The organism is Hymenobacter arizonensis (assembly GCF_900115775.1).
GTDB lineage: Bacteria > Bacteroidota > Bacteroidia > Cytophagales > Hymenobacteraceae > Hymenobacter > Hymenobacter arizonensis.
Map to the genome: position 1 here is coordinate 527129 of NZ_FOXS01000002.1, position 57671 is coordinate 584799.

The 57671-nt window shown below is 59.1% G+C and carries 50 protein-coding genes (1 of these 50 cut by a window edge); 33 read left to right on the plus strand and 17 right to left on the minus strand.

The genetic code is table 11. The features are described from left to right. The first annotated feature begins 318 nt into the window (after nucleotides 1-318). Together BMZ66_RS08575 and BMZ66_RS08580 are read left to right on the plus strand one after the other, a co-directional pair. Nucleotides 319-813, plus strand: coding sequence for a DUF4385 domain-containing protein (locus tag BMZ66_RS08575; protein WP_092671149.1), 495 nt, complete (start codon nucleotides 319-321; stop codon nucleotides 811-813). Nucleotides 814-828: 15 nt separating this feature from the next. Beyond that, nucleotides 829-1341 (plus strand): hypothetical protein, encoded by a 513-nt coding sequence (locus BMZ66_RS08580; protein ID WP_234795039.1) that lies wholly within the window; start codon nucleotides 829-831, stop codon nucleotides 1339-1341. 186 nt (nucleotides 1342-1527) lie between these two features. On the opposite strand, the gene BMZ66_RS08585 is transcribed toward BMZ66_RS08580, so the two are convergent. Further along, nucleotides 1528-2931 carry an inorganic phosphate transporter gene (locus BMZ66_RS08585; protein ID WP_092671155.1) on the minus strand — a complete coding sequence of 468 codons (1404 nt, stop codon included), beginning with the start codon at nucleotides 2929-2931 and terminating at the stop codon, nucleotides 1528-1530. Between the two features lie 174 nt (nucleotides 2932-3105). On the opposite strand from BMZ66_RS08585, the gene BMZ66_RS08590 reads away from it, so the two are divergent. From BMZ66_RS08590 to BMZ66_RS08635, 10 genes are all read left to right on the plus strand, one after another. After that, nucleotides 3106-4608, plus strand: a complete 1503-nt coding sequence (locus BMZ66_RS08590; protein ID WP_092671158.1) for a glycine--tRNA ligase — start codon at nucleotides 3106-3108, stop codon at nucleotides 4606-4608. A gap of 271 nt (nucleotides 4609-4879) precedes the next feature. Further along, entirely contained in the window at nucleotides 4880-7315 is a 2436-nt protein-coding gene (locus tag BMZ66_RS08595) for an efflux RND transporter permease subunit (protein WP_092671161.1), read from the plus strand. Between the two features lie 183 nt (nucleotides 7316-7498). Further along, a complete protein-coding gene (gene ileS / locus BMZ66_RS08600; protein WP_092672941.1) occupies nucleotides 7499-10903 on the plus strand; it encodes an isoleucine--tRNA ligase in 3405 nt (1134 codons plus the stop codon). 167 nt (nucleotides 10904-11070) lie between these two features. Further along, nucleotides 11071-11733 (plus strand): lipoprotein signal peptidase, encoded by a 663-nt coding sequence (locus BMZ66_RS08605; protein WP_092671164.1) that lies wholly within the window; start codon nucleotides 11071-11073, stop codon nucleotides 11731-11733. Nucleotides 11734-11775: 42 nt separating this feature from the next. Continuing rightward, the gene (locus BMZ66_RS08610; RefSeq protein WP_092671167.1) at nucleotides 11776-12447 is read left to right on the plus strand and encodes a lipoprotein signal peptidase; all 672 of its coding nucleotides are present in this window, start codon (nucleotides 11776-11778) and stop codon (nucleotides 12445-12447) included. 170 nt (nucleotides 12448-12617) lie between these two features. Beyond that, nucleotides 12618-14612 (plus strand): ABC transporter ATP-binding protein, encoded by a 1995-nt coding sequence (locus BMZ66_RS08615; protein WP_092671170.1) that lies wholly within the window; start codon nucleotides 12618-12620, stop codon nucleotides 14610-14612. Nucleotides 14613-14850: 238 nt separating this feature from the next. Further along, nucleotides 14851-17328 carry a ribonuclease R gene (rnr, locus tag BMZ66_RS08620; RefSeq protein WP_092671173.1) on the plus strand — a complete coding sequence of 826 codons (2478 nt, stop codon included), beginning with the start codon at nucleotides 14851-14853 and terminating at the stop codon, nucleotides 17326-17328. Nucleotides 17329-17587: 259 nt separating this feature from the next. After that, a complete protein-coding gene (locus BMZ66_RS08625) occupies nucleotides 17588-18559 on the plus strand; it encodes a polyprenyl synthetase family protein (RefSeq protein WP_092671176.1) in 972 nt (323 codons plus the stop codon). 105 nt (nucleotides 18560-18664) lie between these two features. Continuing rightward, nucleotides 18665-19318, plus strand: coding sequence for a rhomboid family intramembrane serine protease (locus tag BMZ66_RS08630; protein ID WP_234795040.1), 654 nt, complete (start codon nucleotides 18665-18667; stop codon nucleotides 19316-19318). A 113-nt stretch (nucleotides 19319-19431) separates the two neighbouring features. Next, nucleotides 19432-19710: a PLD nuclease N-terminal domain-containing protein gene (locus tag BMZ66_RS08635; RefSeq protein ID WP_092671179.1), complete on the plus strand. Its 279-nt coding sequence runs from the start codon at nucleotides 19432-19434 to the stop codon at nucleotides 19708-19710. Between the two features lie 86 nt (nucleotides 19711-19796). Here BMZ66_RS08635 and BMZ66_RS08640 read toward each other — a convergent pair whose 3' ends face one another. Continuing rightward, on the minus strand, nucleotides 19797-20420 hold the full coding sequence (locus tag BMZ66_RS08640; RefSeq protein ID WP_092671182.1) for a hypothetical protein: 624 nt from the start codon (nucleotides 20418-20420) through the stop codon (nucleotides 19797-19799). A gap of 148 nt (nucleotides 20421-20568) precedes the next feature. Here BMZ66_RS08640 and BMZ66_RS08645 point away from each other — a divergent pair, with 148 nt between their 5' ends. Continuing rightward, nucleotides 20569-21441 carry a glycerophosphodiester phosphodiesterase family protein gene (locus BMZ66_RS08645; RefSeq protein ID WP_234795041.1) on the plus strand — a complete coding sequence of 291 codons (873 nt, stop codon included), beginning with the start codon at nucleotides 20569-20571 and terminating at the stop codon, nucleotides 21439-21441. 274 nt (nucleotides 21442-21715) lie between these two features. Beyond that, a complete protein-coding gene (locus BMZ66_RS08650; RefSeq protein ID WP_092671185.1) occupies nucleotides 21716-22102 on the plus strand; it encodes a helix-turn-helix domain-containing protein in 387 nt (128 codons plus the stop codon). A 598-nt stretch (nucleotides 22103-22700) separates the two neighbouring features. Here BMZ66_RS08650 and BMZ66_RS08655 read toward each other — a convergent pair. Both BMZ66_RS08655 and recF read right to left on the minus strand, forming a co-directional pair. Next, nucleotides 22701-23009: a DciA family protein gene (locus BMZ66_RS08655; RefSeq protein ID WP_092671188.1), complete on the minus strand. Its 309-nt coding sequence runs from the start codon at nucleotides 23007-23009 to the stop codon at nucleotides 22701-22703. A gap of 72 nt (nucleotides 23010-23081) precedes the next feature. After that, entirely contained in the window at nucleotides 23082-24194 is a 1113-nt protein-coding gene (recF, locus tag BMZ66_RS08660; protein WP_092671192.1) for a DNA replication/repair protein RecF, read from the minus strand. Nucleotides 24195-24406: 212 nt separating this feature from the next. On the opposite strand from recF, the gene pdhA reads away from it, so the two are divergent. The 12 genes from pdhA (at nucleotide 24407) to recJ (ending at nucleotide 39592) form a co-directional block, all read left to right on the plus strand. After that, nucleotides 24407-25438: a pyruvate dehydrogenase (acetyl-transferring) E1 component subunit alpha gene (pdhA, locus tag BMZ66_RS08665; protein WP_092672950.1), complete on the plus strand. Its 1032-nt coding sequence runs from the start codon at nucleotides 24407-24409 to the stop codon at nucleotides 25436-25438. A gap of 119 nt (nucleotides 25439-25557) precedes the next feature. After that, complete coding sequence (locus BMZ66_RS08670; RefSeq protein ID WP_143080117.1) at nucleotides 25558-26355, plus strand: tetratricopeptide repeat protein; 798 nt, start codon at nucleotides 25558-25560, stop codon at nucleotides 26353-26355. Between the two features lie 120 nt (nucleotides 26356-26475). Next, on the plus strand, nucleotides 26476-26952 hold the full coding sequence (gene ribH / locus BMZ66_RS08675; RefSeq protein WP_092671195.1) for a 6,7-dimethyl-8-ribityllumazine synthase: 477 nt from the start codon (nucleotides 26476-26478) through the stop codon (nucleotides 26950-26952). A gap of 198 nt (nucleotides 26953-27150) precedes the next feature. Next, nucleotides 27151-27534 carry a TraR/DksA family transcriptional regulator gene (locus tag BMZ66_RS08680; RefSeq protein WP_092671198.1) on the plus strand — a complete coding sequence of 128 codons (384 nt, stop codon included), beginning with the start codon at nucleotides 27151-27153 and terminating at the stop codon, nucleotides 27532-27534. A 192-nt stretch (nucleotides 27535-27726) separates the two neighbouring features. Next, a complete protein-coding gene (locus BMZ66_RS08685) occupies nucleotides 27727-29733 on the plus strand; it encodes a pseudouridine synthase (protein WP_092671201.1) in 2007 nt (668 codons plus the stop codon). A 190-nt stretch (nucleotides 29734-29923) separates the two neighbouring features. Then, nucleotides 29924-30664, plus strand: a complete 741-nt coding sequence (locus BMZ66_RS08690; RefSeq protein WP_092671204.1) for a type III pantothenate kinase — start codon at nucleotides 29924-29926, stop codon at nucleotides 30662-30664. Continuing rightward, the gene (bamG, locus tag BMZ66_RS08695) at nucleotides 30651-31988 is read left to right on the plus strand and encodes a BamG family beta-barrel-assembly machinery protein (RefSeq protein WP_143080118.1); all 1338 of its coding nucleotides are present in this window, start codon (nucleotides 30651-30653) and stop codon (nucleotides 31986-31988) included. Before BMZ66_RS08690 ends, bamG begins: the two co-directional genes overlap by 14 nt. Nucleotides 31989-32050: 62 nt before the next feature. Continuing rightward, nucleotides 32051-32581, plus strand: a complete 531-nt coding sequence (gene lptC, locus BMZ66_RS08700) for an LPS export ABC transporter periplasmic protein LptC (protein ID WP_092671211.1) — start codon at nucleotides 32051-32053, stop codon at nucleotides 32579-32581. 178 nt (nucleotides 32582-32759) lie between these two features. Continuing rightward, nucleotides 32760-33023 (plus strand): hypothetical protein, encoded by a 264-nt coding sequence (locus BMZ66_RS08705; protein WP_092671214.1) that lies wholly within the window; start codon nucleotides 32760-32762, stop codon nucleotides 33021-33023. A 247-nt stretch (nucleotides 33024-33270) separates the two neighbouring features. After that, nucleotides 33271-35397 carry a peptidylprolyl isomerase gene (locus BMZ66_RS08710; RefSeq protein ID WP_092671217.1) on the plus strand — a complete coding sequence of 709 codons (2127 nt, stop codon included), beginning with the start codon at nucleotides 33271-33273 and terminating at the stop codon, nucleotides 35395-35397. A gap of 299 nt (nucleotides 35398-35696) precedes the next feature. After that, nucleotides 35697-37523, plus strand: coding sequence for a tetratricopeptide repeat protein (locus BMZ66_RS08715; protein ID WP_092671220.1), 1827 nt, complete (start codon nucleotides 35697-35699; stop codon nucleotides 37521-37523). Between the two features lie 329 nt (nucleotides 37524-37852). Then, complete coding sequence (gene recJ, locus BMZ66_RS08720) at nucleotides 37853-39592, plus strand: single-stranded-DNA-specific exonuclease RecJ (RefSeq protein WP_092671223.1); 1740 nt, start codon at nucleotides 37853-37855, stop codon at nucleotides 39590-39592. A gap of 58 nt (nucleotides 39593-39650) precedes the next feature. On the opposite strand, the gene BMZ66_RS08725 is transcribed toward recJ, so the two are convergent. Continuing rightward, on the minus strand, nucleotides 39651-40226 hold the full coding sequence (locus BMZ66_RS08725; protein ID WP_143080119.1) for a hypothetical protein: 576 nt from the start codon (nucleotides 40224-40226) through the stop codon (nucleotides 39651-39653). Nucleotides 40227-40280: 54 nt separating this feature from the next. Continuing rightward, the gene (locus BMZ66_RS08730; RefSeq protein ID WP_092671229.1) at nucleotides 40281-40643 is read right to left on the minus strand and encodes a DoxX family protein; all 363 of its coding nucleotides are present in this window, start codon (nucleotides 40641-40643) and stop codon (nucleotides 40281-40283) included. A gap of 211 nt (nucleotides 40644-40854) precedes the next feature. On the opposite strand from BMZ66_RS08730, the gene BMZ66_RS08735 reads away from it, so the two are divergent. Together BMZ66_RS08735 and BMZ66_RS08740 are read left to right on the plus strand one after the other, a co-directional pair. Further along, the gene (locus BMZ66_RS08735) at nucleotides 40855-42015 is read left to right on the plus strand and encodes an acyl-CoA dehydrogenase (protein WP_092672956.1); all 1161 of its coding nucleotides are present in this window, start codon (nucleotides 40855-40857) and stop codon (nucleotides 42013-42015) included. Nucleotides 42016-42174: 159 nt separating this feature from the next. Then, nucleotides 42175-43101 (plus strand): helix-turn-helix domain-containing protein, encoded by a 927-nt coding sequence (locus tag BMZ66_RS08740; RefSeq protein ID WP_092671232.1) that lies wholly within the window; start codon nucleotides 42175-42177, stop codon nucleotides 43099-43101. 118 nt (nucleotides 43102-43219) lie between these two features. Here the strand turns inward: BMZ66_RS08740 and BMZ66_RS08745 are convergent, their stop codons facing one another. Continuing rightward, complete coding sequence (locus tag BMZ66_RS08745) at nucleotides 43220-44074, minus strand: hypothetical protein (protein WP_092671235.1); 855 nt, start codon at nucleotides 44072-44074, stop codon at nucleotides 43220-43222. A gap of 315 nt (nucleotides 44075-44389) precedes the next feature. After that, on the minus strand, nucleotides 44390-44752 hold the full coding sequence (locus tag BMZ66_RS08750; protein WP_177204657.1) for an eCIS core domain-containing protein: 363 nt from the start codon (nucleotides 44750-44752) through the stop codon (nucleotides 44390-44392). A 330-nt stretch (nucleotides 44753-45082) separates the two neighbouring features. On the opposite strand from BMZ66_RS08750, the gene BMZ66_RS08755 reads away from it, so the two are divergent. Both BMZ66_RS08755 and BMZ66_RS08760 read left to right on the plus strand, forming a co-directional pair. Further along, a complete protein-coding gene (locus BMZ66_RS08755; RefSeq protein WP_092671238.1) occupies nucleotides 45083-45799 on the plus strand; it encodes a C40 family peptidase in 717 nt (238 codons plus the stop codon). A gap of 340 nt (nucleotides 45800-46139) precedes the next feature. Further along, on the plus strand, nucleotides 46140-46478 hold the full coding sequence (locus BMZ66_RS08760) for a hypothetical protein (protein WP_092671241.1): 339 nt from the start codon (nucleotides 46140-46142) through the stop codon (nucleotides 46476-46478). Between the two features lie 76 nt (nucleotides 46479-46554). On the opposite strand, the gene BMZ66_RS08765 is transcribed toward BMZ66_RS08760, so the two are convergent. The 4 genes from BMZ66_RS08765 to BMZ66_RS08780 all read right to left on the minus strand — a co-directional run bounded on the left by BMZ66_RS08765 (nucleotide 46555) and on the right by BMZ66_RS08780 (nucleotide 51719). Continuing rightward, entirely contained in the window at nucleotides 46555-47604 is a 1050-nt protein-coding gene (locus tag BMZ66_RS08765) for a TonB family protein (RefSeq protein WP_177204658.1), read from the minus strand. Between the two features lie 135 nt (nucleotides 47605-47739). Beyond that, entirely contained in the window at nucleotides 47740-48204 is a 465-nt protein-coding gene (locus BMZ66_RS08770) for an energy transducer TonB (protein ID WP_092671247.1), read from the minus strand. Nucleotides 48205-48272: 68 nt separating this feature from the next. Next, nucleotides 48273-50705 carry a penicillin acylase family protein gene (locus BMZ66_RS08775; protein ID WP_092671250.1) on the minus strand — a complete coding sequence of 811 codons (2433 nt, stop codon included), beginning with the start codon at nucleotides 50703-50705 and terminating at the stop codon, nucleotides 48273-48275. Between the two features lie 138 nt (nucleotides 50706-50843). Further along, nucleotides 50844-51719, minus strand: a complete 876-nt coding sequence (locus BMZ66_RS08780; RefSeq protein WP_092671253.1) for a septal ring lytic transglycosylase RlpA family protein — start codon at nucleotides 51717-51719, stop codon at nucleotides 50844-50846. A 346-nt stretch (nucleotides 51720-52065) separates the two neighbouring features. Here BMZ66_RS08780 and BMZ66_RS08785 point away from each other — a divergent pair, with 346 nt between their 5' ends. Continuing rightward, complete coding sequence (locus BMZ66_RS08785) at nucleotides 52066-52983, plus strand: DUF72 domain-containing protein (protein WP_092671256.1); 918 nt, start codon at nucleotides 52066-52068, stop codon at nucleotides 52981-52983. On the opposite strand, the gene BMZ66_RS08790 is transcribed toward BMZ66_RS08785, so the two are convergent. From BMZ66_RS08790 to BMZ66_RS08805, 4 genes are all read right to left on the minus strand, one after another. Beyond that, complete coding sequence (locus BMZ66_RS08790; protein ID WP_092671259.1) at nucleotides 52946-53554, minus strand: arylesterase; 609 nt, start codon at nucleotides 53552-53554, stop codon at nucleotides 52946-52948. The genes BMZ66_RS08785 and BMZ66_RS08790 overlap by 38 nt on opposite strands. Nucleotides 53555-53708: 154 nt before the next feature. Next, nucleotides 53709-54011: a DUF4286 family protein gene (locus BMZ66_RS08795; protein ID WP_092672959.1), complete on the minus strand. Its 303-nt coding sequence runs from the start codon at nucleotides 54009-54011 to the stop codon at nucleotides 53709-53711. A 108-nt stretch (nucleotides 54012-54119) separates the two neighbouring features. Next, nucleotides 54120-54566, minus strand: a complete 447-nt coding sequence (locus tag BMZ66_RS08800) for a DUF6526 family protein (RefSeq protein WP_143080120.1) — start codon at nucleotides 54564-54566, stop codon at nucleotides 54120-54122. A 108-nt stretch (nucleotides 54567-54674) separates the two neighbouring features. Then, on the minus strand, nucleotides 54675-55094 hold the full coding sequence (locus BMZ66_RS08805) for a hypothetical protein (RefSeq protein ID WP_092671265.1): 420 nt from the start codon (nucleotides 55092-55094) through the stop codon (nucleotides 54675-54677). A 140-nt stretch (nucleotides 55095-55234) separates the two neighbouring features. Between BMZ66_RS08805 and BMZ66_RS08810 the strand changes: the two genes are divergently transcribed. Then, nucleotides 55235-55696 carry a GNAT family N-acetyltransferase gene (locus tag BMZ66_RS08810; RefSeq protein WP_092671268.1) on the plus strand — a complete coding sequence of 154 codons (462 nt, stop codon included), beginning with the start codon at nucleotides 55235-55237 and terminating at the stop codon, nucleotides 55694-55696. A gap of 22 nt (nucleotides 55697-55718) precedes the next feature. Here BMZ66_RS08810 and BMZ66_RS08815 read toward each other — a convergent pair whose 3' ends face one another. Continuing rightward, on the minus strand, nucleotides 55719-56954 hold the full coding sequence (locus BMZ66_RS08815; RefSeq protein WP_092671271.1) for an MFS transporter: 1236 nt from the start codon (nucleotides 56952-56954) through the stop codon (nucleotides 55719-55721). Nucleotides 56955-57145: 191 nt separating this feature from the next. On the opposite strand from BMZ66_RS08815, the gene BMZ66_RS08820 reads away from it, so the two are divergent. Continuing rightward, nucleotides 57146-57671, plus strand: partial view of an OmpA family protein gene (locus BMZ66_RS08820; RefSeq protein ID WP_092671274.1) — the 5' end (the start) only. 578 nt of this gene lie beyond the right edge of the window; the window shows 526 of its 1104 coding nt (coding positions 1-526); it begins with the start codon at nucleotides 57146-57148; the stop codon falls past the right edge of the window.

The window sequence follows — 57671 nt, forward strand, 5'->3', positions numbered from 1 at the left end:
AATCAAGGGTTTGAGCCGCCGGCCCCGAATCAAGGGTTTGCTCCCGACTTTAGAATCAAAGCAGCAGGCCTCGCTTCAAAAGTTTGCTCTAGGCTCAAGGGCTTGCTCCGCGCCGGCTGTCATGCTGAGCCTGCGAAGCACCTTATCCCCACAGAACAAAAAGCGCTAACCTGATAAGGTGCTTCGCAGGCTCAGCATGACAGCCGGCACGCAACAGGCAGGTGACGAATGCCAAGCCGCATGGGGATAACTAGCGGGCCACGGGGATAACCTAGGCATGGTGTATCCCTGCGCCGCCTGCTTCCCGTATAGCGCCCGATGCCGTTCGACTACACCCTCGATTTCCACACTGTCGATTTCCGCCAGCACCCCGAACTCTACCGCGTGGGCCGGGGCGAGCAGGGCGTGCTGCTGGTGCAGCCCTACAAGGGCGAAATCCTGCCCCACTGGCGCTTCAAAGACGCCGCGGCGGCCACCGAGTCGTCGGAGACGATTTACGGGCTGTTTGAGGCTTATTTGAAGGCCGAGGATTTTGTGGGGGCCGACATGGCCCGGAAGTTCATCCAGATGGGCTTTACCCGGGCCCGGCGCTACGCCAACCACCGCGGCGGCAAGAAATACGACGGCCCCGTGCCCGACGACAAAAAAGGCCAGAGCGGCGCCCACGGCCGCGCCGAACTCCCCCGCACCGACCACCCCGATGTGGATAAAGTAGAAGCCGCAGCTATTTTCAAGCGCAAGTGGGACGAAGCCAAAGTCCACCCCGAGTACCTGCGCCAGAAAGAAGCCTTCATTGCCAAATACGGAAAGTAGCCCCGCTACCTACCTTTGCCACCTCTCCTAGACCCCAACACCATGAACACCACGCAACCCTCCAGCATCGACGAAAACGAAATTATTCTGGGTACCGGCATGGGTCCCCTGCGCTTCGGCGCGACCATGGACGAGGTACGCACCTTGGTGGGCGAGCCCGAGGAAATTGAAGAGTCGGACGACGACGACGACTTCGAGCACCAGGCCTGGAACTACCACGAAGAAGACTACCTGCTGTCGCTCTACTTCGACCGCGAAGACGACTTCCGTCTGAGCTGCATCGAAACCGACAACCCCAACATGCGCCTGTTCGGCGAAGTGATTTACGGCAAAAACGTTGACGAGGTGAAGGCACTGATGCAGCAGCATAACCTGCCCACGCCCGAGCTCGAAACCATGGAAGAAGGCGCTGTTCGCCTGTCCTACGAGAAGTCAATGATTGACTTGTATTTCGAAGAAGGCCAGCTGCAATTTGTGAATTTCGGCGTCTTCATCAACGACGACATGGAGGTGCAGTGGCCCAAATAAGTCTGAGTTATCCACAATATCACGTGTTTTTAGTGTGGATAAGTGGACAAGTCACTAAAAACAGCGGGGTTATCCCCCATAATGCCTGATTTCATAGCAAATCCAGGTATTGCTAAATAATCGAACACAAAAAAGGCTGACCCTATCAAGGTCAGCCTTTTTTGTGTGGCAAAGCGACTAGGTTGACTAATCGAGGAAAACCCGGAACAACAGAAACAGTCCGCCCGACAACACCATGGTCACGGGCAGCGTGAGCACCCAGGCCAGGGCAATACTGCGCACCATGCCGGGGTTCACGTTCTTCACGCCGCGGCTGGCCACCATGGAACCGGCGATGGATGAGGTGAGCACGTGGGTGGTCGAGGCGGCCACGCCAATCTGGGTGCTGATGCCAATCATGGCCGCCGCTACCAGCTCGGAGCTGGCGCCCTGGGCGTAGCTCAGGTGCTCTTTGCCGATGCGCTCGCCAATGGTTTTTACGATGCGCTGCCAGCCTATCATGGTGCCACAGGCCAGTGAGAGGCTCACCATCAGCAGCACCCACCAGGGGGCGTAATCAGTGAAGCTTTTCATGTCCTTGATAGCGTCGTCGTAGGTGTTGCGGTCGGCCGTGCTTAGGCTCACTTTCTCGGAGCCGAGCAGCTTCTTGGCGCGGTTGGCAATGAGGAGAATGTCGCGGCGAATCTCAAAGCGGGTCTGGCGAGGCAGGTCCTCGATGCGGGTGGTGTTGGCAAAAATGCGGTCCATGTCGGCCGTCTGCGTCTGAATTTCGGCCAGCATCTTCTGGTCGGCGGGGCTGAGCTCGTCGCGGTTCACGCGGTTCATCACCTGCTCCACCTTCACGAGGGAAGCGCGCAGGTCGAGGGGGTTCTTACTTTGGTCGAGGGCAAAAAAGCTGGGCACGATGCCAATCAAAATCAGCATGATGAGGCCCACGCCCTTTTGGCCGTCGTTGGAACCGTGGAAAAAGCTCACCAGCGTGCAGGTAACGATGAGGGTGAGGCGAATCCAGAGGGGGGGAGGCTTGCGCTTGTGTGGCTCCTTAAAAATGGCCTTGTTGCGAACGAAGCGCTTCAGGATGAACATCAGACCAATGGTGAGCGCAAAGCCCAGCAGCGGACCCACTAACAAACCAATACCCGTTTCGCCGGCTTTGCCCCAGTTCACGGCCGCGCCTTTGGAGTCGGGAAGCAGCGAAAAGGCGATGCCCACGCCCAGTATCGAACCAATGAGCGCATGCGAGCTCGACGCCGGAATGCCGTAGTACCACGTGCCCAAATTCCAGATGATAGCTCCTATCAGCAAGGCGCCTACCATGGCAACGCCGTGGTACACGTTGGCGTCAACCAGCGTTTCGACGGGCAACAAGTAGATAATGCCCATGGCCACGCTGATGCCGCCGGCAAACACGCCGATGAAGTTCCAGAAGGCCGACCACACCACGGCCACCCAGGGCCGGAGCGTGTTGGTATAAATTACGGTAGCCACGGCGTTGGCCGTGTCGTGAAAGCCGTTAACGAACTCGAACGCGCAGGCGGCCAACAGGCACACGCCGAGAAGCAGCAGCACGTGAGGTTCTAAACCAAACATAAACAGCGGGTTTGTGGGAACTTAGTTTCAAACATGCGGCAAAGGTAGGGCGGTAGTTCACAGAGGCTATGTTACCGAATTGTGACCTGGCGCCCCCTACAGCCGCTGGCGCAATAATTCGGGCCTTCTACGCACAACTTTCACCTTGGGCCACATCGGCCTACTTTTGCAAGCATGAACCCAGCACTCGAAACCACCCAGCTCAAGGATATTGTGGCCCACGCCAAGGAATACGGCTTTGTATTTCAATCTTCGGAAATCTACGATGGCCTGGCCGCCGTGTACGACTACGGCCCCAACGGCGTGGAGCTGAAAAACAACCTCAAGCGCCTGTGGTGGGAAACCATGACCCAGCTGCACCACGACGTGGTGGGCATCGACGCGGCCATTTTCATGGCGCCCCAGACCTGGAAGGCCTCGGGACACATCGATGGGTTCAATGACCCCATGATTGACAACCTCGACAGCAAGAAGCGCTACCGCGCCGACGTGCTGCTCGAAGAAAAAGCCGCCGAGTACGAAAACGCCGGCGACCCCGCCCGCGGTGCCGCCCTCACCGCCGAGATGGGCCGCTTGCTCACGGCCGAAGACCTGGCCGGCGTGCGCCAGCTCATCATCGACGAAAAAATCCAGTGCCCCGTTTCCAAAACCGGCAACTGGACCGAGGTGCGCCAGTTCAACCTGATGTTCTCAACCCAGGGCTCGGCCGTGGATTCGGACGCTCCCCCCGTGTACCTGCGCCCCGAAACGGCCCAGGGCATCTTCGTGAACTTCCTGAACGTGCAGAAGTCGGCCCGCATGAAGATTCCTTTCGGCATTGCCCAAATCGGCAAAGCGTTCCGGAACGAGATTGTGGCTCGCCAGTTCATCTTCCGGATGCGGGAATTTGAGCAAATGGAGATGCAATTCTTCGTGCGCCCCGGCACTGAAGGCGAGTGGTACGACACCTGGAAGGCCGCGCGCCGCAAGTTTCACGAGGCCATCGGCCTGCCGGCCGAGAAGCTCCGCTTCCACGACCACGACAAACTGGCCCACTATGCCAAGGCCGCGGTTGACATTGAGTACGAATTCCCCTTCGGCTTCAAGGAAATCGAAGGCATTCACTCCCGCTCCGACTTCGACCTGACCCAGCACCAGAACCTGAGCCGCAAAAAGCAGCAGTACTTCGACAACGACGTGGACCCCGCCACCGGCAAGCCCTACGGCAACTACGTGCCCTACGTGGTGGAAACCTCCGTTGGCGCCGACCGCTTGTTCCTAGCCACCATGTGCAATGCCTTCACGGAGGAAACCATCACGGAAGGGGAGGGCGACGCCCAGCAAACCAAAACCCGCACCTTCCTGAAGTTGCATCCCGCCGTGGCCCCGGTGAAAGCTGCCATTTTCCCGCTGGTTCGCAAAGACGGCATGCCCGAGAAAGCTCAGGAAATCTTCGACGCCCTGCGTTTCGATTTTCGCCTGGTGCTGGAAGAGCGCGACGCCATCGGCAAGCGCTACACCCGCCAGGACCTCATCGGCACGCCCTTCTGCATCGTGGTCGACGGCCAAACCCTGGAAGACGACACCGTCACGGTGCGCCACCGCGATTCGCGCGAGCAAACCCGCATGCCGATTTCGGAGCTGCGCAGCTACATCGGCGAGGCCGTGAGCTTCCGCCGCATCTTCGAGAAGCTGTAGTAGCTACTGGCATTGCGCAGCCGGCGGAACCTCACCCCTGGCCCCTCTCCAAAAGAGAGGGGAGCCTGACGCAACTATCAACAAACAGAAACCCTTACTGCGGCTAGCAGTGAGGGTTTCTGCTTAATACGCTTTGCTGTCCTTGTGCCGTGGCTCCCCTCTCTTTTGGAGAGGGGCCGGGGGTGAGGTTCCCCGGGGTGAGGCTCCACAGGCACAATGTTGCGATGCCAGGCCCCCCGCCCTTACGTAACTTTGCCTTTTAACATGACTTATGTGGGCTAAACTCGCGCTGTTCATTATCCGCTTCCGTCGCTCGCTGATTGCGGTGCTGGCCGTCATAACTGTGTTCATGGCCTGGAAAGCCAAGGACGTGGAGATGACCTACGACTTCGCCCAAGTCGTAAGCCCGCAAGACCCGGAGATGGTCTATTTCCAGAGCTTTAAAAAGACTTTCGGGGAAGATGCTAACGTACTGGTATTGGGACTACAAGACAGCGCCGTGTACAAGCTGGGCAACTTCAACGAGCTGCGCACCCTGACCGATACGCTTTCGAAGGTGACAGGCGTTAACGGCGTGCTGAGTGTAACCAAGCTGCTGGCTATCCGGAAAGACACAGCCACCAATAAGTTTAAAACTGAGCTCATTTTTAAGACTTTCCCCCGCACCCAGAGGGAACTGGACAGCCTGATGCGGGAGGTCAACCAGGTCGAGTTTTACAAAGGCCAGCTCATCAGCCCGCGCACCGGGGCCACTCTGCTGGCCCTGACCATGGACCCAAAATACCTCAACTCCTCGCAGCGGCAGGGGGTGATGAAGAACATTCTAGGCCACGCCAAGGCCTTCCAGAAGAAGACCAACATCCGCCTGCACTACGCCGGCCTGCCCTACGTGCGCTACACCATGACCAGCAAGGTGGGCTCGGAGATGACCTTCTTTACCATCATGGCCATGCTGGTGACGGGCGTGACGCTGCTGGCGTTTTTCCGGACCTGGGCCGCGGTGGTGTTTCCGCTGGTGGTGGTGGGCGTGACGGCCGTGTGGGCCATCGGCTCCATTGTGCTGATGGGCTACAAAATCAACCTGCTCACCGGCCTCATTCCCAGCCTCATCATCGTCATCGGCATTCCGAACTGCACCTATTTGCTGTCGCGCTACCACTACGACTTCCGCAAATCGGGCAACCAGATGCTGGCCATGACGCGGGTAATCCGCAAAATCGGCCTCGTCACTTTCATGAACAACACGACCACGGCCATCGGCTTTTTCGTGTTTTGCTTCACCGACATCGCCATTCTGTTTCAGTTCGGACTGGTGGCCACGGTCAACATTTTCGTGGCCTTCATCATCAGCTTCATCCTGATTCCGGCGGTATTTACCTACCTGCCGCCCCCTACGCCCAAGCAGCTCGAGCATCTGGATGCCGCGCCGCTCACCAAGCTGCTGGAGTTTTTCGACGACCTGGTGATGCATCGTCGTCCCACGGTCTACGTGCTAGCGCTCATACTCGTGGTGGGCGCGGCCATCGGCATCCGGCGCATCGAAGCCGTGTCGTACATGGTTGACGACCTGCCCAAAGGCAGCACGGTGAACTCCGACCTGACCTTCTTCGAGCGCCACTTCAACGGCGTGATGCCGCTGGAATTTGTGGTCGATACCCACAAAAAGCGCGGCCTGCTCAAGCTCAGCAACCTCGAGAAAATCAACCAGTTCGAGAACTACCTGCGCACCCAGCCGGAGGTCACGTCGCCCATCAGCATCGTCACCTTCCTGAAGGCTACCACCCAGGCCTACTACAACGGCGACCCCGCGTTCTACCGCCTGCCCGACAACACCGAGAAGAACTTCATTCTCAGCAGCCTGGCTAATTCCAAAGGCACTGGCGCGGGCACCGACAGCAAGCTGCTCCGCTCCTTTGTGGACAGCACCGGCCAGCAGGCCCGCATCAGCCTCAAGATTGCCGACATCGGCTCGCGCAACCTCGACACGCTGATGAACAGCAAAATTCTGCCCGAGATGCACCGCATTTTCAACGGCACGGGCATGGACGTGCGGCCCACCGGCACCACCATCCTGTTTACCAAAGGCAACGAATACCTCATCAATACGCTGGGTGAGAGTTTGATGATAGCCTTTGGCCTGGTCGGCCTGGTCGTTTTGATTCTGTTCCGCTCGGCTCGCACCGTGTTGTTTGCCTTGATTCCCAACGCTGTGACGCTGATTCTAACGGCCGGCATCATGGGTTATTTCAACATTCCCCTCAAGCCCGGCACGGCCTTGATTTTTGTCATTGCCCTGGGCATTGACGGGGACAACTCCATTCACTTGCTGGCCAAATTCCGCCAGGAAATGGCCCTGAATGGCCAGCGCGTGCGCCAGGCCGTATCGGTAACGCTGAGCGAGGCGGGCACCAGCATGATTTACACCAGCATAGTGCTGTTCGTCGGTTTCAGCATTTTCGCTTTCAGTGAGTTTGGCGGCACCAAAGCTTTGGGCCTATTGATGTCGGCTTCGCTGCTGATTACGAATTTTTCCAACCTGATTTTGTTGCCTTGCTTGTTGGTCACCTTCGAGCACGGCAAAGGCAACTCCATTGACGACAACGCGCTGATACGGCACTACGATGAGTCGTACCACGAAGAAGACGATGATTTGGAGCTAAACCTGGATAGAATGACCGTGAAAAGCCGCACTGACCTAGGTAGCTAGAGCAACGGCTGTTTGAAAGATTAAAAAAGAACGTCATGCTGAGCGTAGCCGAAGCATCTCTACTGCACCGCCGCGGCTCCCCTCTCTTTTGGAGAGGGGCCGGGGGTGAGGTTCAACGAAGCGAGCGAGATGCTTCGGCTGCGCTCAGCATGACGTTCTAGAGAGTTGAAAATAAACCAATTCATGAAATACCCCGAATACAAGCAGCCGCTCAATTACGGCCAGGTGGGCGAGGACATCCTCGCCTGGTGGAAGGAGCACGGCATCTTTGAGAAGAGCGTGAGCAGCCGCGAAGGCCAGCCCACGTTCGTGTTTTACGAGGGCCCGCCCTCGGCCAACGGCGCCCCGGGCATCCACCATGTGATGGCCCGCACGGTGAAGGACATTTTCTGCCGCTACCAGACGCTGCAGGGCAAGCAAGTATCCCGCAAAGGCGGCTGGGATACCCACGGCCTGCCCATCGAACTGCAGGTCGAGAAGGAACTGGGCATCACGAAGGAGGACATCGGCAAGAAAATCACCGTCGAGGAGTACAACCAGCGCTGCAAGGAGACCGTGATGCGCTTCAAGGCGCAGTGGGACGACCTGACCGAGAAAATGGGCTACTGGGTCGACCTCGACGACCCATATGTAACCTTCGAGCCCGAGTATATCGAAAGCTGCTGGGCGCTGCTCAAGAAGCTTTACGACAAGGGCTTGCTCTACAAGGGCTACACCATTCAGCCCTACTCGCCGGCCGCCGGTACCGGCCTCAGCTCGCACGAGCTGAACCAGCCTGGCACCTACCGCGACGTGAAAGACACGACCGTAGTGGCCGAGTTTGAGGTGAAGCGCAACGAGCAGTCGGAGAAGCTGTTTGCCCTGGCCGACGGCTTACCTGTGTTCATCACGGCCTGGACGACCACGCCCTGGACCCTGCCCGCCAACACCAGCCTGGCCGTGGGCAAGAACATCCGCTACGCGGTGGTGCGCACCTTCAACCCCTACACCTACGAGCCCCAAGTAGTGGTGCTGGCCAAGGATTTGGTGGGACGCTACCTCACCGAAAAAGGCGCCCAAGCTTCGTTGGAAGACTACCAAGCCGGCGACAAAGTGCTGCCCTGGCGCCAACTGGCCGAGTTCAGCGGCGCCGAGTTGGTGGGCATCAGTTACGAGCGTCTGTTTGGCACCGAAAACGGTTTCCCGGCTTTTGAAGGGCAGGAGCGCGCCTTCCGCGTCATCCCCGGCGACTTCGTGACCACCGAGGATGGTACTGGCATTGTACACATCTCGCCCACGTTTGGCGCCGATGACTTCCGGGTAGCGCAGCAAAATGATATTCCTGCGCTCATGGTCATGGATGACCAGGGCAAGCTGAGCCCCATTGTGGACCGCACCGGCCGCTACGTGGCCCAGATGGGCGAATTCGGCAGCCGTTGGGTAAAAAACTACGACGGCCACGACGATTCCGCCGCCGACTACCGCACCCTCGACGTCGATATCAGCGTGCGCTTAAAAGAGCGCGGCCGAGCCCTGAAAGTGGAGAAGTACGAGCACACCTATCCGCATTGCTGGCGCACCGACAAGCCCGTGCTCTACTACCCGCTCGACTCCTGGTTTATCAAGACCACGGCGGTAAAGGACCGGCTCATCGAGCTCAATAAAACCATCAACTGGAAGCCCGAAAGCACCGGCAGCGGCCGCTTTGGCAACTGGCTGGAAAACCTGGTGGACTGGAACCTCAGCCGCTCGCGCTACTGGGGCACGCCGCTGCCCATCTGGCGCACCCAGGACGGCACTGAGGAAATCTGCATCGGCAGCATCGAGCAGCTGAAATCGGAGATTGACAAGGCCGTAGCGGCCGAAGTCATGACCCACAACCCCTATGCCAACGGCGAAAAAGTGGACCTGCACCGGCCCTACGTGGACGGTATTTTCCTCGTTTCGCCCAGCGGTCTGCCCATGTACCGCGAGGCCGACCTCATCGACGTGTGGTTCGACTCCGGCGCCATGCCCTACGCGCAGTGGCATTACCCCATCGAGAACGGCGGGAAATTCCAGAAGAATTTCCCCGCCGATTTCATTGCCGAAGGCGTGGACCAAACCCGCGGCTGGTTCTTCACGCTGCACGCCCTGGCGGTGATGCTGGAAGACTCCGTGGCCTTCAAAAACGTCATTGCCAACGGCCTCGTGCTGGCCAAAGACGGCCAGAAGATGAGCAAGCGCCTCGGCAACGCCGTGGACCCGTTTGCCACCATCAAGCAGTTCGGCCCCGATGCCACCCGCTGGTACCTCATCGCCAACGCGCCACCGTGGGACAACCTCAAGTTTGACCCGGCCGGCGTGACCGAAGTGCAGCGCCGTTTCTTCGGCACGCTGTTCAATACGTACTCGTTCTATGCGCTTTACGCGAATCTGGACGATTTCCAGACCAGTGAATTCAACCGCATTTCGCAGTCGGAGTTGAGCGAGCTGGACCGCTGGATTCTGAGCAAGCTGCAGTCGCTGATTGTGGAAGTGCGCGGCCACCTGGATAGCTACGACCCCACCAAGGCCGCCCGCGCCATCCAGGATTTCGTGACCGACCAGCTCTCGAACTGGTACGTGCGTCTCTCGCGCCGCCGTTTCTGGAAAGGCGAACTGACCCAGGACAAGCGCGCCGCCTACGAAACCCTGCAGGAATGCCTGGTGGTGGTGGCGCAGCTGATGTCGCCCATCGCGCCGTTTTTTGGCGAGTGGCTGTATAAGAACATGACCGACGGGATGCGGACCGAAGCCGTGGCCAAAAACACACCCCTGGCCCCGGAATCGGTGCATCTGACGCTGTTGGTGGAAGCCGATACCACCCGCATCGACCAGAAGCTGGAGGAGCGCATGGAGCTGGCCCAGCGCATCAGCTCGCTGGCCCACTCGCTGCGCAAAAAGTCCGTGCTGAAGGTGCGGCAGCCCCTGCAGCGCATCCTGGTGCCGGTGCTGAACGACTCAACCAAGGAGCAAGTTGGCCTCGTGGAGGACCTGATTTGCGCCGAAATCAACGTGAAGCACATCGAATTCCTCGACGACGAAAGCGGCGTGCTGGTGAAGTCGGTGAAGCCCAATTTCAAGCGCCTCGGCCAGCAATACGGCCCGCGCCTGAAGGCCGTGGGTGCCCGCATTCAGCAGATGACGGCGGCTGAAATCAGCAAGCTGGAGAAGGAGGGAAGCCTCGCGGTGGAAGTAGATGGCCAGCCCATCACCCTGGCGCCCGACGATGTGGAAATCCGCACCGACGACCTGCCAGGCTGGCTCGTGGCTACCGACGGCCCCCTCACCGTGGCCCTCGACGTGACCCTGACCGACGAGCTGCGCCAGGAAGGCCTCGCCCGCGAGCTGGTGAACCGACTCCAGAACCTGCGCAAAGACTCGGGCCTGGAGGTGCAGGACAAAATCCGCGTCACATTGGCAGACCAGCAGCCCGAGCTCACGGCCGCCGTGGCCGCGTTCGGCGACTACATCCGGACCGAAACGCAGGCCCTCGCCCTGACCTTCGCGGCCGATGTGAACGGAGGTTCCGTGCTCGAATTTGATGACTACTCTGTGCCCGTGCATTTGGAGGTTGCAACTGCTTGATGCTGAACGACTCGCTGGGGCTCTGAAAACCCGGTGAGTCCTCGGCCGCACAAACACTCAATAAGCTCGTCTTTATCGGCCTAAAAGGCCAGACAGTCAGTTATAAAAGGTACAAAAGGACGGTAATAAAACAGGCCGTCTCTCTCGCCACTTTTGGCATCGTCTGAATGCACCCAACCCTCTCCAATCGCCAGCAATCCGCCACTAAATTCTTCCTGCTGGCCCTGCTCATCATTGCCCTCGACCAGCTTTCGAAGTGGGCTGTGCACACCTACATGCAGCCCGGTATGGCGGGAGAAATTCCCCTCATCGGCAATTGGTTTAAGCTCCATTACACCCTGAACCCGGGCATGGCTTTCGGGGCAGAGTTACCAGCCCCTTATGGCAAGCTGGTGCTAACAGCCTTCCGCTTGGTAGCCGTCTTTGGCCTGAGCTACTACATTATCCGCCTCTGCAAGCAGCGCGCCTCCGGAGGCTATATCGCCTGCATGGCCCTGATTCTGGGCGGCGCCGTTGGCAACCTGATAGACTCGATTTTCTACGGCATCATCTACAACAACGCCCCTTTTGCCTCGCCCACGCGCTGGTTCTACGGCCAGGTGATTGACATGCTCTACGTAGACATCTACGAAGGCTTTTTGCCCCAAAACTGGCCGCTGCTAGGGGGGAAGTACGTTTCGCTCTGGCCCATTTTTAACATTGCAGATTCTTCCATTTTCGTAGGTGTGGCCTTGATTCTGCTCAATCAGAGCCGCTTTTTCCACGAGCAGGTAGAAGCCCCCAAAGCTGCCAGCTCTACTTCTGAAACTGAAACCCCAGCGGTTCTCTAATTGCCCTACTGCTAGCTCATTTCACCCGTGGGCACCGCCTGAATGCACCCAACCCTCTCCAATCGCCAGCAATCTGCCGCTAAATTCTTCCTGCTGGCTCTGCTTATCATTGCCCTCGACCAACTCTCGAAGTGGGCGGTGCACACCTACATGCAGATGGGTTCGATTGGCGAAATTCCTCTTCTGGGTGATTGGGCGATGCTGAACTATACCCTGAACCCCGGTATGGCCTTCGGGGCGGAGTTGCCGGCTCCTTATGGCAAGCTGGTGCTCACCGGCTTCCGTCTGGTGGCGGTTTTTGGTCTGAGCTACTACATCATTCGCCTCTGCCGGCAGCGTGCGGCTAGCGGTTATATCGCCTGTCTGGCGCTCATTTTAGGTGGGGCTGTGGGCAATTTGATAGACTCTATTTTCTACGGCGTTATCTACGACAACGCCCCGGCGGGTTCGCCCACGCGCTGGTTCTACGGCCAGGTGATTGACATGATTTATGTGCCCCTTTATCGCGGGGTCTTTCCTCAGTCGTGGCCCCTTGTAGGCGGCGAGTACAGCTCTGGTTTCCCCATCTTCAATATTGCCGACTCGTCTATTTTTATTGGTGTTGTCTTGATTCTGATTAATCAGAGCCGTTTTTTTAAGGAGGACGAGCAAACCGATGCTGTGGCTACAGAGCGTGGTCCTTTAGTAGCCTCCGATTCTGAAAATCTGGCCTAACAGGGGGATAGAATAATTAAAACAACGTCATGCAGAGCGGAGCGAAGCATCTCACATGCAACAGTAATTCATCTGCCATACGATGCCACGCGAGATGCTTCGCTGCGCTCTGCATGACGTTCTTGTGTTAATTCAGTCGTCTTACAATAGTTCTACCCCTACTTTCGTCCGTGCCCAACCCCCTCCTCACCGTTTCCAACCTTACCATTGACTTCTCCAGCCACCGCGGCGACGTGCGGGCCGTGGACAATGTGTCGTTTGAGCTGGATAGGGGCGAGACGCTGGCCATTGTGGGCGAGTCGGGCTCGGGTAAATCCGTGACGTCGCTGGCGTTGCTCGGGCTGATTCCGATGCCCCCTGGCCGTATTGCCAGTGGTAGCACCGTTTTTCTTTCCGAAAAGCTCGGCAATACCGACCTGCTGAAACTTTCCGAAACCGACCTGCGCCAGGTGCGCGGCAACGACATCGGAATGATTTTCCAGGAGCCGATGACCTCGCTGAACCCCGTGTACACCTGCGGTAGCCAGGTGGTGGAAGCCTTGCTGCTGCACACCGACTGCACGCCCAAGGCCGCCAAGGAGCGCACCATCGCGCTGTTTGCCGAAGCCCAACTGCCGCGCCCCGAAGCCATCTTCAACAGCTACCCACACGAGATTTCGGGCGGCCAGAAGCAGCGCGTGATGATTGCCATGGCCATGGCCTGCCGCCCGGCCCTGCTCATCGCCGACGAGCCCACCACGGCCCTCGACGTGACGGTGCAGGCCCGCATGCTGCGCCTCATCGACGACCTGCGCCGCCAGCACAACACGGCAGTGCTCTTCATCACCCACGACCTCGGCGTGGTGGCCGAAATCGCTGACCGCATTCTGGTGATGTACCGCGGCAAGGTGGTAGAGCAGGGGAGGGTGCTGGATATTTTTTCAAATCCGCAACATCCTTACACAAAAGGGCTTTTAGCGTGCCGTCCGCGCCTCTCAGTAGGCAAAAAACGCCTCCCCGTGGTGGCTGATTTCATGGGGGAAGACGCCAGCGGGCAGCTTTTCGCCCAGCCCGCGCCCGTGCTTCCCCTGCCAGATGAGGCACTTGCGGAATCTTCGCCCGAAGTGGAGGAACAGCAGTTACACGATAAAACTGATACCGCCAAAACGTTCCCCGTGGAACATGGGGGTTTTAGGGATGTTCCACGGTCGGAGTCCGGCTTGTTGCACCATACAACCTTACCCCCTGACTCCCTCTCCAAAAAAGAGGGGGAACCGGAAATGCTTTCAGCGGAATCGTCTTCACGAACCGGTGCCCCCTCTTTTTTGGAGAGGGGGTCAGGGGATGAGGTTCTGTCGGGCGCGCCGTTGCTAGAAGTCCAAAACCTCCAGGTCTACTTCCCCCTCCGCAAGGGCTTTTTTCGCCGCGCCACCGACTACGTTCGCGCCGTAGACAACGTCAGCTTCACCCTCTATCCCGGCGAGACCATCGGCCTCGTAGGGGAGTCCGGTTGCGGCAAGACCACGCTCGGCCGGGCGCTGCTCCGCCTCACGGAACCAACGGCGGGCAGCATCCTGTTTGAAGGAACTGATTTGGCTAAACTGTCCAGTGGTGACTTGCGTCGCCGTCGGCGCGATTTGCAGCTGGTGTTTCAGGACCCTTACGCCGCCCTTAATCCCATGCTGACGGTGGGCGAGGCCATCTGGGAGCCGATGCGCGTGCACAACGTGGGCGGCACCCGCCAACAGCAAAAAGCGAAAGTGATGGAGCTGCTGCGCACCGTGGGGCTGCGCGACGAGCATTTCCAGCGCTACCCACACGAGTTCAGCGGCGGGCAGCGGCAGCGCATCTGCATTGCCCGGGCGCTGGCTTTGCAGCCCAAGCTGATTGTCTGCGACGAGTCGGTTTCGGCCCTCGATGTCTCGGTGCAGGCGCAAGTGCTGAACCTTCTCAACGACCTCAAACGCGAGTTCGGCATCACTTATCTGTTCATCACGCACGACCTTTCCGTGGCCCGGTTTATGAGCGACCGGCTGCTGGTCATGCACCAGGGCCGCATCGTGGAAAGCGGCCCGGCAGCGGCCATCTACGCCGCGCCGCAGCACGAATACACCCAGGGCCTGCTGGCCGCCATCCCGAAGGATAGTTTGGCGGACATCGAAGCTGCCGTAGCCAGCCGGGCGTAGTCCTGTAGCGTGGACTCTGCGAGTCCGCGCCGGAACCATATACCTTGCGCTTCCCATCGTCGCTTTTGCTTCCAGCTCGCTACAGTGCTAAGCGCTACCACGCGCGGACTCTCAGAGTCCACGCTACAACCTCCCGGCCGGTGTCGCGTTCTAATACCCGCGACCCGATTCACCGGACCATTCATTTTTTCCGCTCTCGCCGCCTGCGACCAATCACTTTTCGGCGGCCACTTTTTACATGAACACCCCCGAAACCCCCAAGGCCCCCCGCGCCAAGCGCGAAAAGCCCGAACCCGCGCCCATCAGTCAGGAACAAGTACTGAGCGCTTTTACCGATAACCCCACCAAAGTCCTCGCCTACCGCCAACTCTCGCGCCGCCTCGGCGTCACGACCAAGGGCCAGCGCGAGGAAATCTTTGCTCACATCAAGCAGCTGCGCAAGCAAGGCTTGATTTTGCTGCTTCAGAACGACGAATACCGCTTGGCCGATACGGAAGTTGTAGCGGCGGCATTGATGCCGTCCAGCGCCCGCAAATCGACCAAAAAAGCGGCTTCGCCCGTTGAGCCCCCGCGCAACCGTTCGGTGCAGGCCAACTTTGGCCAGGACCCCATCATTCACCGCCGCCGCTCCGCCGGCTTCGACTATGTGGATGGCGACGACCGTCCCGAGCGTGCGCCGTCCAACACGGTCATCGGCACCGTGGATTTGGCCACGCCCAACTTCGCCTTCGTGGTGCCCGAAGGGGTGGACGGTGGCGACGATATCCGCGTGTTTACCGACCAGCTCAAATTTGCCCTGCAGGGCGATGTGGTGCGAGTACGCCTGCGCAGTTCGCGCGACGGCCGCCCCGTGGGCGACGTAGTAGAAGTGCTCAAGCGCCAGCGCCCCGAGGTAGTAGGCCGCCTGCAGGTGCAGGGCACGCTAGGCTTTGTGAAGCCGGACAACCGCAAGGTGTACTTCGACGTGTTTGTGCCGCCGCACGCCTTGGGCGATTCCCGCAACGGCGACAAGGTGTTGGTTCGCATCAACGAATTTCCCGAAGACAGCAACCGCCAGCCGGTGGGTGAGGTCATCCGCAACTTCGGTGCGGCCGGCGGCAACGAAGCCGAGATTAACGCCATCATGGCTGAATTCGGCTTGCCGTTTGAGTTTCCTGAGGAAGTACAGACCGAGTCGGAAGGCATCAGCGAGGTTATCTCGGAAGATGAAATTGCCCGCCGCCGCGACTTCCGCAACGTGACTACGTTCACCATTGACCCGGCCGACGCCAAGGACTTCGACGATGCCCTCAGCATTGAGAAGCTGGAAAATGGCCACTGGGAAATTGGTGTGCACATCGCCGACGTGACCCACTACGTGCGTCCCGGCACTGAGCTGGAGCGTGAGGGCAAGCACCGCGCCACCTCGGTTTACCTGGTTGACCGCGTGATTCCCATGCTGCCCGAGCGCCTGAGCAACGGCCTCTGCTCGCTGCGGCCCCATGAGGACAAGCTGACTTTCTCGGCCGTGTTTGAGCTGGATGAGAACGGCAAGCTCTACGAGTCGTGGTTTGGCAAAACCATCATTCACTCCGACCGTCGCTTCAGCTACGAAGAGGCCCAGGAGCGCATCGAAAGCAAGGAAGGCGACTACGCCGAGGAGATAAACATCATGAACGACATGGCGCATAAAATCTGCGCCCAGCGCTTCAAGCAAGGTGCCATCACCTTCGAAACGCAGGAAGTGAAGTTCCGACTCAATGAGCACGGCAAGCCCCTCGGCGTGTACGTGAAGGAGCGGAAGGACGCGCACAAGATGATTGAGGAGTTTATGCTGCTCGCCAACCGCAAGGTGGCCGAGTTCGTGTTCAACCTAAAAAAGACCAAGCCGCGCTTCACCATGGTGTACCGTACCCACGATGCGCCGGAGCCCGAACGCCTGCAGACCTTCGCCCTCTTCGCCCAGAAATTCGGCTACAAGCTGAAGCTAGACAATCCGAAAAAAATCAGCACCGAGCTCAATAACCTGAGTTCGGAAGTAGTGGGCAAGCCCGAGCAAAATGTGCTTCAGGGACTCGCCATCCGGACTATGGCCAAAGCCATTTACAGCACCGAGCCGCTGGGCCACTTCGGCCTGGCCTTCGACCACTACTCGCACTTCACCTCGCCCATCCGCCGCTACCCCGATATGATGGCCCACCGCCTACTCGAGCACTACCTGCTCGGCGGCAAGAACGTGCCCGTTGACCCCGTAGAAGAAGAGTGCAAGCACTCCTCGGCCCGCGAGAAACTTGCTGCCAACGCCGAGCGCGCCAGCATCAAGTTCAAGCAGGTGGAGTTCATGGCCGACGAAATTGGCAACACCTTTAAGGGGGTGGTCTCTGGCCTCACCGAGCGCGGCATGTACATCGAAATCGAGGAGAACAAGTGCGAAGGCATGGTGCGCCTGAGCGACATTCCCGGTGACGAATACGAGCTTGACAAGGACAACTACCGCATCGTGGGCCGCCGCAACAAGCGCATCATCCAGTTCGGCGACGAGATGATGGTAGTCGTAAAATCTGCCAACCTGCTTGACCGCACCATTGACTTCGAGCTGGTAGATGACCGCCCCGACCACGTGAAGAAGCGCGAAGCTGACGAGCGCAAGCAGCGCAGCAGCGAGCCCCGCGGCTACCGTGACCACAGCAGCGGCAAGGGGCACAGCAAGGGCGGGCACAAGGGCAAACGCCGGTAGGCCTGACTAACCCATGCGGTGGAACCTCACCCCTGCCGGGCACGGCCCCGGCCCCTCTCCCGCGGAGAGGGGAGCCTGACGATTTTAAGTCTCGACTCAATCCAGAGTCGGGGCTTTTTTGTTAGAATACTAGTGTCGGGTTTATCTATTCAATGCCTCTCGGTTCCCCTCTCCACGGGAGAGGGGCCGGGGCCGTGCCCGGCAGGGGTGAGGTTCCACCGCATGGGTTCGACGGCGCTATCCGTTCTTTGCACGCACTATGACCCCAGCCGACTTCCCCGCTCAAATCACTGCCGCCCTCGCCCAACTTAACTACGGCGAGCAACCCGATACCCTCTACGCCCCAATCCGCTACATCATGGGGCTTGGGGGCAAGCGCATCCGGCCGCTGCTCACGCTGCTCGGCGCCCATGTCTTCACCGACGAGCTGACGCCCATCCTCAAGCCCGCTGTGGCCACCGAAGTCTTCCACAACTTCACCCTGCTCCACGACGACCTGATGGACCAGGCGCCCCTGCGCCGCGGCCAAGCCACCGTGCACGAGAAGTGGAATCCCAATGTAGCTATCCTCAGCGGCGACGTGATGCTGGTGCGGGCCTACGAACTGTTCCTGGACGTGGAGCCGACGCTACTCCCCACCGTGCTCCGCCGCTTCGGCCAGACGGCCGCCGAGGTCTGCGAAGGCCAGCAGTGGGACATGAACTTCGAGACCGAAGCCCAGGTAACCATCCCGCAATACCTGGACATGATTCGCCTGAAAACAGCCGTCCTCCTCGGCTTCTGCCTGGAGCTGGGTGCCCGCCTCGCCGGCGCCTCCGAGGAAGATGCCGACCACCTCCGCCAGTTCGGTACCGACATCGGCCTGGCCTTCCAGCTGCGCGACGACCTGCTCGACGTGTATGGCGACGCCGCCACCTTCGGCAAGCGCGTGGGCGGCGACATCGTATCCGATAAAAAGACGTTTCTGCTCCTCACCGCCCAGGCCCAGGCCAACGCCGAGCAGCAAACCATCTTGCGCCAGCTCATCGCCCAGCCCGTCACCGATGCCGACGCCAAGGTCACGGCCGTGCGCGCCATCTACGACGAGCTCGAAATTCGACCTCAGACGGAAGCTCTCATCAACGACTACTTCCAGGATGCCCTGCAGCATTTGGAGCGCGTAGCGGCGCCCGCAGCGCGCAAAGAGCCGCTGCATCACCTCGCACTCCAGCTCATGGACCGCGAGAGCTAGCATAGCGCTTGCTTCAGCCCCTGCGTTCTACTGCCGGTACCTGCTGATGCGCGCGTGCTGCGGCCCTGTATCCGATTTTCATTACCCACCCTTTTCCGGCGTTTCGTGTTCAACCCTGTTCTAATCCTCATCGGCCTCACGGTCGCCATCTCTGCCTACGCCTGGTCGAAAAGCCAGCTGATGGAGTCCTGGATAATGCACCCTTACCTTATGGCGCGTACCGGCGGGCAGTGGCATCGCCTGCTCACCTCCGGCTTCCTGCACGCCGACTGGGCCCATCTGCTCTTCAACATGTTTGCCTTCTACTCCTTCAGCCCCATTGTGCTGGGAACGTTAGCCGGCAACTACGGGCCGGGCGCGGGCATTGGCCTGTTCCTGCTGCTCTACCTGGGCGGCATCATCATCTCCGATTTGCCCACCTACTTCCAGCACCGCAACGACCCGGGCTACCGCAGCCTCGGGGCTTCGGGCGGGGTGTCGTCGGTGGTGTTTGCCAGCATCCTGCTGTTTCCGGTCAACAACAGCGGGGGCGGCATCATCATCTTCCCCATTCCGTTTCCCATCCAGCCCTTCCTGTTCGGCTTCCTTTACCTGGCCTATTCCTGGTACATGGGCCGCCGCCGGGGCGATAACATCAACCACGACGCCCACTTCTACGGCGCCCTCTACGGCGTCGTGCTCATGCTGGCCCTTATGCCTGCAGCCGGACCTGAGTTTATCATGCAAATCAGCCAATTCATTCAAGCAAAACTCTCATAATCAGTATTTTAAATATAAAAAAGAGACTTTTCCTATATCCATTTGAAGATGTTTGCGTAAGAGGGGGCAGATAGGCAAGCGCCTGTTTCCTTTCCAACTTAAATCCCTTCGCAATGCGTTTTCTCACTTCCCTTAGCAATCGTATCCCCTCGCTGGCCCTGCTACTGAGCTTGTTCACTTCTGTTCTACTCACGGCTTGTGGTAGTGGCAGGCGCGACGATGGCACGCTCAGCATCGTGGGTATTGTTTACCTCCTTTTTGCCGTCTTCGCCTTTCTCAGCCTCATCAAGCAGGACTGGTCCATTGGCAAGAAAATTATCTGGGGCCTTATCATTTGGTTCTTTCCTTTCGGTGGTTCCATCATCTACTTCCTCTTCTCGGGCCGCAAGTAGCAGGTCTTACCAAGAGTTGATAAAACAAAAAGCCCCGGCCAAATCTGGCCGGGGCTTTTTGTTTGCGGTAGGTTTTTCTTCCAACCCTAGCGGTTCAGCAGGCGCTTCTTTTCAAGCTGGGCCACGCCCCGCAGGAGCTCGCCCCCGTTCGTGATTTGCGTCATCTGCCAGTGGTCGCCCACGCGGCGCAGCTTCACTTCCACCACCATCGTGGTGTCGTATTTGGGCTGCGAAACCTCGAGGCCCACAAAGGCATTGTCGCCTTCCTCCCGGCTGTACTTGATGCCCTTAAACTGGCTGTCGGGGCTCACCACTTTGCCCACCAGCCCGGTGAGTGAAACATTAACCACATGTTTCGGAGCCGCTGCTGCTGCCTCTTCCAGCGAGCCGGTTTCTACGTAGCGCTGCACTTCCTGGTGTGCTGCTTTAGCCAGGGCTGGCTTGAGCATGCGCATGGCCCCGCCCATCATCAGGCTGCCGCCGGGTACCAGTGAGGACAGCACCGAGCCTTGCTGAGAGATGTCGTCCACGAGATGTCCGGTCACGCTGCTCACGTCTACGTATTTCTCAAACGCAGCCATGTCGTGGGTTTGCACAGCGGCGGCGGCGGCCACCAACGCGCCCTGTGGGCCCTGCTTGAGGCTGCGGTAGTAATAGTATCCGCCGGCAACCAGGGCTAGCAGCAGGACGAATAGCAGAAGTCTTTTCATGAAAGCGTAAGCGTTAGAATGAGCTGCAAAATTACCTCAATCACCGGTTTCTATTTGGGTTCTCGTATGGATAGCCAACGCTCGTAATTGTCCCGGCAGTTTCCGGACCTTTTGCGTTCGACTTTAGTCTTTCGCTTACCCTTTATATATGCCCAACCTCCTCAGTGCATCCATGCCTGTTCGGCCCGTGGAAGTGCACGGGCACCGCGGTTGCCGCGGCCTTCGTCCCGAAAACACCCTGCCGGCCTTTCTGCACGCCCTCGCCCTCGGGGTCGATATTATCGAACTCGATGTAGTCGTATCTGCCGATAAGCAAGTAGTCGTTTCGCACGAGCCCTGGCTGAACCCGAGCATCTGCCTTGATGTGCATGGCCAGCCCGTCGCTTCAGATACGGCCCACGAGCACAATCTATACAAGATGCTGTACGCCGATATCCGGCGGTGCGACTGCGGGCAGCTAGGCCATCCAACGTTTCCTGAGCAAGTGCCAGGGCCGGCTTTCAAGCCCCTGCTCAAGGAAGCACTGGTTGCCATCGAGGCTGCTGCTCGCGCATTGGGCCGTGCCCCGGTTGGGTATTCTGTCGAGATAAAAAGCAGCCCGGAGGGCGATGGCATTTTGCATCCGGCGCCTGCGCAGTTCCTGGCTTTGGTACTGGCTGAGCTGGCCTCTGCCCAGGTGCTAGACCGTACCACCCTACTTTGTTTCGACCCGCGTATTCTTCAGCTCGCTCATCAGCAACTGCCCGGTTTGTCTACATGCCTTCTGGTAGAAGATGAGCTAGCCTGGACTCACCATCTCACCCAACTTGGCTTTGTGCCCACTGCCTTCGGGCCCGACTTCACCACTGTCACCCCAGAGGCGGTTGCGCTGCTTCGTTCATCTTACCCCGGCCTCCGCCTCGTGCCCTGGACTGTAAACGACCGCTCCGACATGAAACGCATGCTTGCTCTGCAAGTAGACGGTATAGCTACAGACTATCCGGACCGTCTCATTTCCATGCGGACCACCTACTATCAGTGACCCCAGATTTGGTACATACTCCATTGCCCCCCTTCGAAATGCCCCAGGCATCAAAGGAGGGCTTTTTTATTGGTGTTAAATGCAGTGGTGCATTGGCGTTACATAATTCGCGTGTAACGTACTGATGTTACATGTGTTTCATGTGTTCGATACAAGTGTATCACTTGTAAAATGTCCAAACGTGTACGTAAATTGTAATTTTATTATCTGTACAAGTTTGTTTAATCCGTACACATTTGACATATTTGCATAAGCGTTACGCAACTCGTTTAATATGCCACACCAAGGGGAAATCCTGCAAGAAGCCATCAAAAACAGCGGTATTTCCATTACGCGTATCGTAGAGGAATTGGGTATTACACGCCCTACCATTTATCGTAAATTCAAAGAAGAGACAATTGATTACAACTTCGTAAAACGTATCGGTGACATTATAAATCATGATTTTTCGAACGACTTTACAGTTGTACAACAATCTTCATTGCCATTCGTAACACCTTTACAAAAAGCTGCCGTTACACAATCTGTTACACCCCGTGTAACATCCACGCAAAACATCGATTCTGACCCATCTAAGCAGCTTTTATTACTCCAAGCGAAGTACATAGCTCTTTTAGAGGCCTACAATGAGTTATTGCTAAAGGTGTATGGGCCCAAGTGACAAAAATGTTCCACGTGAAACATTTTTGTCCTAAACGACGGGGCTTGAGCAGATGTAACAGCGCCAACTATACGGTCACCAGACATCAATTTATGAGGCTATGCTAGCAGCCTTTATTGAGTAGCGGCAACGAATCCATCGGGCTTGGTGGACACATCTGCGGGTCAGGATAGGCCCTTCGTATATCGGCTGGCAATCCACAATTCGAGTCAAATATCGCCTTGTTTTGCCTTGCCGAATTGAGCCAGCTGAAGCCGCACATAGAGCCTCCCCGGAAAATGAATTAGATGTCATGCTGGCTTGTTGAAGCACCTCCACCGTTTCGCTTGGTCCTCGAAACGAAGCGGGAGAAATGCTTCGACAAGCTCAAAGCATGATGGCCTTTTTAGAGGGTGGGCACTTTTCAGATAGCTTCTAAGCAGACTGGACTAAGGGCTGTCGAGGACAGCAAACCTCAATACGAAAGAAGACTAGACCTCCGTCGTGGATAGGATTAGCGAGACCCAGCACAGCACCGGGCGAGGGCGCATCATGGCAATCCGCTCCGGCGAGGCCAGCGTCAAAATGAGCCCGGAAGTGGGAGGGATAGAAACCCAGCTTAGAGAAAAATCACTTCTTTAATAACGGTCTCACCAACCTCGGCATTGATGAGTTCGGCCACCCGCGTCTTGGCCATTACCAACTCGTGTTTGAGGGGAGCGGAAGTAAGGCGCACAAAAAGGCGTCCTTGGTTGACATACACCTCCTGGGTCTTCAACGCGACCGCCTTGCCCATCACCCGCTCCCAACTGGATACCACCATTACCTCGTTGAGTTTGCCCTGGAGCCGGTAGGCACGCACCAAAGCTTCGAGGCCTTCCTTAAGGGAAATGTCGCCGGAGCGAGAAGGGGAGAAGGGTTTTTTCACGGTAGAGTTAGGCCAAAAGAAAGGGGCAAGATAGCCCCTGTTTTGGTGCCGCAAAGGTAGCCACGGTAGCGCCTAAACGGGCGCTACCGTACCGTCCAACACGCGGAAGCGGAGGATGGGAATGGTGACGCGCGCCAGGGCCTGGTCGGTGCGCTCCAGGTTGGTGTCAGTCAAAAACACTTGCCCAAAAGTCTCATCAGCTACCAACTCAAGTAGCCGGGCAATGCGCTTGTCGTCCAGCCGGTCGAAAATATCATCGAGGAGGAGCAAAGGCTTGTGGTGCCGCTTCGATGCCAACATCTCGAACTGGGCTAGTTTTAGGGCGATGGCGAAAGACTTCTGCTGGCCCTGCGACGAGTGGCTTTTAACCGGCAACTCATCCATCAGGAAGACGAAGTCGTCGCGGTGCGAGCCAGTGGTGCTGCGCTGCAGAGCAAAGTCGCGGCGCTCATTGCTTCGAAGCAACTGAGCAAAGTCAGCTCCAACCAACTGGCTTTTGTAGGTAAGCGTAACGACTTCCCGGCCATCGGCGAGTTGCTGGTAATGCCGCTGAAAGATGGTGACGTACTCCGCCAGGAATGCTTCCCGCAGCGCTGTTATCTGTTCGCCCAACGGGGCCAGCTGCTCGTCAAGGGCAAGCAGGTAATCGCGGTCGAAGCCATGATTTGGGCGGTCGCCTTGCTTGAGCACGGCATTGCGTTGACGTAGGAGGGCATTGTATGAAATGAGCAACTCCAAGTACGCATGGTCGAGCTGGGCCATCAGGCTATCGAAATACTTGCGGCGCTCCTCGCTGCCCTGCCGAATCAGGTCCGTGTCGTAGGGGGAGATGAGGACGGCGGGGTACTTACCAATGTGGTCGGCCATGCGCTCGTAGAGCTGCTTGTTGTGGGTGAGGGTCTTTTTCTGGCCCAGCCGCAGGCTTACCTGTATGGTTTCGTGCTCAGGAGCTGAATCAGATGAAAAATTTCCCTTAACTACAAAGAAATCAGCACCTTGCTTAATACAAAGGGCGTCTGACGACGTTATTGCGCTCTTAGTGAGCGACAAGTAGTGAATGGCGTCGAGTAGATTCGTTTTCCCGCTTCCATTGTCGCCAATGAAGCAGTTAAGGCCAGGGGATAAACGAAGCGCGGCGTCGTCGTAATTTTTAAAAAAAAGTAGCTGAAGGGAGTCGAGGGTCATAAGGTTCGGTATTGCCAGCACTTTTACGTAATTTCGCCCTCCCAACGCGAATTATTCTTTTCCTTAAACTTGCTATGGCAGATACGAAAGTAAAAGCTGCATCTAAAAAAACGCCTGCAGCCAACGGTTCAGCAACCAAGGCGAAAGGCAAAGCTGCCGCCGCTACCCGCAAGCAGCCCGACCCCGTGATGCCTGGCACCGACGAGCCCACGATGGCCGCCTCGGGTACCGACCTCTCGAAACAAGAAGCCGCCGAGTCGAACTTCCCCAAGGAGACCTACCTGCGCTGGTACGAGCAAATGCAGCTCATGCGCAAGTTTGAGGACAAAGCCGGCCAGCTATACGGCCAGCAAAAGATTAAAGGTTTCTGCCACCTCTACATCGGCCAGGAGGCCTGCGTAGCCGGGGCAGTGTCTGCCCTGGAAGTAGGCGACAAGTACATCACCGCTTACCGCGACCACGCCCACCCGCTGGCCCTGGGTACTTCGCCCAATGCCATCATGGCCGAGCTGTTTGCCAAAGCCACCGGTTGCTCGAAAGGCAAGGGCGGCTCCATGCACATGTTCGACAAGGAGGTTGGGTTCATGGGCGGCCACGGCATCGTGGGCGCTCAGGTGCCCATGGGTGCCGGCATTGCCTTTGCCGAGAAATACAACAAGACCGGCAAGCTCTGCATTTGCTACATGGGCGACGGCGCCGTGCGCCAAGGTGCCCTGCACGAGGCCTTCAACATGGCCATGCTGTGGAAGCTGCCCGTCATCTTCGTAATTGAGAACAACGGCTACGCCATGGGCACCTCGGTGGCCCGGACCTCGAACGTGACCGACCTCTACAAGATTGGCCTGAGCTACGACATGCCGTCGGAGCCGGTGAACGGCATGCGGGTGGAAGACGTGCACGAGGCAGTGGCCCGTGCCGCCGAGCGCGCCCGCAGCGGCGACGGCCCCACGCTGCTCGAGTTTAAGACCTACCGCTACAAGGGCCACTCCATGAGCGACCCCGCCAAGTACCGCACCAAGGAGGAACTGGAGGACTACCGCATGCGCGACGCCATCGAAGGCGTGCGGCATACCCTACTCACCCAGAACATGGCCACCGAGGCCGACCTCGAAGCCATCGACGAGCGCATCAAAGCGCAGGTAGCCGAATCGGTAGAGTTTGCCGAAACGTCGCCTTACCCTACCCCCGACGAACTGTACAAGGACGTTTACGTGCAGGCCGACTATCCCTACATCCACGACTAATCTTGAAATAGCTGTTAGCTCATGGCCCCTAGCTGTTAGCTTTTGCAGAGTAAAATCAAGCCTTTGTTTTTAATTAAAAAGCTAAAAGCTGACAGCTAATAGCTAACAGCTTCTTAAGTATGTCAAAGATTCCTTACACTGGCAAAAGCCAGCAGGGCCAGCAGGCCCGCCAGGGGCAACCCGCGCAGAACGTTCCGGCCGACCCACTGGCGCCTGCTGAAAACCTCACGTCTGAAAACCAGCCGGCGGAGAACCCGCTGCTGGAAGACCCGGACGCCCTAGCGGCGCGGCTGGTTGAGTCGGAGGACTTCGTGCGCAACAACCGCAACGTCCTGCTCGGCATTCTGGCTGCGGTAGTGCTGGCGGTGGTAGGGGCTTTTGCATTCTACACCTGGCGCAACCAGCAGGACGAAAAAGCGCAGGCCAGCATGTTCCGCGCCGTGAACCACTGGGAAGCCGATTCGCTGAACAAGGCCATCAAGGGCGACGGCAAAGCGCCCGGCCTGGTGACCGTGACGCAGGAGTACGGCAGCACCAAGGCCGGCAAGCTCGCCAACTTCTACGCTGGTGTGGCTTCGCTGAAGCAGGGGAAATACAAAGAGGCCATCGACTACCTCGAAGACTTCAGCTCGGACGACTACCTCGTGCAGAGCCGCGCCTACGCCCTGATGGGCGATGCCCAACTGGAGCTGAACAAGCCCAAGGAAGCCGCCGACCTCTACGCCAAAGCCGCCGACAACAACGCTAACGAGTACTTCTCGCCCGGCTACTTGCTGAAAGAAGGCGTGGCTCGCGAAATAGCCAACGACAACGAAGGCGCCATGAAAGCCTACGACCGCATCATCAACGAATTTCCCACGGCCCAGGAAGTAGCGGAAGCCCGCCAGTACAAAGCCAAGCTGGAAGGCGCGAAATAATCAGGACGATTACCTTGTCATCCTGAGCACAGCGAAGGACCTTGTCGCACCCGAACGAAACCCGTTCCACCGTGATAAGGTCCTTCGTTGCGTTCAGGATGACTGCATTTAACCCCACGAATGGCAACTTCTCTTCAAAACCTGAGCGAGTACGACGCTTCCACCTTCATCGACATCAGCGAAAAGCGCTTCGGGTTGGTGGTGGCTGATTGGAACCGTGAAATAACCGACGTGCTCAGTGCCGGCGCTTACGATACCCTCATCAAGCACGGCGCCAACGCCGAAAACATTTACCGCAACACCGTGCCCGGTAGCTTCGAGCTCACGTTAGGGGCGCAGTTTCTGGCCCAGCACGATGAGATGGACGCCGTGATTTGCCTCGGCGTCGTGATTCAGGGCGAAACCAAGCACGACGACTACATCTGCCACGCCGTGGCTCAAGGCATCACGCAGGTGGGCTTGAAGTTCAACAAGCCGGTTATTTTTGGCCTCGTTACCACCAATACCCTGGAGCAAGCCTGGGACCGGGCGGGTGGCAAGCACGGCAATAAGGGAGTGGAAGCCGCTGTCGCTGCCATCCAAATGTTAGGCTTTTAGTAACCGAAGGAAAAGCGGGTTACCGTTTGTAACTTTGCAGCCGCAAAAACAAGCATGCAACGGCTTTAGCTCGTGGGGGAAAGGGCCGATTAGGGCCTGCCAAACCATTCAGCAGCCGGCCGTGTTGCCGATGCATTGCCTGGAACGATTTCCCTGTGATTGCCTAATATTGCCCTTACCTCTTTTTTACCCCTTTCGATGAACGACGACAACATTCGCTATTCCCGGGAAGACTTGAACGAGTTTGACCAGATTATCCAGGATAAACTGACGGCGGCCCGCAAGGAGTTGGCATTCATCAAGGAGACCCTGAACCGCAGCAACGACTCCGGCACCGACACCACCGCTTCGTCGGCCAAGGTACTGGAAGACGGCGCCGACACGGCCGAGAAAGAAAGCATGAACCAGCTGGCCTCGCGCCAGATGAAGTTTATCCAGCAGCTTGAAAACGCCCAGGTCCGCATCAAGAACGGCACCTACGGCGTGTGCATCGGCACCGGCAAGCTGATTCCCAAGGAGCGCCTGCGCGCAGTACCCCACACCCAGCATTCCATCGAAGCCAAAATGGCCCGCCGCGACTAATACGCGCGGAGGCTCGAGGCCCGAATCTGTGGGCCGGCGCTGCGGCGGCCGGCTGGCAGGTTCGGGCTTTTGCTTTTATATTGAGTGAATCATTTTGCTGCCTGAGGGCTTTAGCTCCACAGTCGGTTGAATGCAACTCGGACAACCACGTTTTTTATCATACCGTAGCGATACGGCAAGCAAACAGACCCCATGGGCAAGAAACATAATTCAGAAGATAAGTCGGACCGTCGCGGCGGCCGCAATGCAGGAGGCCCCGGTGGCTTCGGCAACAAGAGCGAGCGGTCGGGCCCGGCTGGCCGTGGCAGCGACCGTGAGCGTGGCAACGACCGTGAGCGCGGCGGCTACTCCGCGGCCCGGCCTGGCAATGGACGTCCGGCCACGAACGGCGCTTTCGGGCGCCCCGCTACCAATGGCGCCTTTGGTCGTCCGGCGAACGGAGCCTTTGGAGGCGGCCGTAGCTTCGGCGACGGCGAGAAGCGCCCCTACGGCAGCAGCTACGGCGGTGCCAACCGCGAAGGCAGCAACGGTGGCTTTGGCGGCGGCAAAAGCTTCGGCGGGGGCCGGGAGTATGGCCAGCGCGAGCAAGGCAGCTTCCGCCCCGGCGGCGACCGGCCCGAGCGTCCGCGCTTAGGTAAGGAGCAGCGCACCGGCACTAGCTACGGCCGCACCGCCGACCGTCCGGAGCGCAACGACCGCAGCGAGCGGGGTGGTTTCGGCAGCGACCAGCGCGGCGCGGGTGCAGCCGATGCTCGCCCCATCCGGGAGTACCAGCCCAAGGAGAACTGGAACGGTCAGCCCTATCGCCGCGAAGGCGAGAAGGCCGTGCCCCGCGGCTTGCCTGGCGAGCGCAACCGCAAGTTCCAAAAGCAAAACCCCAACGAGGCAGGCGAAACCAGCACCCCACGCAATGCTGGCAGCTTTGGTCGCAGCACGCCCCGCGAGTCGGAAGATTTCCAGCGTGGCGAAGAGCGCGGCCCGAACCGGCCCATCCGGTCGGCGCGTCCGTTCGAAGCCAACCCGCCCCAGCCCCGTGAGGAGCGCACCGAGCGGCGTGGTGATTTTGCTGGTGGCAGCGATGCTGACCGCCGCGGCGACGAAGCGGCCTTTGGCCGGAAGTTCACGCCCGGTGCCTTTGGCAAGCGGGAGAATACCAACTACGCCGCCGGCGCTGGCCGCAGCACTGGCGAGCGCGGCGGCTACGAAAAGCGCAGCACCGAGAAGTGGACGCCCGCACCCGGCAGCTTTGCCGAGCGCCGCGAAGCCCTGAAAGCGCAGGAGCGCAGCGTGCGCCGTTCGGGCACCGGCTATGGTGCCAGCGTGGACAAGCCCCGCGCTGCCCGCCCCGTGATTCAGGATAACCGCGCCGACAAGCCCCGCTACGGCGAGCGCCCCGGCGAGGCCCCCGACTACAAAAACCTGAAGCACTACGAAAACGACAAAACCCGCGGCAACAAGCGTCGCCGCGAGGAAGACGAAGATTTCGGCACCGACGAGCTGCGCCTGAACCGCTACATCGCCAACGCGGGTATTTGCTCGCGCCGCGAGGCCGATGCTCTGATTGCCGCCGGCGAAATCAAAGTAAACGGCGAAGTGGTGACGGAGATGGGCTACAAAGTGCAGCCCACCGACACCGTGCAGTATGGCAAAACCAACCTCAACCGCGAGAAGTCGGTGTACGTGCTGCTGAACAAGCCCAAGGACTTCATCACGACTACCGAAGACCCCGAAGGCCGCCGCACCGTGATGGACCTGGTGGCCAGCGCTTCGAAAGAGCGGATATTTCCCGTGGGCCGGCTCGACCGGAACACGACGGGCCTGTTGCTCTTCACCAACGACGGCGAAGTAGCCCAGAAGCTCTCGCACCCCTCGCACAAAAACAAGAAAATTTACCAAGTCGAGCTGAGCCAGCCCCTGGCCGAAGACGACCTGCGTAAGATTGCCGAAGGCCTGGAGTTGGAAGACGGCAAAGCCATTGTGGACGACGTGGCCGTGGTAGCGGGCAACCCGCACTTTGTGGGCATTGAAATTCACATCGGCCGCAACCGCATTGTGCGCCGCATCTTCGAGCACCTCGGCTACGAAGTGGTGGCCCTGGACCGCGTGCAATACGCCGGCCTGACCAAGAAGGACCTGCCCCGCGGCAAGTGGCGCTTCCTGAGCGAGCAGGAGGTAATTCGCATGAAGTACTTCCTGTAAGCCGAAGCCGAAGCCAAAGCGTAAGAGCAAAAAGAACGTCATGCAGAGCGGAGCGAAGCATCTCGCGTGGGTAGTAACTCAATCAATGGGCTTACTATCCCGCGCGAGATGCTTCGCTCCGCTCTGCATGACGTTCTTAATGTTGTGCGTATTCTAACTCAGGAGCACATTTTATCTCTAACAATCCCACTTGCGCACCCTAGCCCTCGACATCGGCAACACTGCCGTTAAAGCTGGCTGTTTCGACGGCTCCACGCTGTGCGAGATGGCGGCGGGCCTCACGGCCGCACAGGTACTGGCCGTGGTGCAGCGCTGGCAGCCTCAGCACGTCATCATTGCCTCGGTGGCGGAAGACGCTGCGTTGCGGGCCGATGAGCTGCGAGCAGTGGTGCCCGGCGAAATCCTGACCTTTTCACCAGCCACCACAGCCATTCCGCTGCGCAATGCCTACGCCACGCCCCATACGCTGGGAGCCGACCGGCTGGCTGCCGCCGTGGGCGCGGCGGGCTTGCGGCCGGGCCAGCCCACGCTCATCGTCGATGCCGGCACGGCCCTGAAGATGGACGTGGTGACGGCCGATGGCACCTACCACGGCGGCAGCATCGGCCCGGGGCTACATATGCGATTTCGGGCCTTGCATACGTTCACGGGGCGGTTGCCGCTTTTGGAACTGCCACGCGGCCATGCAACGATTCCGCTCACGGGCGACTCCACTACCAGTAGCTTGCTGAGCGGAGTGGTGAACGGCGCCGTGGCCGAAATCACGGGTTTCATTGCTCAGTACCAGCAACTATACCCCGGCCTTGGGGTGTTGCTGACGGGGGGCGATGCTGCTTTTCTGGCGGCCCGGCTCCCGGCTCGTATCTTTGTTGTGCCCGAGCTGGTGCTGCTCGGCCTTAATCGGATTTTAGCTTATCATGTTGTCAAATAAAGAGATGGGTTGCCTGCGTTTGGGTATGGTGTTGGCAGGAGTGTTGGTAGCGGGCAGTGCGCAGGCGCAGGGCTTGGGCAACTCGCCCTATTCCCGTATCGGCTTGGGCGAATTCAACGCCAATACCGGCGGGGTGCGCCAGGTGGGCATGGGTGGAGTAGGGCTGGCGGCGCCAAACTCAACCAATGTCAATGAGCTAAACCCGGCTTTGCTTTACTACACGGGGCGCACCACTTTTGAAGCCGGCTACAACGGACAGTATAAAACCGTGAGCAATGCCAACTCGGCTATCCGGAGCGGGAGCGCCAACCTGGGCTACTTTGCCCTGTCGGTGCCGTTGGGCAGCAAATGGGGCGCTGCCGTGGGCCTGAAGCCCCTTAGCTCGGTGAGCTACGAATCGAACGTTATTCAGGACGTAGTGGGTGCCCCAACCACGGACCCGGCTCAGGTATTGAAGCAGTACCGGGGCAGCGGCGGCGTGGCGGAAGCGTACTTCGGCCAGGGCTTTCGCATCACCAAAGCTTTTACGGTGGGCGTAACCGCCTCCTACGTGTTCGGAGTAGTTGACGAAAGCACGGGCACCATTGTGCAGATTACCAACAGCGCCGCCCAGCCCCTGAACTCGATAAACCAAACCAGCACGCGCTACTCAGATTTTGCATTCCGGGCGGGGGCTCACTACCGCGCCAAATTGGCCAAGTCGCTAAGCATGAACCTGGCGGGCGTTTACAGCTTCGGCCACAACCTGAACGGCCAGCAGACCGTGACCCAGCAGCAGGAAAGACTCGATGGTACGCCCTTCGGCAACACCAGCACCGTGAGCGACCAGCGCGGCTCCGCCTACGTGCCCACGCTAGCCCAGGTGGGGGTGAGCTTCGACAACGACAAAAACTGGAGCCTCAACGTGGATGCTTCCCGGCAGGACTGGTCGAAGTTCAACAGCTTTGGTCAGGTAGGTACGCCACTGTCCAACACCATGCGGGTGGGCATTGGGGGCGAAATAGCGCCCGACCCGGGCTCGGTAGACCATTACTTCAAGCGTGTGACGTATCGGGCGGGCCTGAGCGTGGCCCAGATGCCGTACCAGCCTGATGGTCAAACGCTGTATGACCGGGCCGTGAGCTGGGGGTTTGCCTTTCCGCTGCCTACGGCCACGCCCCTGGAGTCCACCACGTTTAGCCTGGGCTTCACCTATGGCGTGCGCGGCAATACCGACGTGCTCAATGCTGCTGCCGGCACCAGCAACGTGCGGGAAAGCTACATCCGGGGCCAGTTGGGTGTCACGCTTAACAACCGCTGGTTTATCAAGCGGCGCTTGCAGTAGCCATCATCACGAAACCACCAAACGCAGTGCAAGGACTTCGGCATAGCTGGGCAAGCGGAGCATTGCTGACCGTACTGGGCCTGACGGGCTGCGACAAGAAGGCGGCCAACGGCCCCCGGCTGGAGTACACGGGCCCGCTGATGGAAACGACCAACGTGCGGACGCTGTACAGCGACTCGGCCAAGCTGAAGCTACAGCTCACGGCGCCGCTGGAGCAGCGCTTCGAAAACAGCGACGTGCTTTACCCCAAAGGCGTGAAGGTGACGTTTTATTCGGCCGACAATACCAAGACGGTGGTCAATACGCTCACCGCCAACTACGGCAAGCTCGACAAGGCGAAGAACCTCTACATCATGCGCGGCGATGTGCGCGTGGTGAACGTGCCGCAGGAGCAGCGCCTCAACACCGAAGAGCTGTTCTTCGACATGACCAAGCAGTTGATTTATACCGATTCGGCCATGTTTGTGAAGGTGACCACGCCCCAGGAATACCTAACGGGCTACGGGCTGCGGGCAAACCAGGACTTTTCGCGGTACAGCATTTTCAACCCGAAGGGCGTGTTCGCGGTGCCGCAATCGGCTCCGGCGCCTTAGGCAGTGCGCTTGGGGCAACAAAGAGCGGAACGCCGGCGCTGCGCCCCTCGTTTGCCAGGCTGAAGGCACACGGGCCTATGCCGGGTTTTCAGAACTCATTCACAGGTTAGCGGGCTTGTTTCATGCCGCTACCAGTTGATTGGGCTTCACTACAATTACTTACTAACTCCCCATTGCCATGATTTTTGACAAAGCTCTTTTGCGCACCGTTCTGTTGTCGGTGGGGGTGGTGGCGATGGTAATCGGTATTTACCAGACGTTGTTTTTTAATGACCTAGCCGCCAACTACTGGATTTTTATGATAGCCATGTTCTGCTGGATGCCGCTGCTTTACTGGCGGCAGCAGGAGCGGCTGGCCGCAAAAGTCGCCGAGGAAGAAGCGCGCCTCGCCAAGCAAAACCGGGCCAAAACGCCGGCCAAATCCAACCGGAAACGCCGCTAGAGCTGGCGCTCGGGTAGCGGTGCCGGTGGGGCTGTGGCCGGGCTAATGGGCCTTCGGTAGGATTTACCCAACTTGCTCAAGCACTTAAAATCAGGTAAAACTTTGATTGCCGGTCAAATTCTGGTTATTTTGCGCCTCTTTTGACTAACTAAATAGTTGTCAGTTGTTCGTTGTCAGTTGTCAGTTTGTGCTGCGCGCTGCCCCGAGGCTGACAACCGACAACTAAAAACGGACTACTAACCTAAGAATGGCTTTAATTAACACGATTCGAGAAAAATCAGGCGTGGCAGTCGGCCTCGTGGCAGTCGGCATGGTGCTCTTCATTGTGGGCGGCGACCTGATAGGTGGCAACAACCGGCTGTTCAACCGCAACGACCAAACCGTAGGGGAAGTCGCCGGCCAAAAGGTTGAGTTGGCTGAATACAACAACGCCCTCGAACAAGCCAAGCAGGCCTTCATTGCGCAGCAGCAGCGCCAGCCCGACGACCAAGCCCTGGGCTACCTGCGCGACCAGGCCTGGAACCAGACCATTTACCGCATGGCCTTCAAGCCCGAGTGGGACAAGCTGGGCCTGACCGTGTCGGACGACGAGTTGGTGGACATGGTGCAGGGCGAGAATATTAACCCCGGCATCAAGCAGGCTTTCACCGACCAGCAAACCGGCCAGTTCGACAAGGCTCGCTTGGTGGAGTACCTGAAAAACCTCGACAAGCTGCCCCCCGAAAACCAGGCTGCCTGGTACAACTTCGAAGCCAACCTGCCCGCCGAGCGCCTTGCCAATAAATACACGGCCCTGCTGAAAAACTCGGTGTACGTGACCTCGGCCGAAGCCAAGCGCTTCAACCAGCTGCAGAACACCAAGGCTACGGTGAAGTACCTGTTCGTGCCCTACGGCAGCATTTCCGACTCGGCCGTGAAGGTGACCGACGCGCAACTGCAGGCCTACCTCGACAAGAACAAGAGCAAATACAAGGTAGAAGAAGGCCGCTCGGTGGAGTACATCACCATTCCGGTGGTGGCGCTGCAGGACGACAGCACGTCGGTGAAAACCAGCATGGCCGAATTGGCCACCCAGTTTGCTTCGGCTCCGGTCGACTCGTTGTTTGTGTCGGCCAATTCGGACCAGCCTTACAACAAAGCGTTCCGCAGCCCCGCCGACTTGCCCGAAGAGCTGCGCAAGCAACTGCCCCTGGCCCAAGGCCGCGTGTATGGCCCTTACGCCGAGAACGGCACCTACTCGCTGTTCAAGGTAACCGGCACCAACACCGGCGCTCAGTCGGCGGCCCGCGCCAGCCACATCCTCATCAAGGCCGACGGCACTACGCCCGAAGCCAAGGCTGCCGCCAAAGCCAAAGCCCAGGATATCCTGAACAAAATCAAAGCCGGGGCTGATTTCGGCGCCATGGCCCGCCAGTTCGGCACCGACGGCACCAAAGACCAGGGCGGCGACCTCGGCTGGTTTGGCCAGGGCCGCATGGTACCCGAGTTTGAGAAAGCCATTTTCGCCGCTACCGCCCCCGGCCTGCTGCCCAACGTGGTAGAAACCTCGTTCGGCTACCATGTTATCAAGGTAACGGCGGCTCCTACCAAGCAAACCTACCAGGTGGCCGAAGTGGTGAAAAGCATTGCCCCCAGCGACGCCACCCGCGAAGCCGCTTATGCCAAGGCTCAGCAGCTGAAAGGCGAAGCCACCGACCTGGAAAGCTTCCGCAAGCTGGTGACCAAAGACAAGACCCTGGTGAAGCAGGAAGCCAAGAACCTGGACCGTGGCGCCCGCAGCGTCAACAACCTGCAGAACGCCCGCGAGCTGGTGCGCTGGGCCTTTGGCTTCAACCAAACCGGTGGCGAAACCAAAGTGGGCGACATCTCCGAAGTGTATGAGATTGGCGACCAGTACGTCATTGCGGCCCTCACCGACCAGCGCGCGCAAGGCACGGCTACCGTAGCCGCCCTCAAGCCCGAGCTCACCGCCATGGTGCGCAACGAGGAGAAGGCCAAGCAAATCATGGCTAAGCTGGCCACCGGCGGCAGCCTGGAAGAGATGGCGTCCAAGTACGGCCCCACCGCGCAGGTAGGCACCGCTTCTGACGTGGTACTCGGCCAAGGCAACTTGGCGAACGTGGGCTTTGAGCCGGTAGCAGTAGGCAAAGCCTTCGCCCTGAAGCCCGGCCAGAAGTCGGCCCCTATCAAAGGCGAGCAAGGCGTGGTGGTGATTGAGCCTGTGGCCGTGGCCGCCCCTCAGACGCCCGCCGGCGACCTGAAAGCCGTGCAGCAGCAACTAGTGCAGCAGCGCGCCCAGCAGCAGGATGGCAAGATTTACGAGGCCATCAAGTCTCACGCCAACGTGAAAGACAACCGCACGAAGTTTTTCTAGGACGTCAATCCCCAAGTTTGAAAAGGGCCGTACCTTCGGGAGCGGCCCTTTTTCGTTTTTAAGCGTCGTTGGCAATGTCTGCAAACAACTGCCCCGCGCCGCCGGGTTTAGGGGTTGAACGAACCTGCCGAACCCCAGCGTTAGGTTCGGAAATACATGACTAGTATTCAACAGGCAGTAGTGCATTGTCAGGCTTGAGGCGATGCTGCTGGGTTAGGAATCCGGCATTGCCGCTTCGTTACTGCTGAACTACTTGGGCTGGATACTCATTACTTTATACTGACCACTCAATACTGCTTATGCGTCCGCATTCCCTGCTAGTAGCCGCTTCCTTGCTCTTTGCCTTCCCAGCGCTGGCCCAGCAGCCTGAAAAGGGCTGGGCACCGGTAAGTGGCGCGGCCCTGGCCACCGACTACGCTCGTCGCGGCGAGCACGACAAAGTGGTGTTTCTGTTCGAAAAGCTGTCGGCCACCGAACAAACCAGCTTGGCGGTGTTTCCGGTGTACCTGGCTTCGCTACAGGCGCTGAAGCGGCATAAAGACGCCGAAAAGCTGGCTAAAAGGGCCGTAAAGCAGCACCCGGAGGACGCCACCATGGCCGTGACGCTGGGCGGCGTGTATCAGGCGGCGGGCGATGCTTCGGCGGCCGAGAAGCAGTGGCAGAAAGTATTGAGCCAGCTCACCCCGCCACAGGTGTTGCCGGTGGCGGCCGAGTTTAGCCGCCGCGAGCTGCCCGAATGGGCTGAGCGCACCTACCTGCGCGGCCGGGCGCTGGCCAAAAACGACACCGAGTACGCGCCGCAGCTTATTCAGCTCTACACCCAAAGCCAGAACCAGGCCCAAGTGCTGGCCGAAACTCTGCGCCTGGTAGCCCAGGACGAGCAGCAGCTGCCCTTTGTGCGTAACATGCTGCAAAACGCCTTGCGCGAAGAAAAAGACTTTGAATTGCTGGAGAAGCAATTGCTTACCGCCACCCAGCAGCACCCGGACAAGGCCGCGTACAGCGAGCTGCTGCTGTGGCTGCAAATGCAGCGCAAGGACTTTAGCGGGGCCTTGGTGCAGGCCCGGGCCCTGGACCGCCGCAGCCGGGGCGAAGGAGTGCGCGTGATGGAGCTGGCCAGCATTGCTCAGCAAAACAAAGACTACGAAAGCGCCATCGATGGCTTTGCCTACGTGGTCAAGGAATACCGCAGCGGCCCCTACGGCAATGCCGCCCGCCAGCGCCTGCTCCAAGCACGCGAGGCCCAGGTACGCGAAACCTTCCCCGTGGATGTAGTTAAGGTTCGCGCCCTCGTGGCCGAATACGAGCAGCTGCTGACTGAGTTGGGCCGCACGCCCGACACGGCGCCCGTGCTGCGCAACATGGCCAACCTGCACGCCTTCCAGCTCAACGACCGCGCCAAGGCCATGGCCTTGCTGCAGGAGGTCATCGACATGCCCCGCGTGAGCAAGGACGTGGTAGACGAAGCCAAAGTGACCCTCGGCGACCTGTACCTGCTGAAGGCCGAGCCCTGGGAAGCCACGCTGCTGTACTCGCAGGTGGAGAAGTCGCACAAAGACTCGCCACTGGGCTACGAGGCCAAGCTGCGCAACGCCCGCCTGAGCTACTACGCTGGCGACTTCAAGCTTGCGCAAAGCCACCTCGACATTCTGAAGGAAGCCACCACCCGCGAGATAGCCAACGACGCCATGCAGCTCTCGCTGCTGATTCAGGACAACACCGTGGAAGACACCCTGGGCCTGGGCCTGCGCGCCTATGCGGCCGTGGAGCAGCTGGTGTTTCAGAATAAGATAAAGGAAGCCATCGCGGGGCTGGATATGCTGCTGGGGAAATTCCCCGGCCATTCCCTTGCCGATGATACCTACTACCTGAAGGCGCAGCTACAGCGGCGCACCGGCGACTTCCCCGCTGCCATTGCCACGCTGGAACGCATCACCAACAACCCGAAATACGACGTGCTGAGCGACGATGCACTGTTTCTGCTGGCGCGCATTCAGGAGGAAGACGTGAAGGACAAAGCCAAGGCGCAGGAGCTCTACAACCAGGTAATAGTGAAATACCCCGGCAGTATTTACGTGGCCGAAGCCCGGAAGCGGTTCCGCAAGCTGCGCGGCGACGGTGTGTAAGTTTTTTTAGGGTAGGAGGGTAGGAGGGTAGGAAGGTATGGGGGTAAGAGGGAATGAAGTTCAACACTTATCAACTCCTACCTGCACACCCTCTTACCCTCCTGCCCTCCAATAAAACCTACCCAAAAAACACGAACATCAGGGCCAGCGCCAGGATGAATACCACGTACATCAAGCCATCGGAAAGGATGTACTGGCGGTATTTGCGATAGAACTCTCGTAGCTGATGCATGGGACGCGGCAGGAGCGAGGCCGGGCCTCAAAGGTAAGCTAGCCGGCGCGGGGAGGGGTTTGGTCGTACTTTTGGGGCCATTTCTACTACGTATCTGATGTCAATATCCGCTGGTAAGCGCTGGAATTTTATCCCTGAATCGGACCCGCAGCGGGCCCACCGCCTGACCGAGGCGCTCTTCATTGCCCCCGAAATAGCGGCCCTGCTGGTGCAGCGCGGCATCGACACACCCGAAGCCGCCGCTGCCTATTTCCACCCCGACTTGCGCCAGCTGCCCAGTCCGCTGCTGATGCGCAGCATGGACCGCGCCGTGGCCCGCCTGGCCCGCGCCCTGCACGAAGGCGAGAAGGTGGTGGTGCTCGGCGATTACGACGTGGACGGCATTACCTCGGTCGCAACGGTGATGAGCTACCTCATGCCCCTGTTCGGCGAGGAGCGGCTGCGCGACTACATTCCGGACCGCTACACCGAGGGCTATGGCATCTCGGAAAAGGCCATCGACTTCGCGGCTGAGAACGGCTTCACGCTCATCGTTGCGCTTGATTGCGGCATCAAAGCCGTGGAGCAAGTAGCCTACGCCACCAGCAAAGGCGTGGACTTCATCATCTGCGACCACCATCTGCCCGGCGACGAGCTGCCGGCCGCCGTGGCCGTGCTCGACCCCAAGCGGGCCGATTGCGAGTACCCTTACAAAGACCTGTCGGGCTGCGGCGTGGGCTTCAAGCTGATGCAGGCGCTGGGCGAGCACCTGGGCCTGCCCGAAGCCCCCCTGCACGACCTGCTGGACCTGGCCACGGTGAGCATCGCGGCCGATATCGTGCCCATCACCGGCGAAAACCGCATTCTGGCGGCCCACGGGCTACGGCGCTTCAACGAAGACGCGCATTTGCTGCGCCCCGGCCTGGCTGCTCTGCGTGAGTTGGCCACGCTGCGTGAGGGCCCTTTGGGTATCAGCAGCCTGATATTTGGCTTTGCGCCGCGCATCAACGCGGCTGGCCGCATGGGCGACGCCCGCCGTGCCGTGGCCATGCTCCTTGCCCCCGACCAGCAGGAAGCCCGCTACACCGCCGAAGTGGTGGACCAAATGAACCAACAGCGCCGCGGCTCCGACCAGCACACCACCCAGGAGGCGCTGGACATGATTGCCAACAGCCCCACGCTGCAAAATGCCCGCGCCACCGTGCTCTACAAAGCCGACTGGCACCAGGGCGTGCTCGGCATCGTAGCCTCGCGCTGCCTCGACCAATACTATCGCCCCACCGTCATCCTGACCCAGCGCGACGGCAAGGCCACCGGCTCGGCCCGTTCGGTGGCGGGATTCGACGTACACGAGGCCCTGGAAGCCTGCGCCCCGCTGCTCGACCAGTATGGCGGGCACCGCGCCGCCGCCGGCCTCACCCTGAAAGTGGAAAACGTGCCCGCTTTCCAGCGCCGGTTTGAGGAAGTAGTAGCCGATACCCTTACTACCGAGCACCTGGTGCGGCCCGTGGAAGTAGCTGCCTGGCTACCGCTGAACCGCATCAACGAAGACTTTTTTGCCGAGCTGCGCCGCATGGAGCCTTTCGGTCCTGGCAATCCTAACCCGGTGTTTGCCTCCCAGCGCCTGGTGGCCGTGCCCAACAGCGCCCGCGTGGTAGGGCAGGGGCACCTCAAGCTGCGCCTGGCTTCGGCCGATATGCAGGGGCCGGCCGTAGATGCTATCGGCTTTGGCCTGGCCGACTACCTGCCCGAAATCGAGCAGGGCAAGCCCTTCAGCGCCTGCTACACTGTGGAACTGAACGAATACCGCGGCCAGCGCAGCGTGCAGCTGCGCCTGCTGGACGTGCGCTGGGAGTAGTTAGCCTAGCCAACACGTCTTTCCCCGTGCCAGCCCTGCCTAAAATTGTTGGAGGCCGCTATTCGGTAGCTGGCCTGGATTTAGTATAGTAGGTGTACTGCCGACGGCCAAATAACGGCAGCGAGGCGTATTGCAGATAATCTCCTTTGGCAAACACCCATTTTGCCGCAGGGGTATTGAGCGGGTCAGTATATTCTGAAAGCTTAAGCGAGGTCAATTGTTTGTCTACGTACCGCTCAGTGAGCACCTTGCGGCCCCTCTCGTCGTAGTAGCGAACCTTCTGAAGCGTAGTCCCGAAGAGGCGCTTTTCTTTGTACATTTTGACTTGGGGGCCATTATGACCCGTGTACGTTTGGGTCTTGCGGCGTAGCCCACCGAAGGTGCTGTGAGTGGCCTTGAAGTATCCCATTCGGGCTTCGGAGCGGGTGTGAATGTTGGTCACTAACCGCATCAGCGAATCATAGGCAGCCGTGTAGCGGGCAGCCTGACCAGCAGCTACCTGAGCGTAGTCAGTAGTAGCAATAGTGCTAGTTGCCCGCGGGCCGGCAGTAGCGGGTGATTGGGCTTGGGCCCCTGAGCTGACGCCCAGCGCCAAGGTCCACAGTAGAGAGGTAGAAAGAGGAGAAAGCTTCATTAGAAAAAAGCGAGTGGTAGAATAAAGGGGCTAAGATATAATGCAATGCCATAGTTACACTCTCTGGCTTACTTGCCACACCCACCACATTAGTGGCAGCTGCAAGGGCAGCCGCCCCCACGCCACCCACCCCGGAATGCCCAGTTGCTCGTGAATGAGGGCCATGTACACGTTGGCTGGAAACACGGCCACCAGCAGTACCAGCAGCCCCAAGCCCGCCAGGCGCCGGGTGGGGCGGAACAGCAGCCCCAGGCCGCCCAGTATTTCGAAAACGCCGCTCAGGTGCACCAGCAGCAGAGGCTGCGGCATCTGTGGCGGCATGATGGCGAGGTAGGTGGCCGGGTGCACAAAGTGCCAAACCCCCGCCAGCACGAAAAGCAGAGCAAGGGCATAGCGGCTGAAGGAACGGTAGTTCATAGTAGGGGTAAAGGTGGGGCACGCCGCGGCTTGTTAATGATAAACAGGCCGTAAGCGAAGCGTAATAGACATAATATTTTAGCTATTGCTGGGAAGGATTTTTACCCGTTTGCTTGTTGTAAGCCGTATCGGGCTACGCCTATGGCGCACCTTGCCCGCCCCGCGCGCCGGGCGTACTTTTGTTTCATTATTCAACTTTCCCACCCCGTTCATGCAAACCATCACTTCCTCTAATATTTACGCCCTCACCGAAGAGCAGCTGGCCGTGCGCGACGCTGCCCGCGACTTTGCTCAGAGCGAGCTGTGGGCCGGCGTTATCGAGCGCGACGAGCACCAGAAGTTTCCCACCGAGCAAATCAAGAAGATGGGCGAGCTGGGCTTCATGGGCATGATGGTGAGCCCCGAATACGGTGGCGGCGGCATGGACACCGTGAGCTACGTGCTGGCCATGGAGGAAATCAGCAAGGTTGATGCCTCCTGCTCGGTTATCATGTCGGTGAATAATTCGCTGGTATGCTGGGGCCTGGAGAAGTACGGCACCGAAGAGCAGAAGCAGAAGTACCTGCCGCGCCTATGCTCGGGCGAAATCATCGGCGCCTTCGCTCTTAGCGAGCCCGAAGCCGGCTCCGACGCCACCAGCCAGCGCACCACCGCCGAAGACAAAGGCGACTACTACTTGCTGAACGGCACCAAGAACTGGATTACCAACGGCACCACCGCCTCGGTGTACCTCGTCATTGCCCAAACCAACCCCGAGCTGAAGTCGCGTGGCATCAACGTGCTGATTGTTGACAAGGACATGCCCGGCTTCATCCAGGGCCCTAAGGAGAACAAGCTCGGTATCCGCGGTTCCGACACCTGCTCGCTCATGTTCACTGACGTCAAGGTGCCCAAGGAAAACCGCATCGGCGACGACGGCTTCGGTTTCAAGTTCGCCATGCAGGTGCTGGCCGGCGGCCGCATCGGCATCGCCGCGCAGGCCCTGGGCATTGCCTCCGGCTCGCTGGAACTCAGCCTGAAATACGCCAAGGAGCGCAAGGCTTTCGGCGTGGAAATCGCCAAGCACCAGGCCATCCAATTTAAGCTGGCCGACATGGCCACCAACGTGGATGCCGCCCGCTTGCTATGCCTGCAAGCTGCTGCCGACAAAGACAACCACGGTGATTACGCCAAGTCGGGCGCCATGGCCAAGCTGTTTGCATCGAAAGTAGCTATGGACTCGGCCGTGGAAGCCGTGCAGATTCATGGTGGCTACGGTTTTGTGAAAGAGTACCACGTGGAGCGCTTCATGCGCGACGCCAAGATTACCCAGATTTACGAAGGGACCTCGGAAATTCAGAAAATTGTGATTTCGCGGGAATTGCTCAAGTAAGCACCGAATAGCCTAAAATTCAGATTCATTGCACAAAACCCAGCCACTATTTGGCTGGGTTTTTAGTTTTTGTGAATTTCAAGGTGTTATATTGCACTGCGGTAGCCACCCAGTTACCCAGTCCGCACCCTCCCACAGGCCAAACTGGCAACCCGAATTATGGAAGATTACAATAAAGTTATCGAGTCGTTGGGCGTCCGATACATCAAGGCAAAGAACTTGGTGCTGCATCAGCCCTTCACGGTTAAGAATTCTTACGACGTAGGCAACAACCTTATTCTATTGCACAAAGGACACATCACCTTCGGCGAAGACGAAATGGTGGTGGAAGAAGGCGAAATGCTCTTCATCCCCGGCGGCCGGGCCACCCGCGTGAGCTACGGCGAAGACCAAAAAAACCGGATTATTACGAACGACGACCTCATTACCAACAAGGATAAGTTCTTCCACTCCAATGAAGACCTCGACCTGATTGGCGACGCCGACGAAAGCCACAGCTTTGTGAGCTTCGAGGCCAAAGTATTTGACTCGGTAAACTTCTTTGCCTCGCTCGACGTGCCGGCCTTCCTCATCAGCGGGCAGCCCAAGCTGGCCAACCTGGTGATTAAAGTTGTAGAAGAAAGCATTCAGGACCTGCCGGGTCGCGAGCGCCTCATCAACATCTACACCGAGAACATCGTGGTGGAAGTGGTGCGCTACGTGCTGCGCAACAACATGTTTGTGGAGCAGCTGGCCACCAACAGCACCTACTTCAAGGACCCGCGCCTCATCGACCTGTTCAACTACATCAAGGAGAACCTCGGCGGCGACCTCAGCAACAAGGTGCTGAGCGGCGTAGCCAACGTGAGCGAGGACTATGTAGGCCAGTACTTCAAGATGCTGACCAACATCAACCCGCAGGACTACATCGAATACCAGCGCATGGAGCGCGCCGTATTCCTGCTGCGTACCACCAAAAAAAGCATCCGCGACATCGGCAAGGAAGTGGGCTACAAAGACACGGCTTACTTCTGCCGCCGCTTCAAGATGATGTTCGGCATCCCGGCCGGCAAGATGCGCCGCCGCGAGTCGGCCATGAATATCTAATGAGTTTTAAGTGTCAGCGGTCCATCAGTTGTTACTGGTGGACCGCTGAACAAAAAAGCCCCGCTTCGTACTAACGAAGCGGGGCTTTTAAATTATGCCTTAAAGCCAATCGAGTGGTTTATTCGATGCTGCGGGAATCGTCGTTTTTCGAGCGGTAGCTGCTCTCGGAAGTACGCGAGCCGAAGTCGCCGCCCGAAGACGAAGAGCCGAAGCCCGACCCTGAGCTGCTGCCGCTAGAGCCCGAACCCGAGCCATAGCTGCTTCCGCTGGTGCCGTAGCTGCTACCGCTGCCGCTGGCACCCGAGTTGTAGTTGCTGCCGCTGCCGTAGCTGCCCGAGCCCGAACCGCTACCATAGCTGCTGCCGCTGCTGTTGCCGTAGGCAGCGCCGCTATCGGAGCGACCGCTGCCGTAGGCCGTGCGACGGCTGCTGGAGGCGTCCGGTGCCTGGTAGCCGTAGCCTGAGCGGCGGCCGTAGCTGCTGCCGCCCTGGCGGCTGTAGCGCGACTCCGACTTTTCAGACTTGCCTTTGCGGGTAGCCAAATAGCCGATGCCTACTGCGAGCAGCGCACCGCCCACAATTTTCTGGGTAGTAGTAAGGTCGCCTACGCGGGTAACGGCACGCGAGCTCCAATCTTTTACGCTCTGGGGAAGCTGGTTTACGCTGTTGAGCACGCCCGAATCCTCAATCCATTTTTTGCCGCTTTCCAGGGCAGTGTTGAGCACGTTGTCGCCTTGCTGGCTTTCGCCTTGGCCGCCACTTTGCTCGCTGGTTTGGTCACTCGAGCTGTTTTGGGCGCCGGCAGCGCCTTGCGAAGCTGCGCCACGGGCGGCAGCACCCGACTTGCGGGTAGAGCCCGCGCCTGCCGAGTCGGCACCGGTGAAGCCTGGGCTGCCAGTGCTGGTACCTGCATTCTGAACGCGAACGTCATCACCGGGCATGGGGCTGCCGGGCTGGTTTTGTTGGTTATCCATAGTGAAAGGAAGGAAATGAAAGTGGAAAGGAAATTAGTCCGAAGCGGGTAAGCTACGGGTGCTTTTATTCGTAAGTTCTCCACTATAAGTTGCACTAGCTCTCAATATTTTAAAGCTAAACCGTAATGTTGTAGGTGCCGAACCAAGGCCCGCCACTTGCGGGATTTCGGCGCTCCACATGCTTTTTTCAGCGGCGTTCAGGAGGTAGGGTAGGCTATGGCAACCCGCCAAGTAGCAAGTGAGGATTTTACTAAGTTTTGGCTGCCTGCGCCCGAGGACAATGCGGCGCACTCAGTCTCTACGCCAAGGCGAAAGCTAGGCCCGCGGCGGCTTGGGTTGCGAATGCTTCGGCAAGGGCCGGAGCACATGGTTAGGGTTGGCCAGCACCACGCGGCGGGCTTCTTCCCGGGCCTCAACCTCATACTTATTGTGATAGTAGCCCACGCGGGCCGACTCGACCAAGTATTTCCAGAGGAAGGGCAGCACGCCGTGTTCCTTGAACTGGCGCAGGTGCACCAGCTCGTGGGCCACCCACTCGGCATCGGCCAGAAACTCCTCCCGGGTAGCCCCGCTAAGGTGCACCGTTTGGCCAATAACCATGGCCACGCGCTGGCTGCGCAGCACCATGCAGGCGATGCGGGCAAGGGGCGAGCGGGTCCAGGTTCGGGGGCTTTGCATGAGGGAAAGATATAGAAATATTTTGGGCGAGCTAATACGTGCGTCAGTGAAGCACGGTTGCAAGGCCATTAAATATTATAAGTTGATTGAATTGTGTTTAATAAAGAAAGTTTGCCTTTTTTTGCTCTCAAATGCTGAGGTTATAAAAAGTTAGGCCTAGCTTTACCTAAGGTGTAAGTCATAGTCAATATGAATTACTGAATACTGGCTCATTTTTCAACCTCTTCTCTCGGCTAATTCCAGCCTTGCCTATCGCCTAAGAAACCTACTACCCCGGCTCTTTCTCCCGCTCACAGAAACCCGGATTTTGCTCTCCTCTAACGACGGATAATGAAACATAGCATTCTGTATTGCCTCGCTGCCGGTTCGCTGGCCCTCTCCTTCTTCTTCGAACGCTCCCCCGATGCTTCGATTACGGCCCGTGCCACTGTGGCGCCCGTCGTAGCCGAAGCATCTCTGTTTTCGGACCTGACCATGGACGAGTCAGCCTTAGAGCTTCCCGCTCTTGCCGCCGTGCCTGCAATTAGAAGGGCTGCCTTGCCCCGCACCAAGACTGGCGGCGAGCCCACCGCCGCCGAACTGGCCGCCTCGCGCGATTCGCTGGTTTATAACTACTACGCCCAAACCCTCGGCCTGCGCCTGGCTTTCGACGAAAACAAAGACCTGCTGCGCACCGTGACCGACTGGATTGGGACGCCCTACCGCTACGGTAACAATTCGCGCCAGGGTACCGACTGCTCGGGCTTTGTGACCCGCGTGTTCCGTGAAGTGTACGGCGTCACGCTGCAACGCTCGTCGCGCTCCATGTTCTCATCCACCAAGCACATAGCCAAAAGCGAAGTAAAAACCGGCGACCTGGTGTTCTTCCGCCGCGGCAAAGGCCCGATTTATCACGTAGGCATCTACTTGAAGGACGGCAAGTTTGCCCACTCTGCCACCAATGGCGGCGTAATGGTGAGCTCACTAAAGCAGCCCTACTACCAGCGCAACTTCTACGCTGCCGGCCGCGTGCGGGCCGCCGAAGAAGCCGATGCCTCAGACAACTAAGGTTCTCCTGACCTGAAAGCAAGCAAAGCGTCTGGCCCCCGGGGCCGGACGCTTTTTTGTTGTGGTGCCGGCCGCAGGTACTGGTGCCAGCCGTTTTCCAATGCGTAATCCCCGGCTGCATGCAGGCTGTTTGACTAAAACAGTAGGCTGGCAAAAGGGCTAAGTGTCAGAAAATAAACCATAAGGCCTAAAGCTGGCCCGTAGCAGCAGGGGCGTGTGCCGATGGTTATTTTTTGAAGGAATGTGTTGAAAAAGATAGCCCGGACAGGGGCTTTTGCGTAAAGCACTTTTCGAGGCCCACGCCTTGTCTCCTTTCACACTTCCTTTCATTACCTTCTTTATGGAATCCCAAATCGAACAGCAGCTCGAAAAAATCATGCCCGAAGACTTGGCACGTACTTTCGAAAGCGCTTACCACGTATTGTTTCAAGGCCAGCATGAGCACATGGACGACCTGCTGAAGCACGGTGCCGTGTTGCTGCGCAAGGCGGCCCAGCGTTTCACGCCTACCCAAATGGTGTTGGGTGTAGCTGCACTGGCCACGGTGGCCATTGTACTCATCGGTCGTGAAATGCACAACGAGCAAGAAGAGGGCGAAGCCCAAGACATCAGCAAGCGCGACGAGAAACCCCAGTTGGCCGGTGCCGGCGCTGGTGACAAAGGCAAGGGCGACAAATAGTCGAACTTCCTTTATGGATATGAAAAAGCCGCTTCTTCGGAAGCGGCTTTTTTTGTGCGCGTAGGCAAGCCGGTTATCACCGGATTTCGACCACCACCGGCACCACTAGGCGCACGGCTACGGGCTGGCCGTTGTGGCGGCCGGGCTCGAACCGCGGCAGGCGCAACGCTGCGGCCAGCACGGCCTCGTCGGTGGCGCGGCTGATGCTTTTGACCATGACGGGCCGCGTGACGCGGCCGTCGGGCTCGACCACGAAGCTGACCTGGCCGTTGCCGTTGGTAGCCCGCTCGGGGTACATGATGCCTTCCTGCAGCGCGGTTTGAATGGCGGCCGGGCTACTGCGGCCGGCCAGGGTGGGCATTTGGGCCACTCGGGTATAAACCTGGTGCTCTGGTACGGGCGGGGCGATGTCGCCCTGGGGAGCAGGCGGCTGAAAGTAAATGTTAAGAGTCTGGTACATGGCCACGGGCTGGTCGTCGTAGCCCAGGGCGGGTTGCCAGCGGGGAAGGCCGCGCACCAGGCGCAGGGCTTCATCGTCGCAGCTCGGGCACAGGGGCGTTATTACTTCACTAGCGCCTATGCGGCCGTCGGCTTTTATCACAAACCGCACGGCGACGTGGCCCTTCAGGTCGCGAAGCTTGACCTCGGCGGGCGTGGCGCGGTTTTTTTGCAGGTATTGCTCCAGCGCTGCATCGCCGCCGGGGAATTGGGCCTGCCGCGTGACTTCGGTGGCCGCATACACGTGGCGGGGCGACAGAAACACTACGGGCACACTGAGCAGCACCGGCACAGGCTGGCCACCGTAGCGCCCCGGCACGAGGCGCGGCATGCGCCTGACGGCATCGAGGGCCGCCGCATCGCAGGCCGGGCTCAGGCTTTGCACGACGGTGGCCTGCCGGGGCACGCCGCTTGCGCCAATAACTACTCGCACAATGACGTGGCCCTCGGTGCGGCCTTCCAGTACTTCAGCCGGCTGTTTCACCAGTTTTTGAATGGCTTTTACAAGGGCCAGGTTGCCGCCGCCGGTGGGCAAAGCAGGCATTTGCTCGACGTAGCTAAACACCTGAGTAGTGTCGCCCGGGTAAGGCACATAGGATTGAGCCTGCGTGCGATGGAAGAGTGCCATGAGTGGCAGCAGGAGCACCAATGCTGCTAGCCGCTGCAAAAGCAGGCACTTGAGCCGATTAAATAGGAGCAAAAAAGGGCGGGTGCTCATGCCACAAATTTATAAGCGGCCCGACAGAGAGGCTTGCTGAGATTTCTATTTCTTTTTGGGGGAAGTAGGTATTTGGAACGTGACAGGAAGTGTCAACGCCACTGGCACTGCTTTTCCCGTTTGTTTGGCTGGAGTGAAACGCGGCAGCTGCTGCACAGCAGCTAGTGTTGCTTCATCGCAGCCGCCGCCTATGCCTTTTATAACAGTTACATCTTGCACTAGCCCATCTGTGGCGACAGTGAATGTAACAAATACTCTTCCTTGAATATCTTGGGCTAATGCCTGTTCAGGATAGATTATGTGATTTTGTACAGCATTAATAATTGCTGCAATACCACCGCCACCTGCTAATTCAGGCATTTGCTCAGGAGCTCCCCAGCACATATTGTAGCTATTCCCTAATGAGGGACTTTCAGCAATGGGCGGAGATTTCGACTTCTGCCCAATAGCACTGCTCGCTCCATAGAAGAGCATGACTAGACCAAAAACGAAAAAACGTGAACAGAACATGGTGGTTCTTATTACGATAAATAGGGTGCCTACGTCTGCTCTTTAAAAGCAATTCGACATTCTCAAACTCACTTGCCCTGCATTGTCCAGGCGGTGGGCACGCGCGGGTGCTGCTCCTGGGCCGAGCGTAGAAACACCAGCTCGTCGAGCTGGCCCACGCGCCAGGTTTCCAGCAGGTTGTTGTAGAAGGGCGAGCCGGGGTTACCGCTCTGCCCGCCGGGGTATACGCCAAAGGCTTGCACCTGGGGGCCCAGCGCCACCACCATGCGCCAGGAGGGGCCGTTGCGTTCAGAAGTGGCGTTCACGATGCCGCTGCCGCCACCGCAGTCCACGTCCATTTGCCCAAAGCCGGGGAGGCGGGCCAGGTGCAGAATGTCGGTGCTCTTCTGGTCGGCCCAGCGCCACTTCGGGCCGATTGGGCCATACTTGCGGGTGAGGGAGTCGGCGGCAAATTTCAGGCTTTGCCGGGCCAGCTCGGGAAGGGTTTCGGGGGCGGGAGTGCGACGGTCGTCTATCCAGGGGCTGTTCTCTTCTTTCAGAATGAGGTTATTGGTGCGGTCGCGGGCGGGGTAGCGCATTTCTACGCCGGTCACTCTGGGGCTGAAATCGTCCTCCCAAATGCGTTTTACCAGGTTGCCGTACCAGAGCTCGAACAGGCTGGGGCCGATGGCATCGGCGTCGTAGAAGTAATTCCACTTGCGCAGCTCGGCCAGGGCTTTGCCGGCTGGCGAGTTGGCATCGGTGCCTTCTGCCAAAGCCAGCAGGCGCGGCAGCATGAGCTGGGCGTTGAGATTGAGGTTGTCGTTCTGGAGCAGGCGCAGGCTGTCGGGCGTGGCGTGGGTCATTTGGGCCAGGCGCTGGTTGATGCGGTGGCCGCGTTCGTAGCTGGCAAAGTCCCAGTTGAGGTAATACGGGTAGTCGGGGCCGGCCGAAAACTGGTTGGCCGAGCTCACAAATCCACGGGTAGGGTTTTTGACGTGGGGGTTGTGGGCGGCCGGTATCCAGCCCTGCCAGTCGTGGGCCGGGCTGGTGCCGTCGAGTACGAACTTGCCCTGGTTGCGCCATTTCAGCGGGAAGTGACCGTTGGGCCAGATGGCAATGTCGCGCTCGTTGCTGGCAAAAATGAAGTTCTGGGCCGGCGAGCCGTAGTGGGGCAGCGCCGCGAGATAGTCTTGATAGTTGCGGGCGCGGTTGAGCAGGTAAAAGGCCTTTACCTCGTTGCCGCCGTCGTGGGCGGTCCAGCGCAGGGCGTGGGCAATGGGCGTTTGGGCGTTGAAAGGCTTTTCGGGGCGGTCGTATACTATCGGGCCGTGGTGGCTATATAATACGGTGTCGAGGCGGTCGGGCTGGCCGCGCACCTTGATGCGCTCCACCACGCGGCGAATGGGCTTCCAGCGGCCGTCGTGCCAATACTCGCGCTGGGTGCGGTCGCGAAACTTCAACTGGTAGAAGTCGAGCACGTCGGCAGCTACGTTGGTTACGCCCCAGGCCACGTTTTCATTGAACCCGATGATGACCACGGGCGCCCCGGGAATGGTGACGCCGTACACGTTCACCCCGGGCGCGTGCAGCTGCACCTGGTACCAAATGCTGGGCAGTTTGAGCTGCAGGTGCGGGTCGTTGGCCAGCAGCGGGTAGCCCGAGGCCGACTTGGCGCCACTTACGGCAAAGTTGTTGGAGCCCAGCTCCGCGTCGGGCTCTGCCTGGAGCACTTTGGCCGAGTAGCTGGCCTGAAAATCGGTGGGCGTGGGGGGTACCGGCACCGGCTTGAAATCCAGGGGCGTGCCCGTGGGCACAATGGGGTCTTCGCGGGTGGGGTAGTCCGGAAACAGGTCTTTCACCACGGCCTTGCCGTACTTGCCCAAGATGTTGCTCATGCGCAGGTCGTCGCTGCGGCCGCTCAGGTCCCAGGCCATGAGCTGCAGCAGCAGGGCGCATTTCAGGGGTTTCCAAGGCTCGGGGCGGTAGTCGAGAAGCTTGTACTCGAAGGGCAGCGTGGCGGGCGTGAGCTGCTCGATGTAGGTATTGATGCCGCGGGAATAGGCCTCCAGCACGACGCGCGTGGTGGGGTCGGCCAGCATTTTCTGAGCCGAACGCTCGGCCCCGAAGGGCAGGCCCATGCGCCGCTGAAACCGGTCGTATTCCAGGGCTTTGTCACCCACTATCTCCGAAATGCGGCCGGCGGCGACGTGGGTTTGAAACTCCATCTGCCAGAGGCGGTCGCGGGCCGTAACGTAGCCCAGGGCGAAGTGCAGGTCGGCGTCGTTTTGGGCGAAGATGTGGGGCACGCGGCGGTCGTCGAAGCGCACCGTCACGGGCTGCTGCAGGCCGGGCAGCGCCAGCGTCTGCTGGGTCGGAAAATCGCTCGGCCGCTCGCCGTTTTGCCAAAAGCCGCGGTAGGGGCTCAGCAGCTTGCCGAAGGGGGGCACGTCGCCGTGCTTGGTGTTCAGCGCCCACACCAAGGTGAGGCTGACGGCCAGCGCCAGTAAGGCCTTTATCATTTAGCAATCAACATTTATCATTCAACAATCAACCAAATGAAGCAGCCGGCAAGTAACAACAATGCGGGCAACCATCAGCTGTATGAGCACCAAAGCGCTCAATTGTTCAATGCTAATTGTTAAATGTTAAATGGAAAATCACCGAAGGGCCACCTCGCGCACGAGCCCGCCGATGCCCCAGGTCATGAGCTGTTTGCGGACGGCTTCGGCCTCGGGGCGCTCGCCGAAGTTGCCCACGAGCACGCGGCTGCGCTGCCGCCCGTCGAGCAAGTACTGCGACACCATCACCTGCATTTCGGGCAGCAAGGATTTGATGCGCGCCTGCACCGTGTGGGCATTGGCAGCATCCACGAACGAACCCGCCTGAATAAGGAAGCCCGTGGGGCAGTTCACCGATTCGGTGGCGGCCGTGACGGCGGTTTTGGTAGCGGGGGAGGCAGCAATCAGAGCTGGCTTGGCGGTAGGCTCGGCGAGCTCCTCTTCATCGGGCACCGAGTAGGTGGCGAAGGCGGCGTCGGGGTTGGGGTCGGCGGCGTAGAGGTCGGCTAGGTTATCGGGGGTGATGGCCGGGCCCAGGGGCGTCTCGGTTTCCACTACTTCGGCCACCACGGTGGCAGCGCCGGACTCGGTAATGCCCAAGGGGCGGGCAGCAATTTCCGAAAGGTCGATGATGCGCTGGTGGCGGAACGGGCCGCGGTCCGTAACGCGCACTACTACCGACTTACCATTCTTCACGTTCGTAACCCGCAGGCGGGTGCCGAAGGGCAAGGTTTTGTGGGCGCAGGTATACTTGAACCGGTTGTAGCGCTCGCCGCTGGTGGTTTTTTTTCCTTGAAAGTAGCTGCCATACCAGGAGGCCCGACCGCGCAGCACCGTAGTGACGTTTGCGGTAGGGTTAGTTGCTGATTTGCTGACGCCGGGGGCGGTGGCTTGCACCGGGGCGCTAAACAAGGTCAGCAACAGAAATAGAAGGCTGGCAAGGACAGGTACTTTAGAAGGATAGGATAAAATCATGCTTTTCGCAGATGGTGAGCAGAACAAACATAAGTCCACCCCCAAGAGCAATGCTAAATCTTACACCACCTCTACTAACTGCGTTAGGTTAATAATTGTCCTTTTCTGATAAAACTTGCATTTAATTAATTCGCTTACTAGTTAAAAAAGCAGCCGTCAGGCAACGTGAAAGTATATTTTGCGGAAAACCGGTTAGCCTATTGTGCCTGTGCCAAAATTAGATTATGCAGTACGTGTAAAATTTGGGCATCAGGTGTTCAGCTTACTTCAAAACCCGTTTGCATAATTGCCAGTTTTGTCGTAAGAGCAGTAAGGTGCTGCGAAGGGGTAGCCGTACCTTTGCCGTATGGATTTTGGCCGCCTGCCCGACCTGCGCTACGTCGATTTTCGATTGCCCCCCGACCACCCCGAGACGGCGCGGGTGCTGGCCCGTGCCCGCCCCACCCAGCCCGCACCGGTGGGCCTGCGCGTGGGTTGCCCCATCTGGACCAATAAGGAGTGGCTCGGCACGTATTTCCCCGCCGGCATCAAGGAGCCCGACTACCTGCATTACTACGCGCAGCAGTTCAACAGCATCGAGCTAAACACGACGCACTACCGCATCCCCGATGCGGGCACGGTGCGGCGCTGGCGCGAGGCCGTGGGGCCGGGCTTTAAATTTTGCCCCAAGCTGCCGCGCAGCATCAGCCACGAGCGGGAGCTATTTCAGGCCGATGACCTGGTGGTGCCCATGGCCCGCGCCTACGAGAGCCTGGCCGACAACCTGGGCTGGGCCTTTCTGCAGCTGCCGCCGCATTTCGGCCCCGAGCACCTGCCCCGCCTCGAACGGTTTCTGCTCGACTTTCCGGAGAGCGTGCCGCTGGCCGTGGAGCTGCGCCACCCGCGCTGGTTTGCCGACCAGGCCCTGGCCGATGCCGTGTACGCCACCTTTGAGGCGCTAAACAAAACGCTGGTGATAACCGACGTGGCCGGCCGGCGCGATGTGCTGCCCATGCGCCTGACCACGCCGGTGGCCTTCATCCGCTTCAACGGCCACGGCCTGCACAGCTCCGACTACCAGCGCGCCGACGCCTGGGCCGAACGCCTGGCCGCCTGGGTGGCCCAGGGCGTGCACGACATTTACTTCTTCATTCACCAGAAAGACGTGCGCCACGCCCCCGTGCTGGCCACGTACTTCCTCGACAAGATGCGGACGCTCACTGGCATAGTGGTGCCGCCGCCGTTCATTATTCCCCAGCCGGTACAGGGGAATCTGTTCGGGTAAGGAGCAGCGGCTTCAGAATCTGCCAGACGTTTTCGGCCAGGATTTTCTGGCCCGCCGCGTTGGGGTGCACGCCGTCGGCGAGGTTCAGGTCGCGGCGGCCGAGCACGCCCTGCAGCAGGAAGGGCACGAAGGGCAAGCTGTTTTTGTCGGACAGCAACCGGAACAGAGCTTTGAATTCGGTAGCGTAATGGGCCAGGCGGTGGCCGCCCAGCGGACCCAGGTCGAAGGGAAACTCCAGGCCGGCCAGCACTATTTGCGCCGCCGGGTACTGCCGCCGCACCGCATCGATGATGAATTGCAGGTTCTGAGTGGTTTCGCGCACGGGGATGCCCCGGATACCGTCGTTGGCCCCGAGGGCCAACACGAACACGTCGACGGGGTGGCGGGCCAGCACCGAGGCCAAGCGCTGCCGGCCGCCGGCGCTGGTTTCGCCGCTCACTCCGTAATTGTAGGCTTTATAAGGAAGCTGCTGCTCGTCGAGCCGCTGCTGAATAAGGGCTGGGAAGCTAGCGGCAGCGGGCAGGCCGTGGCCCGCGGTGAGGCTGTCGCCGAAGAAGATGAGATTTTTCATAGTATGCTGTTTTAACAGCATCAAGGCCGTTTTCGTGCCCTTGGCTAAGCTGTTGGCTATTGGCTGATAGCTGTTAGCTTTCTGCTAGAGGCAAAGACACTAGGCCAGGAGCTATCAGCCAACAGCCAATAGCTAACAGCCAATAACCAGCAGCTTACTCCACTACTTCGAGCACGGTGCGGAAGGACACGTACTGGCCGGCAAAGTGGGCTTCCATTTCGGCACGCAGGGCGGGGGCGCACACGCGCTGGTATTCTTCCAGCTGCTCCACGCTGATGCAGTAATACTGGGCCGCGTAGGTGATGCCGTCGTCTTCCTCGTTGAGCAGGCGGCATAGCTGGCTCTTGAGGAAGAAGCCGGTTTCCATTACCTCTGGCATGTGAGTAGTGCGCATGTAGTCCAACCACTTATCGGCGACGGCGGGCTCGATGCTGCTGGTAACGTTGTAGAGAATCATGGTCAATGGGTGAATGGGCGAATGAGTGAATGGGTGAATCGGCAAAGCGAAAAAACAACGGTGAAAATCAATTCACCCATTTACTCATTCGCCCATTCACCCATTACATCAAACGCGCATGGCGTCGAACTGAAAATCTGTAATACGGGCCTGAATGTCTTTAGGCGAAAGTTTCTCGGCAACTGCGGCCTGGGCCAGGGCCGGAAGTTCGGCGTCGCCAGCCAAGCGTAGGCTGAGTATTTGGCTAAGGCTGAGCTGTTTTTCGAGCGTCGCAAACCGCTGGCCGCTGACTTCAAAATACCGTTGGCGCACCTCAAGCCGGCAAATTCGGTCTTGCAGCTGCAGGGCGTAGTGCTGCCGCAGCATAATGAGCACCCCGAGGCCGATGCTGGCCAGCGCGGCTAGGCTGAACCAAAGGCGGGATATTTGGTCGTCATCGCCCGCCACTTTGGTGTAGCGCAGAATGGTATAGCCCGCCATGAGCAGGGCCAGAGGCACCAGCACGAAATGGTGCCAGGGGTAGAGCATGGTGGTGTTTTTGGTAGGAACAGTCATGGGAAATGAAACAAGCAAGAGGGCGAAAGGTAAAGGGGCTTGGGCGTAGCCGGCCAAAAAAAAGCCCCGGCCGGAGCCGGAGCTTTTCAAGGTGAAGAAGCGAGTAGGCTACTGGGCCTTTTTCATTTCCTTGGCGCGGCGCTTTTCGGCTTTCGCCAAATCCTTGGCGGCTTCCTCTTGCTTATGGGCTTCTTTGGTCGCGGTGCGCTGCTGCTTGAGTTGCTCCTTCTGAGCGCGTTCTTGCTCGCGCTGTTCTTTGAGCTGCCGCTTCAGGTCTTTTTCGTTGTTGGCCTGAGCCCGGAGTTGGTCTTTGGTGTCGCGAACGGCTTGTTCGCTGGATTTGGATTGCCGCTGCTGCTGCTCGTAGGCGGCTTTGGCTTCGTCGGCCCGCTGCTTTTGCTGCTCGGGAGTGAGCGGCATGGCGGTGGGGTCGGTGGTGGGAGCAGGCATGGGCGTGGTTTGGGCCGATGCTGCGGTGGCAAACGAAAGGGCGGCCAATAGCACGCCACTGAGAATGAGGGTTTTCATGATAGGGGTTAAAAATCAATCAACTAATGATTAGGCCTTGAAACGCAAGCCGTGGCCGGAAGTTGGATTGGCAATAACTTCAGCGGTATAAAGCGGGTAGTAATTTGCCCGAATTGATTCTTTTTACTCGCTAATTAGCTATGAAAGAGGTTTATATCCGCCATGCAACGCTTGATGATTTGGAGGCGCTCTTGCTTTTCGAGCAAGGCGTAATTGCGGCAGAAAGGCCGTATGACCCAACCCTTCGGGAAGACCCCATCAGCTACTACAACTTGCCGGAACTGCTTGCCAATCCCCGGGCGGTGGTGCTGGTGGCCGAGCAGCACCACCAAATTGTGGGCTCAGGCTACGCCCGCATTCAGCCGGCCAAAGCTTATCATAAGCACCTGGAATACGCTTACCTGGGCTTTATGTACGTGGAGCCGGGTAGTCGCGGGCAGGGCATCAACGGTTTGCTCATGGAAGCATTCAAGCAATGGACGGCCGCGCAGGGCCTCACGGAGCTACGCCTGGAGGTGTATGCCCACAACGAGCGCGCCGTGCGGGCCTATGAGAAGGCTGGCTTTGCGGCGCACATGCTCGAAATGCGGCTAAGCATATGAGCCAAAGGATAGTAGAGTCCGATTATTCCACGTAGTCTAGGTCTTTGCCGTAACTCTCGGGCAGGGTGCTCACAGCCCAGAAGGCAATAAGCAAGGACACGCCCCCCAGAATGGCCGCGCCGGGCACGAAGCCGAACTGCGCGCTCAGGAACTTGAAGGCCGGCACCAGCAGCACCACCGAGCCGCGGGCAAAGTTGGGCGCCGTGGTGGCCACCGTAGCCCGCAGGTTGGTACCGAACTGCTCGGCCGCCACTGTCACAAACAGCGCCCAGAACCCCACCGACATGCCCAGCACGAAACACACGCCATAGAACACGTTTGGCGTAGCGCCCTGAATGGCAAATAGGTACACCCCGACCATAACGGCGCAAAAGGCCAGAAACACCAGCAGTGCTTTGTTGCGCGAGCGCCAGAGCTGGCTGAGTGCCCCGCTGAGAAAGTCGCCGAACACCAGCCCGAAGTAGCACCAGAACACCGCCAGCCCCGCCGTGACCTCGCCCGTGAGGCCCAGCTCGCGCCCAAACTCCGGCGCCAGCGTTACCAGAATGCCCACCACAAACCACAGCGGCACCCCAATTAGCAGGATGCGCAGGTACTTGCCAAAGCGCGCGCTGTTGGTAAACAAGCTGAGGAAATTGCCGCGCACCACTTCCGTCTGGGCCTGCACCTGCTGAAACATGCCCGACTCGAACACGCTTACGCGTAGCAAGAGCAGCGCCAGCCCCAGCCCGCCGCCTACGAAGTAAGCGTTGCGCCACCCCAGCTTTTCGCCCACCCAGTAGGCCAGCATGGCGCCGCTCACGCCCACCGTGGCCACCACCATGGTGCCGTAGCCGCGCTTCTCCTTGGGCAGGCTCTCGCTTACCAGCGTGATGCCCGCGCCCAGCTCCCCGGCCAGCCCAATGCCGGCAATGAGCCGCAGCCAGGCGTATTGCTCCACCGAAGTCACGAAGCCGTTGGCCAGGTTGGCCAGCGAGTACAGCAGTATCGAGCCAAACAGCACCGACAGCCGCCCGCGCTTATCGCCCAATATTCCCCACAAAATGCCCCCGAGCAGCATGCCGCCCATCTGCATGTTTATCAGGAACAGGCCTTGGTTGGTAACCTCCGCTTGGTCAGTGATGCCCAGGTCTTTGAGGCTCTGGACGCGCACGATGCTGAAGAGAATCAGGTCATAAATATCAACGAAGTAGCCCAGCGCCGCCACAATTACGGCCGCGGAAAAAACATTGACTTTAGGGGTTTGAGTGGCTTGCATGGCGAAATGTAGCGCGGACGCGAAGAATTCGCTGCTTTAGCTGGCAATTGTTCGGCGTGAGGGTGCTTGGGATGATGTGCCTGACAGCGATATCTAGCCGTATTTGCTGGCTTTAGGCTCCACAACGGTCACTGGTGGCGAATGGGCGCGTGAACCGGGCACTATGTCCCGCTGTAGTCGTATACTTGGCTATGAAACAGTACGTATTTGTCTGGTTTTTAGTAGGATTGACCGCAGGGATGCCGTCGGTGGCAACGGCCCAGGCGCCCGTGGGCGAGGGGCTGCGCGGTGAGTACTACGCTGGCATCCGCTTCGCGCAACTCACACATGCGCGCACCGACGGCCCAATTGACTTCGACTGGGCTGGCGCCCCGCCCGCGCCCGGCGTCGGGTCGGAGCAATTCACCGTGCGTTGGAGCGGCTGGCTCGTGCCACCCCTCACCGGGCGTTACGTGTTGCACGTCGAGGCCGACGACGGCGTGAACTTGGTGTTGGACGAGCGCGAATTAGTAGGCGGGTGGCGCAACCGGTCCCTGCGCGCTTACCGCGTGCCCGTGTTGTTGCAGGCGGGGCGGCCCTACGCCCTGCGCCTCGACTACCTGCAGTACACGCAACGCGCCCGCGTGCGCTTGCGCTGGGAGTTGCCGCCGTCGCCCGCCGTGCTGGGCTCGTGGCGCACACTCTGGGGCGCGGCCGAGTCCCCGCTGCTCGGCGAGG

Bases quoted from the DNA above. Each gene is read 5' to 3' on its own strand.
- BMZ66_RS08750 (WP_177204657.1), bottom strand. From the start codon at position 44,752: ATGCAAAGCCCCCGAACCTGGACCCGCTCGCCCCTTGCCCGCATCGCC.
- BMZ66_RS08735 (WP_092672956.1), top strand. From the start codon at position 40,855: ATGCAAACCATCACTTCCTCTAATATTTACGCCCTCACCGAAGAGCAG.
- BMZ66_RS08760 (WP_092671241.1), top strand. From the start codon at position 46,140: ATGGAATCCCAAATCGAACAGCAGCTCGAAAAAATCATGCCCGAAGAC.
- BMZ66_RS08780 (WP_092671253.1), bottom strand. From the start codon at position 51,719: ATGATTTTATCCTATCCTTCTAAAGTACCTGTCCTTGCCAGCCTTCTA.
- BMZ66_RS08625 (WP_092671176.1), top strand. From the start codon at position 17,588: ATGACCCCAGCCGACTTCCCCGCTCAAATCACTGCCGCCCTCGCCCAA.
- BMZ66_RS08745 (WP_092671235.1), bottom strand. From the start codon at position 44,074: ATGGATAACCAACAAAACCAGCCCGGCAGCCCCATGCCCGGTGATGAC.
- BMZ66_RS08650 (WP_092671185.1), top strand. From the start codon at position 21,716: ATGCCACACCAAGGGGAAATCCTGCAAGAAGCCATCAAAAACAGCGGT.
- BMZ66_RS08705 (WP_092671214.1), top strand. From the start codon at position 32,760: ATGATTTTTGACAAAGCTCTTTTGCGCACCGTTCTGTTGTCGGTGGGG.
- BMZ66_RS08730 (WP_092671229.1), bottom strand. From the start codon at position 40,643: ATGAACTACCGTTCCTTCAGCCGCTATGCCCTTGCTCTGCTTTTCGTG.
- pdhA (WP_092672950.1), top strand. From the start codon at position 24,407: ATGGCCGCCTCGGGTACCGACCTCTCGAAACAAGAAGCCGCCGAGTCG.
- BMZ66_RS08640 (WP_092671182.1), bottom strand. From the start codon at position 20,420: ATGAAAAGACTTCTGCTATTCGTCCTGCTGCTAGCCCTGGTTGCCGGC.
- BMZ66_RS08740 (WP_092671232.1), top strand. From the start codon at position 42,175: ATGGAAGATTACAATAAAGTTATCGAGTCGTTGGGCGTCCGATACATC.
- ileS (WP_092672941.1), top strand. From the start codon at position 7,499: ATGAAATACCCCGAATACAAGCAGCCGCTCAATTACGGCCAGGTGGGC.
- BMZ66_RS08645 (WP_234795041.1), top strand. From the start codon at position 20,569: ATGCCCAACCTCCTCAGTGCATCCATGCCTGTTCGGCCCGTGGAAGTG.
- BMZ66_RS08725 (WP_143080119.1), bottom strand. From the start codon at position 40,226: ATGAAGCTTTCTCCTCTTTCTACCTCTCTACTGTGGACCTTGGCGCTG.
- BMZ66_RS08680 (WP_092671198.1), top strand. From the start codon at position 27,151: ATGAACGACGACAACATTCGCTATTCCCGGGAAGACTTGAACGAGTTT.
- BMZ66_RS08635 (WP_092671179.1), top strand. From the start codon at position 19,432: ATGCGTTTTCTCACTTCCCTTAGCAATCGTATCCCCTCGCTGGCCCTG.
- BMZ66_RS08815 (WP_092671271.1), bottom strand. From the start codon at position 56,954: ATGCAAGCCACTCAAACCCCTAAAGTCAATGTTTTTTCCGCGGCCGTA.
- BMZ66_RS08610 (WP_092671167.1), top strand. From the start codon at position 11,776: ATGCACCCAACCCTCTCCAATCGCCAGCAATCTGCCGCTAAATTCTTC.
- BMZ66_RS08810 (WP_092671268.1), top strand. From the start codon at position 55,235: ATGAAAGAGGTTTATATCCGCCATGCAACGCTTGATGATTTGGAGGCG.
- BMZ66_RS08585 (WP_092671155.1), bottom strand. From the start codon at position 2,931: ATGTTTGGTTTAGAACCTCACGTGCTGCTGCTTCTCGGCGTGTGCCTG.
- BMZ66_RS08800 (WP_143080120.1), bottom strand. From the start codon at position 54,566: ATGACTGTTCCTACCAAAAACACCACCATGCTCTACCCCTGGCACCAT.
- bamG (WP_143080118.1), top strand. From the start codon at position 30,651: ATGTTGTCAAATAAAGAGATGGGTTGCCTGCGTTTGGGTATGGTGTTG.
- BMZ66_RS08755 (WP_092671238.1), top strand. From the start codon at position 45,083: ATGAAACATAGCATTCTGTATTGCCTCGCTGCCGGTTCGCTGGCCCTC.
- BMZ66_RS08805 (WP_092671265.1), bottom strand. From the start codon at position 55,094: ATGAAAACCCTCATTCTCAGTGGCGTGCTATTGGCCGCCCTTTCGTTT.
- ribH (WP_092671195.1), top strand. From the start codon at position 26,476: ATGGCAACTTCTCTTCAAAACCTGAGCGAGTACGACGCTTCCACCTTC.
- BMZ66_RS08785 (WP_092671256.1), top strand. From the start codon at position 52,066: ATGGATTTTGGCCGCCTGCCCGACCTGCGCTACGTCGATTTTCGATTG.
- BMZ66_RS08590 (WP_092671158.1), top strand. From the start codon at position 3,106: ATGAACCCAGCACTCGAAACCACCCAGCTCAAGGATATTGTGGCCCAC.
- BMZ66_RS08685 (WP_092671201.1), top strand. From the start codon at position 27,727: ATGGGCAAGAAACATAATTCAGAAGATAAGTCGGACCGTCGCGGCGGC.
- BMZ66_RS08710 (WP_092671217.1), top strand. From the start codon at position 33,271: ATGGCTTTAATTAACACGATTCGAGAAAAATCAGGCGTGGCAGTCGGC.
- BMZ66_RS08795 (WP_092672959.1), bottom strand. From the start codon at position 54,011: ATGATTCTCTACAACGTTACCAGCAGCATCGAGCCCGCCGTCGCCGAT.
- BMZ66_RS08715 (WP_092671220.1), top strand. From the start codon at position 35,697: ATGCGTCCGCATTCCCTGCTAGTAGCCGCTTCCTTGCTCTTTGCCTTC.
- BMZ66_RS08595 (WP_092671161.1), top strand. From the start codon at position 4,880: ATGTGGGCTAAACTCGCGCTGTTCATTATCCGCTTCCGTCGCTCGCTG.
- BMZ66_RS08605 (WP_092671164.1), top strand. From the start codon at position 11,071: ATGCACCCAACCCTCTCCAATCGCCAGCAATCCGCCACTAAATTCTTC.
- BMZ66_RS08670 (WP_143080117.1), top strand. From the start codon at position 25,558: ATGTCAAAGATTCCTTACACTGGCAAAAGCCAGCAGGGCCAGCAGGCC.
- BMZ66_RS08775 (WP_092671250.1), bottom strand. From the start codon at position 50,705: ATGATAAAGGCCTTACTGGCGCTGGCCGTCAGCCTCACCTTGGTGTGG.
- BMZ66_RS08765 (WP_177204658.1), bottom strand. From the start codon at position 47,604: ATGGCACTCTTCCATCGCACGCAGGCTCAATCCTATGTGCCTTACCCG.
- BMZ66_RS08575 (WP_092671149.1), top strand. From the start codon at position 319: ATGCCGTTCGACTACACCCTCGATTTCCACACTGTCGATTTCCGCCAG.
- recJ (WP_092671223.1), top strand. From the start codon at position 37,853: ATGTCAATATCCGCTGGTAAGCGCTGGAATTTTATCCCTGAATCGGAC.
- BMZ66_RS08770 (WP_092671247.1), bottom strand. From the start codon at position 48,204: ATGTTCTGTTCACGTTTTTTCGTTTTTGGTCTAGTCATGCTCTTCTAT.
- recF (WP_092671192.1), bottom strand. From the start codon at position 24,194: ATGACCCTCGACTCCCTTCAGCTACTTTTTTTTAAAAATTACGACGAC.
- rnr (WP_092671173.1), top strand. From the start codon at position 14,851: ATGAACACCCCCGAAACCCCCAAGGCCCCCCGCGCCAAGCGCGAAAAG.
- BMZ66_RS08790 (WP_092671259.1), bottom strand. From the start codon at position 53,554: ATGAAAAATCTCATCTTCTTCGGCGACAGCCTCACCGCGGGCCACGGC.